Annotated in this window: 57 protein-coding genes and 2 pseudogenes (1 of these 59 cut by a window edge); 33 read left to right on the top strand and 26 right to left on the bottom strand. The window is 68.0% G+C overall.

The annotated features are described in order from the left end of the window. The 3 genes in view from H074_RS32835 to H074_RS32825 are tightly spaced (at most 23 nt apart) and all read left to right on the top strand, a layout consistent with a single transcriptional unit that may run on beyond the window. Positions 1–892, top strand: partial view of a WXG100 family type VII secretion target gene (locus H074_RS32835; RefSeq protein WP_007034400.1) — the 3' portion only. Its footprint begins 509 nt before the window's first position; only the last 892 of its 1,401 coding nucleotides appear in the window; the start codon falls outside the window, past its left edge; its stop codon occupies positions 890–892. Then, entirely contained in the window at positions 876–1,430 is a 555-nt protein-coding gene (locus H074_RS32830; RefSeq protein WP_039923911.1) for a hypothetical protein, read from the top strand. Before H074_RS32835 ends, H074_RS32830 begins: the two co-directional genes overlap by 17 nt. 23 nt (positions 1,431–1,453) lie before the next feature. Then, on the top strand, positions 1,454–1,696 hold the full coding sequence (locus H074_RS32825) for a hypothetical protein (RefSeq protein ID WP_007034398.1): 243 nt from the start codon (positions 1,454–1,456) through the stop codon (positions 1,694–1,696). Here H074_RS32825 and H074_RS32820 read toward each other — a convergent pair. Further along, positions 1,691–2,485, bottom strand: coding sequence for a TetR/AcrR family transcriptional regulator (locus H074_RS32820; RefSeq protein WP_007034397.1), 795 nt, complete (start codon positions 2,483–2,485; stop codon positions 1,691–1,693). The genes H074_RS32825 and H074_RS32820 overlap by 6 nt on opposite strands. A 68-nt stretch (positions 2,486–2,553) precedes the next feature. Here H074_RS32820 and H074_RS32815 point away from each other — a divergent pair, with 68 nt between their 5' ends. Beyond that, on the top strand, positions 2,554–5,271 hold the full coding sequence (locus H074_RS32815; protein ID WP_007034396.1) for a DEAD/DEAH box helicase: 2,718 nt from the start codon (positions 2,554–2,556) through the stop codon (positions 5,269–5,271). After that, entirely contained in the window at positions 5,268–6,428 is a 1,161-nt protein-coding gene (locus H074_RS32810; RefSeq protein WP_007034395.1) for an SWIM zinc finger family protein, read from the top strand. Before H074_RS32815 ends, H074_RS32810 begins: the two co-directional genes overlap by 4 nt. Here the strand turns inward: H074_RS32810 and H074_RS32805 are convergent. The 6 genes from H074_RS32805 to H074_RS32780 all read right to left on the bottom strand — a co-directional run bounded on the left by H074_RS32805 (position 6,365) and on the right by H074_RS32780 (position 11,161). After that, positions 6,365–7,012 carry a DUF4865 family protein gene (locus H074_RS32805; protein ID WP_007034394.1) on the bottom strand — a complete coding sequence of 216 codons (648 nt, stop codon included), beginning with the start codon at positions 7,010–7,012 and terminating at the stop codon, positions 6,365–6,367. The genes H074_RS32810 and H074_RS32805 overlap by 64 nt on opposite strands. 90 nt (positions 7,013–7,102) lie before the next feature. Beyond that, positions 7,103–7,534 (bottom strand): hypothetical protein, encoded by a 432-nt coding sequence (locus H074_RS32800; RefSeq protein WP_051072061.1) that lies wholly within the window; start codon positions 7,532–7,534, stop codon positions 7,103–7,105. A gap of 362 nt (positions 7,535–7,896) precedes the next feature. Then, positions 7,897–9,516 carry an acyl-CoA dehydrogenase family protein gene (locus tag H074_RS32795; protein ID WP_007034392.1) on the bottom strand — a complete coding sequence of 540 codons (1,620 nt, stop codon included), beginning with the start codon at positions 9,514–9,516 and terminating at the stop codon, positions 7,897–7,899. Continuing rightward, entirely contained in the window at positions 9,500–10,105 is a 606-nt protein-coding gene (locus tag H074_RS32790; protein WP_007034391.1) for a TetR/AcrR family transcriptional regulator, read from the bottom strand. Before H074_RS32790 ends, H074_RS32795 begins: the two co-directional genes overlap by 17 nt. A 32-nt stretch (positions 10,106–10,137) precedes the next feature. Further along, a complete protein-coding gene (locus tag H074_RS32785; protein WP_007034390.1) occupies positions 10,138–10,596 on the bottom strand; it encodes a peroxiredoxin family protein in 459 nt (152 codons plus the stop codon). A 31-nt stretch (positions 10,597–10,627) separates the two neighbouring features. Next, complete coding sequence (locus H074_RS32780) at positions 10,628–11,161, bottom strand: RNA polymerase sigma factor (protein ID WP_007034389.1); 534 nt, start codon at positions 11,159–11,161, stop codon at positions 10,628–10,630. Between H074_RS32780 and H074_RS42290 the strand changes: the two are divergent. The 4 genes and pseudogenes from H074_RS42290 to H074_RS32760 all read left to right on the top strand — a co-directional run. Beyond that, positions 11,066–11,665, top strand: a pseudogene (locus H074_RS42290) (mycothiol transferase); the annotation flags it as partial. The gene H074_RS32780 and the pseudogene H074_RS42290 overlap by 96 nt on opposite strands. Before the next feature lie 165 nt (positions 11,666–11,830). Continuing rightward, complete coding sequence (locus tag H074_RS32770) at positions 11,831–12,598, top strand: NAD(P)-binding domain-containing protein (RefSeq protein WP_039923908.1); 768 nt, start codon at positions 11,831–11,833, stop codon at positions 12,596–12,598. Continuing rightward, on the top strand, positions 12,595–13,353 hold the full coding sequence (locus tag H074_RS32765; protein WP_007034387.1) for a putative protein N(5)-glutamine methyltransferase: 759 nt from the start codon (positions 12,595–12,597) through the stop codon (positions 13,351–13,353). The genes H074_RS32770 and H074_RS32765 overlap by 4 nt, the downstream gene beginning before the upstream one ends. Positions 13,354–13,363: 10 nt before the next feature. Then, positions 13,364–14,005 carry a class I SAM-dependent DNA methyltransferase gene (locus tag H074_RS32760; RefSeq protein WP_007034386.1) on the top strand — a complete coding sequence of 214 codons (642 nt, stop codon included), beginning with the start codon at positions 13,364–13,366 and terminating at the stop codon, positions 14,003–14,005. 1 nt (position 14,006) lies between these two features. On the opposite strand, the gene H074_RS32755 is transcribed toward H074_RS32760, so the two are convergent. After that, on the bottom strand, positions 14,007–14,846 hold the full coding sequence (locus tag H074_RS32755; protein WP_007034385.1) for a class I SAM-dependent methyltransferase: 840 nt from the start codon (positions 14,844–14,846) through the stop codon (positions 14,007–14,009). A 651-nt stretch (positions 14,847–15,497) separates the two neighbouring features. Between H074_RS32755 and H074_RS32750 the strand changes: the two genes are divergently transcribed. Continuing rightward, positions 15,498–16,478, top strand: a complete 981-nt coding sequence (locus H074_RS32750) for a tyrosine-type recombinase/integrase (protein ID WP_007034384.1) — start codon at positions 15,498–15,500, stop codon at positions 16,476–16,478. Between the two features lies 1 nt (position 16,479). Here H074_RS32750 and H074_RS32745 read toward each other — a convergent pair whose 3' ends face one another. Beyond that, complete coding sequence (locus H074_RS32745) at positions 16,480–16,863, bottom strand: hypothetical protein (protein WP_007034383.1); 384 nt, start codon at positions 16,861–16,863, stop codon at positions 16,480–16,482. A 66-nt stretch (positions 16,864–16,929) separates the two neighbouring features. On the opposite strand from H074_RS32745, the gene H074_RS32740 reads away from it, so the two are divergent. Then, a complete protein-coding gene (locus H074_RS32740; RefSeq protein ID WP_007034382.1) occupies positions 16,930–17,709 on the top strand; it encodes a glycerophosphodiester phosphodiesterase family protein in 780 nt (259 codons plus the stop codon). 59 nt (positions 17,710–17,768) lie between these two features. Here H074_RS32740 and H074_RS32735 read toward each other — a convergent pair whose 3' ends face one another. Further along, positions 17,769–18,443: a transglycosylase family protein gene (locus tag H074_RS32735; protein ID WP_007034381.1), complete on the bottom strand. Its 675-nt coding sequence runs from the start codon at positions 18,441–18,443 to the stop codon at positions 17,769–17,771. Between the two features lie 270 nt (positions 18,444–18,713). Between H074_RS32735 and H074_RS32730 the strand changes: the two genes are divergently transcribed. From H074_RS32730 to H074_RS32720, 3 genes are all read left to right on the top strand, one after another. After that, entirely contained in the window at positions 18,714–20,114 is a 1,401-nt protein-coding gene (locus tag H074_RS32730; RefSeq protein WP_007034380.1) for an MFS transporter, read from the top strand. 30 nt (positions 20,115–20,144) lie between these two features. Next, positions 20,145–20,903, top strand: coding sequence for a thymidine kinase (locus H074_RS32725; RefSeq protein WP_007034379.1), 759 nt, complete (start codon positions 20,145–20,147; stop codon positions 20,901–20,903). 226 nt (positions 20,904–21,129) lie between these two features. After that, positions 21,130–21,477, top strand: a complete 348-nt coding sequence (locus H074_RS32720) for an RNA polymerase-binding protein RbpA (RefSeq protein ID WP_005151365.1) — start codon at positions 21,130–21,132, stop codon at positions 21,475–21,477. A gap of 87 nt (positions 21,478–21,564) precedes the next feature. Here the strand turns inward: H074_RS32720 and dapA are convergent, their stop codons facing one another. Then, positions 21,565–22,464, bottom strand: a complete 900-nt coding sequence (dapA, locus tag H074_RS32715) for a 4-hydroxy-tetrahydrodipicolinate synthase (protein ID WP_007034378.1) — start codon at positions 22,462–22,464, stop codon at positions 21,565–21,567. A gap of 73 nt (positions 22,465–22,537) precedes the next feature. Here dapA and H074_RS32710 point away from each other — a divergent pair, with 73 nt between their 5' ends. After that, complete coding sequence (locus tag H074_RS32710) at positions 22,538–23,539, top strand: LysR family transcriptional regulator (RefSeq protein ID WP_007034377.1); 1,002 nt, start codon at positions 22,538–22,540, stop codon at positions 23,537–23,539. Here H074_RS32710 and H074_RS32705 read toward each other — a convergent pair. The 3 genes from H074_RS32705 to H074_RS32695 form a co-directional block, all read right to left on the bottom strand. Then, the gene (locus H074_RS32705; RefSeq protein WP_007034376.1) at positions 23,432–24,217 is read right to left on the bottom strand and encodes an SDR family NAD(P)-dependent oxidoreductase; all 786 of its coding nucleotides are present in this window, start codon (positions 24,215–24,217) and stop codon (positions 23,432–23,434) included. The genes H074_RS32710 and H074_RS32705 overlap by 108 nt on opposite strands. Positions 24,218–24,283: 66 nt before the next feature. Then, complete coding sequence (locus H074_RS32700; RefSeq protein WP_007034375.1) at positions 24,284–25,552, bottom strand: RNA polymerase subunit sigma-70; 1,269 nt, start codon at positions 25,550–25,552, stop codon at positions 24,284–24,286. 44 nt (positions 25,553–25,596) lie between these two features. Next, positions 25,597–25,971: a hypothetical protein gene (locus H074_RS32695; protein ID WP_007034374.1), complete on the bottom strand. Its 375-nt coding sequence runs from the start codon at positions 25,969–25,971 to the stop codon at positions 25,597–25,599. 51 nt (positions 25,972–26,022) lie between these two features. Here H074_RS32695 and H074_RS32690 point away from each other — a divergent pair, with 51 nt between their 5' ends. Next, a complete protein-coding gene (locus H074_RS32690) occupies positions 26,023–26,820 on the top strand; it encodes a DeoR/GlpR family DNA-binding transcription regulator (protein WP_039923905.1) in 798 nt (265 codons plus the stop codon). Here H074_RS32690 and H074_RS32685 read toward each other — a convergent pair. The 3 genes from H074_RS32685 to H074_RS32675 are packed head-to-tail and all read right to left on the bottom strand — an operon-like array spanning position 26,774 to position 30,780. Beyond that, the gene (locus tag H074_RS32685; RefSeq protein WP_007034372.1) at positions 26,774–27,541 is read right to left on the bottom strand and encodes a polyprenol monophosphomannose synthase; all 768 of its coding nucleotides are present in this window, start codon (positions 27,539–27,541) and stop codon (positions 26,774–26,776) included. The genes H074_RS32690 and H074_RS32685 overlap by 47 nt on opposite strands. Before the next feature lie 26 nt (positions 27,542–27,567). After that, a complete protein-coding gene (gene lnt / locus H074_RS32680) occupies positions 27,568–29,160 on the bottom strand; it encodes an apolipoprotein N-acyltransferase (RefSeq protein ID WP_007034371.1) in 1,593 nt (530 codons plus the stop codon). 9 nt (positions 29,161–29,169) lie between these two features. Next, positions 29,170–30,780, bottom strand: a complete 1,611-nt coding sequence (locus H074_RS32675; protein ID WP_007034370.1) for an amidohydrolase — start codon at positions 30,778–30,780, stop codon at positions 29,170–29,172. Positions 30,781–31,062: 282 nt separating this feature from the next. Between H074_RS32675 and H074_RS32670 the strand changes: the two genes are divergently transcribed. Then, positions 31,063–32,457, top strand: a complete 1,395-nt coding sequence (locus tag H074_RS32670) for a KamA family radical SAM protein (protein ID WP_007034369.1) — start codon at positions 31,063–31,065, stop codon at positions 32,455–32,457. Between the two features lie 587 nt (positions 32,458–33,044). Continuing rightward, on the top strand, positions 33,045–33,566 hold the full coding sequence (locus H074_RS32665) for a LysR substrate-binding domain-containing protein (protein WP_007034368.1): 522 nt from the start codon (positions 33,045–33,047) through the stop codon (positions 33,564–33,566). 34 nt (positions 33,567–33,600) lie between these two features. On the opposite strand, the gene H074_RS32660 is transcribed toward H074_RS32665, so the two are convergent. From H074_RS32660 to H074_RS32645, 5 genes are all read right to left on the bottom strand, one after another. After that, positions 33,601–34,041: a hypothetical protein gene (locus H074_RS32660; protein WP_235096933.1), complete on the bottom strand. Its 441-nt coding sequence runs from the start codon at positions 34,039–34,041 to the stop codon at positions 33,601–33,603. Beyond that, complete coding sequence (locus H074_RS32655; protein WP_007034366.1) at positions 34,038–35,249, bottom strand: hypothetical protein; 1,212 nt, start codon at positions 35,247–35,249, stop codon at positions 34,038–34,040. Before H074_RS32655 ends, H074_RS32660 begins: the two co-directional genes overlap by 4 nt. A 218-nt stretch (positions 35,250–35,467) precedes the next feature. Then, positions 35,468–35,626, bottom strand: coding sequence for a hypothetical protein (locus H074_RS40810; protein ID WP_161630711.1), 159 nt, complete (start codon positions 35,624–35,626; stop codon positions 35,468–35,470). Positions 35,627–35,742: 116 nt separating this feature from the next. Then, positions 35,743–36,960 carry an epoxide hydrolase family protein gene (locus H074_RS32650; RefSeq protein WP_007034365.1) on the bottom strand — a complete coding sequence of 406 codons (1,218 nt, stop codon included), beginning with the start codon at positions 36,958–36,960 and terminating at the stop codon, positions 35,743–35,745. 19 nt (positions 36,961–36,979) lie between these two features. Beyond that, entirely contained in the window at positions 36,980–37,417 is a 438-nt protein-coding gene (locus H074_RS32645) for a nuclear transport factor 2 family protein (RefSeq protein ID WP_007034364.1), read from the bottom strand. Positions 37,418–37,583: 166 nt separating this feature from the next. Between H074_RS32645 and H074_RS32640 the strand changes: the two genes are divergently transcribed. From H074_RS32640 to H074_RS32635, 3 genes are read left to right on the top strand one after another with little or no spacing between them, the layout of a single operon-like run. Then, positions 37,584–38,183 carry an alcohol dehydrogenase catalytic domain-containing protein gene (locus tag H074_RS32640; protein ID WP_007034363.1) on the top strand — a complete coding sequence of 200 codons (600 nt, stop codon included), beginning with the start codon at positions 37,584–37,586 and terminating at the stop codon, positions 38,181–38,183. After that, positions 38,180–38,293: a zinc-binding dehydrogenase gene (locus H074_RS41770; protein ID WP_007034362.1), complete on the top strand. Its 114-nt coding sequence runs from the start codon at positions 38,180–38,182 to the stop codon at positions 38,291–38,293. Before H074_RS32640 ends, H074_RS41770 begins: the two co-directional genes overlap by 4 nt. 58 nt (positions 38,294–38,351) lie before the next feature. After that, the gene (locus H074_RS32635; RefSeq protein ID WP_007034361.1) at positions 38,352–38,951 is read left to right on the top strand and encodes a TetR/AcrR family transcriptional regulator; all 600 of its coding nucleotides are present in this window, start codon (positions 38,352–38,354) and stop codon (positions 38,949–38,951) included. 109 nt (positions 38,952–39,060) lie between these two features. Here H074_RS32635 and H074_RS32630 read toward each other — a convergent pair whose 3' ends face one another. Continuing rightward, on the bottom strand, positions 39,061–39,363 hold the full coding sequence (locus H074_RS32630) for a hypothetical protein (RefSeq protein WP_007034360.1): 303 nt from the start codon (positions 39,361–39,363) through the stop codon (positions 39,061–39,063). 120 nt (positions 39,364–39,483) lie between these two features. Here H074_RS32630 and H074_RS32625 point away from each other — a divergent pair, with 120 nt between their 5' ends. From H074_RS32625 to H074_RS32615, 3 genes are all read left to right on the top strand, one after another. Then, positions 39,484–40,662 (top strand): AraC family transcriptional regulator, encoded by a 1,179-nt coding sequence (locus H074_RS32625; RefSeq protein WP_235096932.1) that lies wholly within the window; start codon positions 39,484–39,486, stop codon positions 40,660–40,662. Between the two features lie 296 nt (positions 40,663–40,958). Continuing rightward, positions 40,959–41,696, top strand: coding sequence for a GAF and ANTAR domain-containing protein (locus H074_RS32620; RefSeq protein ID WP_007034358.1), 738 nt, complete (start codon positions 40,959–40,961; stop codon positions 41,694–41,696). 17 nt (positions 41,697–41,713) lie between these two features. Beyond that, positions 41,714–42,451 (top strand): ANTAR domain-containing protein, encoded by a 738-nt coding sequence (locus tag H074_RS32615; RefSeq protein ID WP_200865838.1) that lies wholly within the window; start codon positions 41,714–41,716, stop codon positions 42,449–42,451. Between the two features lie 144 nt (positions 42,452–42,595). Here H074_RS32615 and H074_RS42490 read toward each other — a convergent pair. Together H074_RS42490 and H074_RS32610 are read right to left on the bottom strand one after the other, a co-directional pair. Further along, positions 42,596–42,707, bottom strand: a pseudogene (locus H074_RS42490) (ATP-binding protein); the annotation flags it as partial. A 454-nt stretch (positions 42,708–43,161) separates the two neighbouring features. Further along, positions 43,162–43,665: a hypothetical protein gene (locus H074_RS32610; RefSeq protein WP_007034356.1), complete on the bottom strand. Its 504-nt coding sequence runs from the start codon at positions 43,663–43,665 to the stop codon at positions 43,162–43,164. A 285-nt stretch (positions 43,666–43,950) separates the two neighbouring features. On the opposite strand from H074_RS32610, the gene H074_RS32605 reads away from it, so the two are divergent. Beyond that, positions 43,951–44,160, top strand: a complete 210-nt coding sequence (locus H074_RS32605; RefSeq protein WP_007034355.1) for a hypothetical protein — start codon at positions 43,951–43,953, stop codon at positions 44,158–44,160. Positions 44,161–44,258: 98 nt separating this feature from the next. On the opposite strand, the gene H074_RS32600 is transcribed toward H074_RS32605, so the two are convergent. Continuing rightward, a complete protein-coding gene (locus H074_RS32600; RefSeq protein ID WP_007034354.1) occupies positions 44,259–44,696 on the bottom strand; it encodes a hypothetical protein in 438 nt (145 codons plus the stop codon). Positions 44,697–44,837: 141 nt separating this feature from the next. On the opposite strand from H074_RS32600, the gene H074_RS32595 reads away from it, so the two are divergent. The 8 genes from H074_RS32595 to H074_RS32560 all read left to right on the top strand — a co-directional run bounded on the left by H074_RS32595 (position 44,838) and on the right by H074_RS32560 (position 55,945). Further along, a complete protein-coding gene (locus tag H074_RS32595; protein ID WP_007034353.1) occupies positions 44,838–45,119 on the top strand; it encodes a hypothetical protein in 282 nt (93 codons plus the stop codon). Positions 45,120–45,932: 813 nt separating this feature from the next. Beyond that, a complete protein-coding gene (locus H074_RS32590) occupies positions 45,933–46,715 on the top strand; it encodes a hypothetical protein (RefSeq protein WP_039923902.1) in 783 nt (260 codons plus the stop codon). Positions 46,716–46,938: 223 nt separating this feature from the next. Beyond that, positions 46,939–47,487, top strand: coding sequence for a GNAT family N-acetyltransferase (locus tag H074_RS32585; RefSeq protein ID WP_007034351.1), 549 nt, complete (start codon positions 46,939–46,941; stop codon positions 47,485–47,487). A 337-nt stretch (positions 47,488–47,824) separates the two neighbouring features. After that, on the top strand, positions 47,825–50,833 hold the full coding sequence (locus tag H074_RS32580; protein WP_039923899.1) for an ATP-binding protein: 3,009 nt from the start codon (positions 47,825–47,827) through the stop codon (positions 50,831–50,833). 31 nt (positions 50,834–50,864) lie between these two features. Beyond that, positions 50,865–52,085, top strand: coding sequence for an FAD-dependent monooxygenase (locus tag H074_RS32575; RefSeq protein ID WP_039923957.1), 1,221 nt, complete (start codon positions 50,865–50,867; stop codon positions 52,083–52,085). Positions 52,086–52,937: 852 nt separating this feature from the next. Further along, positions 52,938–53,990: a YVTN family beta-propeller repeat protein gene (locus H074_RS38840; protein ID WP_083920531.1), complete on the top strand. Its 1,053-nt coding sequence runs from the start codon at positions 52,938–52,940 to the stop codon at positions 53,988–53,990. A 945-nt stretch (positions 53,991–54,935) separates the two neighbouring features. Beyond that, complete coding sequence (locus tag H074_RS32565; RefSeq protein ID WP_007034346.1) at positions 54,936–55,232, top strand: hypothetical protein; 297 nt, start codon at positions 54,936–54,938, stop codon at positions 55,230–55,232. Continuing rightward, entirely contained in the window at positions 55,229–55,945 is a 717-nt protein-coding gene (locus H074_RS32560) for a hypothetical protein (RefSeq protein WP_007034345.1), read from the top strand. The genes H074_RS32565 and H074_RS32560 overlap by 4 nt, the downstream gene beginning before the upstream one ends. The last annotated feature ends 60 nt before the right edge of the window (positions 55,946–56,005 follow it).

Genomic DNA, 56,005 nt, shown 5'->3' with positions numbered 1-56,005 from the left:
CGCGCAGGACGCCCAGATCAGCGACCACGGGGCGACCGACCTGGCAGGCGCCAGGAAGAGCGGGGAGATCGAGGCCGGAGTGATCGAGATGGAGCAGTCGCTCCGCGACGCCGGGCTGCTGACCGGGCCGCCCGCGACCGGCCACTACCGGCAGTGGCTCGAGAACGCCGTACGCCGGGGCGTGTCGATCGACACCATCAAGAAGATCGCCGACGACCACGACATCACGCCGGAGGACTTCAAGGTCCTCGACGGCATGGAAGAGATCCGTGAGGACGAGGACGGCGACGGGACTTTCAAGTCGTACTTCCTGATGCCGACCGACATCAGCGGGGACGACGCCGCCAAGGCGGTGCGGATGACCTACATCCTGAACGCGGGCACCGACTACGGCACCGAAGGCGAGAAGACCGACTTCGCACCGACCCCGTACGGATCCGAGGAACTGCGGCGGATCACCGACCGGCAACGCGAGAACTCGTGGAGCTACGACGACGACGTGGGCTTCGTCCACGGCAACGGCGGTCGGCTGGTGACCACCCCGAACGGCATGATGATGGGCCTGGGCGGGAACCTCATCCAGGACCAGTTCAGCCAACGCGGCGGAACCACCTGGGGCGACACGTTCATGCTGAACATCGACGACCCGAAGGATCCGGCGCAGCAACTTCGCGAGGTGGCGAAGTCGGGGCACGCCTGGTACGAGGACGACAACGGCGCGTCCCAGGGTTCGCTCGACATGGACCGGTTGCTGCACCACGAGGAGCGCCACTCCCAGCAATGGGGGCGCGAAGGATATGCCGGCTTCCTCGCCTCCTACGCGTGGGAGCAGATCACCGGCGGCAACGAAACCGAGGAAGACGCGGGACTCTCCGATGGCGGATATCACTAGGCGGCCGCGCGTCGCTTGCGCCGCGTTGCTCGTGGTGGCGGTGACCGCGGCGTGCGACACCAAAGCGCAGTTCGCGCCGTCGCTGCCGCCGGAGGCCGGGTTCCGCGTCGACGACGGCGTCCTGAAACTGTGGACGGGCACCCCCTGCGAGGGCGTCACCGGCCTGAGGTTGACGTTCGACTCCGGCACCAAGGAGAGCACGGAGCAGGTGTGGACCGCGCCGCGGCCAGGGGTGCGGGTCGAGCACCTGGACCTGCTGAAAACGGCCGGGGAGACCTCGCCGGACACCGGTGGCCTCCAGGTCCGGACACCGCTGCCCGCGGATTACGACTGGACCAAGGCGGGCTCGATCACCTTCACCGTCGACGGCCCGAAAGCGTACGGTGCCAAGGCCGACGTCGCCCAGGTGCTGCGTGAGTCGGCCGGGCGTCCGGCCGGGAGCTACCTGTTCGGCAGGAGCGGCTGGATGGACGCGTCGGACGTCCAGCGTGAGAACCGGAAGTCGTTCCTGACCGTCTGCACGCCCGACCCGGAGTGACGTTTCGACCAGCGGAGCCGCAGATGGACACGCAGGACGACACGAGCGCCTCGCGGACGGTGGTGCGGCGCATCGTGCTCGGCGTGTTCGCCTGCGTCGTCGCGGTGATCGTACTGCTCGTCGGCAGCGCGGTGCTCAGCGCGACCGGACTGTCGTCCGACCCGCACGGCTACGGGATGTTCGCGGGAATCCTGTTCACGGCGGTCCTGACCCCGGTCGCGCTGGCGCTGTGGCTGCTCTACCGCTCACTGCGACGACGCTCATGAGGGGAGTTCGGTCCCTGAGGTGCCAGAGCCGCCGGTGACCAGCTGCTCGACTCCGTCCAGGATCCGCGCCAGCCCGAACCGGAAGGTGTGCAGTGGCGCGCTCGCCGCGCCGTGGGTCTCCCCGGCGGCCTGCCCGATCCGCGCCGCCAGCGGGAACAGTCCGGCGTCGGCTTCGGGGATCTCGGCGAGTACGGGCGCGCTGGCCGTCCACCACTCCATGTCCGTCAGGCCGGAGCGCCGCACGAGGCTCGCCGATTCGACCGAACCGCGCGCGATGCCCTGGACGAATCCGTTGACCATCGCCACCACGGCGTCCATCTCCAGGTCGGTGAGCCCGATCGCGTCGACGGCTTTCAACTCGCGTTCGTGTTTCGCGAAGGTGTGCGGGCCGAGGGGGAGACGGCCGGTGGTGAGCTGGAGCATCCAGGGATGCCGGTGGTACATCTCCCAGGCGTCCTCGGCGAGGATCGTGATCGTGACCCGCCAGTCGTGACTCTCTGGGGGATCGGTCAGTTCACCGTGGACCCGGTCCATCATCAGGTCGAGCAGTTCGGCGCGGCTGTGGATGTAGGTGTAGATCGTCATGGGGGAGACGCCGAGCTTTTCCGCGCCCCGGCGCACCGACAGCGAAGTGATGCCCTCGGTGTCGGCAATCTCGATCGCGGCGGTGACTATCTCGTCGACGGTGAGCTTGGGCTTGGGGCCGCGACGGGGTTTCTCGCGCACGCCCCAGAGCAGCTCGATGGTCCGCCGTGGATCGCCCGTCCCGGTGTGGTCCGCGTCCGTCATCACGTTCTCTCTACGGTGTACAGAGTTGTGTTATTCTGAACTGTACACCGTACAGAGATTGGGGCTGAGTGGCGTCTCACGACGGTTTCGGGAGTGTCGTTTTCGAACCGAAGAATCCCCCTCGGACCAGCGGATTCGTCTTCTGGAACGCCGAGGGGAACACGCCGGGGACCGGGGAGGTGACAGTCGCCCTCCCCGAGATCACCACGGTGCCGTGCGTACGACTCCCGATGGCTGAGGCACTCCCCGCGCTGCTGCGGCTTCGTGAGAGCGACGATCCCTCCGCGCGCTTCTGGAGCACGGCGGCCGCCGCGGCGTTGAAGCTGGCCGAAGCGGGCAGGCTGCTGCCCGGACTCACGGAGTCCGATGTGGACGCCTGGCGCGCGGGTCCGCTGGAACCCGCCGACGCCGCTTGGCTGCGTGAGCTGTCCGAAGCGATGCCGGCGCGGGCCCGGGCGATCCCAGGCGAGGGAAACCTGCTCCCCGCGCGGTATCCGCTGCTGCGTGCGTTCCTCGACGCCGTGGCCGACACCCTTCCCCGCACGCCCGCGGCCTCCCAGGCAGCGGGCGTCAAGGCCTTCGCCGCCGCGCCGTCACACCGTGTTCCGCAACTTCGGGACTGGGCGGCCGAGGTCGCGGCCGGGCTGGACTCCGGGGTCCGGGTCTCGGTGCGGATCGAGGCACCCGGCGACGACTTCACGATCGGCCGGTTCAGCGGGGTCGTCCAGGTGCACAGCCTCGCCGATCCCGGCGTCCTGATCGACGCGGCCGCGCTCTGGGCGGGCGACGACCGGTTCGGCCCGCGGGCCCGGATCGACGTGATGCTGGCCCTGCGCCGCGCCGCTCAGCTGTGGCCACCGCTGGAACCACTGCTCGGCGCCGCTGTTCCCGATGAGGTCGGGCTGGGAGACACCGACATCACCGAATTGCTCACCACGGCCGCGCCGCTGCTGGCCACGGCGGGCATCGACGTGCATTGGCCCGACGATCTCGTTCGCGACCTGAGCGCGAAGGCGATCGTCGGCGGCGGTGCCGCGCCGCCCGCCGATCTCCCGTCGTTCTTCGCCGGTGGCACCCTGCTGCAGTTCGACTGGCAGCTGGCTCTCGGCGGCGCACCGCTCACCGCGGCCGAAATGGACGCGCTGGCCGAGGCACACCGTCCCGTCGTGCGGTTGCGTGATCAGTGGGTGCTCGTCGACCCGGCGCTGGCGGCGAAGGTGCGGGATCGCGCACTGAAGCCGCTCACACCGATCGACGCGCTCGGCGCCGCCTTGACCGGGACGGCCGAGGTCGACGGCGAACGCGTCGACGTCCTCACCGACGGCTGGCTCGCCGCGTTACGGGAACGGCTGCTCGCCCCGCCCGAACCGCAGGCACCGCCACCAGGCCTGGCCGCGACCCTGCGCGACTACCAGATGCGCGGCCTGCAGTGGCTCACCGCCATGACGTCGATCGGGCTCGGCGGCTGTCTCGCCGACGACATGGGGCTCGGCAAGACGATCACGCTGATCTCGCTCCACCTGCATCGCGCGAACGGCCCGACGCTGGTCGTCTGCCCGGCCTCCCTGCTGGGGAACTGGGAACGCGAGATCACCCGGTTCGCCCCCGGCGTCCCGGTGCGGCGGTTCCACGGCACCGAACGCTCACTCGAAGAACTCGGCGACGGCTTCGTGCTCACGACCTACGGCACACTGCGCGTCGACCCGGAACCGCTGGGAGCTGTCCACTGGGGACTGCTGGTCGCCGACGAGGCCCAGCACGTCAAGAACCACCGCTCCGGCACGGCGAAGGCGTTGCGGACACTGACGTCGTCGGCGCGGGTGGCGCTGACGGGCACACCGGTGGAGAACAACCTCACCGAGCTGTGGGCGATCCTCGACTGGACGACACCGGGTCTGCTCGGCAGCATGGCCGATTTCCGCCGGGTATGGGCGAAACCGGTCGAGTCCGGAAAGGACCCGGACGCCGCGGAACGCCTGTCCCGGCTGGTCCGCCCGTTCCTGTTGCGCCGCCGCAAATCCGATCCGGGGATCGCGCCGGAGCTGCCCGCCAAGACGGAGACCGACCGTCCGGTGACGCTCACCGCCGAGCAGGCGGCCCTGTACGAGGCGACGGTCCGCGAGCTGATGGCCGAGATCGCCGGGAGCGAGGGCATCGCGCGCCGCGGCCGGATCGTCAAGCTGCTCACCGGGCTCAAGCAGATCTGCAACCACCCCGCGCAGTACCTCAAGGAGCCGTCGGAGGCGGTGCTGGACGGACGATCGGGCAAGCTCGAACTGCTCGACGAACTCCTGGGCACGATCCTCGCCGAGGACGGCGCGGTGCTGGTGTTCACGCAATACGTCGCCATGGCGCGGTTGCTGGAACGTCATCTCGCACAGCGTGGGATCGGCACACAGCTGCTGCACGGCGGCACGCCGGTGCCCAAACGCGAGGATCTCGTGCGCCGGTTCCAGGCCGGTGAGGTGCCGGTGTTCCTGTTGTCGCTCAAGGCCGCGGGGACCGGGCTCAACCTGACCCGCGCCGATCACGTCGTGCACTACGACCGCTGGTGGAACCCTGCGGTGGAGGACCAGGCGACCGACCGCGCGTACCGGATCGGGCAGACCAGGCCGGTGCAGGTGCACCGGCTCATCGCCGAGGGCACGGTCGAGGACCGGATCGCGGCGATGCTGCGGGAGAAACGCGCGCTGGCCGACGCGGTGCTCGCCGGCGGCGAGGCCGCCCTGACCGAATTGACCGACGAGGAGCTGGCCGATCTGGTCGAGTTGAGGAGCCGCCGATGAGCACTCCCGAAGACCGCGTCCGGGGTTTCCCCGCTTTCGGCGCCCAAGGTGGACGCGGCCAGTTCGCCTGCTCGTGGTGGGGCCGCGCGTGGATCAGCGCGATGGAGGACACCGCGCTGGATCTGCGGCAGCTCAAACAGGGCCGCAAGTACGCCGCGGCGGGCCGGGTCGGTCCGATCACGGTCAGCCCGGGGCGGATCGCCGCCGTGGTGGACGATCAAGAGGGCCAGTACCGCACCGAGGTCCGTCTCGCGGAACTGACCGGTGACGAGTGGGACCGGTTCCTCGACCGGGTCGCCTCGCGTGCAGGACATCTCGCCGCGCTGCTGGACCGGGACATGCCCCACGACCTCGTCGAGGCGGCCGACGACGCCGGAGTGCATCTGCTGCCCGGAATCGGTGACCTCGACCCGGACTGCGACTGCCCCGGCTGGGAGCTGCCGTGCCGCCATGCCGCGGCGCTGTCGTTCCAGGCCTCGTGGCTGCTCGACGCGGATCCGTTCGTGCTGCTGCTGATGCGCGGCAAGGGGGAACGGGAGCTGCTCGACGAGTTGCAGCGGCGCAACGCTCCTCGGTTCGTGCGCACCGGGGACGACGACATCGCGCCCGAGCGGGCGTACGCCGACGAGCCGGGTCCGTTGCCGGATCTCGCCGGGTTCACGCCCGCCGTAGGCCCGACCGTGCCCGGGGCGCCCGGCATCCCGGCCGAGACCTTCGCTCTGCTGGTCGCCAACGCGGGGCAGATGGCCGGTGCGCTGCTGGCGTCGCAGCCGAAGCTCACCCGCAAACAGGACGCCGTCCGCCTGGCCGCCACTCGTCCTGAGACAGCCGAGAGACTGCGTCCGGCCGAGAGCGGCGAGGACTTCGACCGCGCGGTGCTCGCCTGGCGGCACGGTGGCCGCGCCGGTCTCGAGGTCCTCGAGACCACGTGGACCCCGCCGTCGCAGGCGATGGGCCGGGCACGGGCCGCCTTCGCCGAGGTCGTGGACGATCCCGGGGAAGGCCTGGACATCGAACGCAACCACTGCACCGTCCACGGAACCGGTGTGCAGGTGCGGCTGGGCAAGGACGGGCTCTGGTACCCGTACCGGGATCAGTGGCCCGCCGGTCCGCCCGAAGCCGATCCAGGCGCGCTGTTCGCCGCGTTGCTCGGCTGATCCCACTGCCGTCCTCGCCGCAGCTGATCCAGCTGCGGCGAGGACAGGTGGAGGATCCGATACCGGACCTCGTCCGACTCCGGCGCCTCGCCCGCCCACAGGCTGTAACGGACGACCTGCCAGGTCCGAGGATCGACGGCCAGCGCGCCGGAATGCGCTCCGTCCTGCCGCAGATGCTCGTGAAGCCCGTCGAGAGCGTCGCCGAGGAAGGCGGCCGGGTCGGTCTCGCCGGGGATCCGCATGACGTGCTTTCCGGCCGCGATCGGGGAAGAGCCGAACGCGGGTCCTTCCTCGAAGCCGAGCACGGTCCAGTGCTGCACGGCGGGACGCCCGAAGGATTCGACGATGCCACTGAACGGGCCGCCGAACAGGAAGGCGTTCATCCCGGTCTCGTCGTGCCACAGGTAGAAGGGCGAGTACTGGTTCAGCGTCGAACCGTCGACGCCGCGCTCACGGATCCCGTAGACCTTCAGCCCCAGGCCGCCGAAGTCGTCGAGCAGATGCCCGCGAGTGGCCACGCGTTCACGGATGATGCCCATGTCGTAGTCGGCGGGGAGGGTGATCTCGTACTGCATCGCATGCATAACGTACATACTAGTAGGTACAGAGCTCACCTTCGACCAGCCCGACCGGGGACCGCGGGCGAAATTCATCGCCGGCCTGAACTGATCCCGTTATTTCTTGCTGAGCCGAACGATCCCTTCGTCATCCCGTACCGCGACGACGACGATCACCTGCCGGTTGATCTGGTGGACCATCCCGGCCGGACCGGACACCGCCCCGCCCATCCCGCCGGAAGCCGGGGCGAGACCCACCTTCCCGGCCTGGACCGCGACCGCGAGCGGACCGGCGCCGCCGTCGTTGGGGATCTGGTCGCCGGTCCGGACCAGCACCTCGCACTCCCCATCGGCACAGGCTCTCAGGTCCCGTCCGTCCGCCGCGACGAACGGCATGCCGGACGGGGCCGCCGCCTCCATCATCGGCGCACGCTCCGCGGAAGGCCTCGAACTCGCGGCGGCGAAGATCGGTGTCGGGGTGGCCGTCGCGCAGCCGGCGGCGAACAGCGCCAGGGGAATCAGGACCAGGCATCTTCGGCGATCGACCATGACCGAGGAACGTAGCCGACGCGCGAGCCCTTGCATGCACCCGAATTCCGCAATCCTGCGGCTGTTCGCAGTGCTCTGCGGCGGTCCTGCCGGAGGAATCGACCGGTCCGCCGCAGCACGTGGTCATACGGGCACTGAGAGTCCGGCTCGCCGGAAGCGACGATATCGGTCACCCAGGCGCCGCTCGCCGGGTTCATGACCCAGGCAAAGGCGTGACTCGCGTGATCAGACACCGAACTCACGTGATTGGACGGCGCACTCGGGTGTTCGCCATCTGATCACGCGAGATCCGTCTCTGATCACGCGAGTGCGCCGCCTGATCACGCGAGATCGTCCAACTCGCCCGCGCAGGATGCCTTCGCTCAGACCTCCGCGCGCGCGATGATCGCCCGCGCGTCCACTCCGGACGGAAGCGTCCCGAACGCGACACCCCAGTCGCCACCCAGCCGCGACGCGCAGAACGCGTCGGCCACCGCCGGTGTCCCGTGCCGCACCAGCAACGAACCCTGCAGCACCAGTGCCATCGACTCGACCAGCCGCCGCGCCCGGTACTCGATGTCCGAGAGATCCGACAACTCCTTGCGGAGCCTGCCCACCGCGTCGTCCAGCCGCACGTCGGCACCGGACGCCTGCTCGACCTCCGCGAAATACGCCGCCACCGACTCCGGCTGCTTCGCCATCGCCCGCAACGCGTCCAACGCCGCGACGTTGCCCGAACCCTCCCAGATCGACATCAGCGGAGCCTCACGGTAGAGCCGCGGCATCCCCGATTCCTCGACGTACCCGTTCCCGCCCAGGCATTCCAGCGCCTCCACCGCGTGCGACGGACCACGCTTGCACACCCAGTACTTCGTCACCGCCAGCCCCAGCCGTCGGAACGCCTGCTCCTGCTCGTCATCCGGCCGGTCGGTGGCCGACGCCAGCCGCATCCCGACCGTCGTCGCCGCCTCGGACTCCACGACGAGGTCCGCCAGCACGTTGCCCATCAGCGGCTGGTCCACCAGGTTCGCCCCGAACGCGCGCCGATGCCGTGCGTGGTGCACGGCCCGCACGGCGCCGTACCGCATCCCCGACGCGCTCCCGACCGCGCAGTCCAGCCGGGTGTTGTTCACCATCTCGATGATGGTGCGCACCCCGCGGCCTTCCTCGCCGATCAGCCAGCCGATCGCGTCGTCGTACTCGATCTCCGACGACGCGTTGGACCGGTTGCCCAGCTTGTCCTTCAGCCGCTGCAACCGGATCCCGTTGCGTGAGCCGTCCGGCAGGACCCGGGGGAGCAGGAAGCACGACAGCCCACCCGGCGCCTGAGCCAGTGTCAGGAACATGTCCGACATCGGCGCCGAGGTGAACCACTTGTGCCCGACGATCACATAGCTGCCGTCACCCAGCGGACGCGCCGTGGTCGTGTTCGCCCGGACGTCGGAACCGCCCTGCTTCTCCGTCATCGACATCCCGGCGATGAGCCCGCGCTTCGAACTCGGCTCACGCAGCCCGAAGTCGTACTCCGTCGCCGCCAGCAACGGCTCGTACCGCGCGGAGAGCTCGGGATTGAACCGCAACGCCGGAACCGCCGCGTACGTCATCGAAATCGGGCACGTGTGCCCCGCGTCGACCTGGCCCCAGACGTACATCTTCGCCGCCCGCGCCGCGTGCGCGCCCGGCCGGGGATCCCGCCACGGTGCCGCGTGCAGCCCGTAGGACACCGCGACATCCATCAGCTCGTGCCAGTACGGATGGAACTCGACCTCGTCGATCCGGTTCCCGACCCGGTCATGCGTCCGCAGCACCGGCTCGTTCTCGTTGACCAGCCTGCCCCACTCCTGGGCCTGCTCACTCCCGGCCAGCCTGCCGAGGGCGTGCACCTCGGCCACCGCCCAGCCCGCGCCCGCCCGCTCCAGCCCTTCCAATAAGGCCGGATCGGCGGCGACGTCGTACTCCGCCAGCGGCGGGACCTGATTGGTGACCTCATGAGTGACCGGCATCGGAACCTCCCAAGGAACGCAGGACGAAAGTGCGCAGCCCGGACACCTCGTCCGCGCTGCCGGTGGTCAACGGGCCGATCAGCACCTCGGCCGCCGCCCCGACGAGCGCCGCCGCGGTGACGTCCGCGTCCTGGGCGGGCAGCACCCCGGACCGGACGCCGTCCGCCACGTGCTGGGCCACGACGTCACGGAAAGCACGCCGGAACACCAGCCGCTCGGCCTCGATCGGCGCGTCGACAGGCTCGGCCAGCAGCGCGTATGCCATCCGCGGGGTCTTCAACGCCCGGCTCGCGAAAGTGTCGAAGACCGCCACGACCCGCTCGGCAGGCGTGCCGGGCCGCTCCGACACCTCGCGCACAGCCTCGACCTCACGCGTGACTACCTTGCGGAACAACTCCACGACCAGCGCGGCCTTGGTGGGGAAGTGGCGGTACACGCTCCCGACCGCCACCCCGGCCCGCTCCGCGACCGCCGACACCGAGCAGCCCGCGTACCCGCGCTCGGCCAACTGCTCCATGGCGGCGGCGAGGAGGGCGTCGCGCTGGGCGTCCAGGCGCTCCTGGACTTTCGGTGTACGGCGATACGGCACTCAAGAAGTGAAGCACCGATTCACACCTTCAGTCAACGCACCCTGGCGAGCTCCTCGACGGCCTTGACGATGCCCTTCTTGTCATAAGCGCCGGTCGGCATGGTCGCCGCGTGGGCATGGCGGACCACACCGCCCCGGTCGATCAGCACGCTGCCCGACTGCTGCAACATCTTCTTCGCCAACCCGAAGGCCTCATGCGGCGTACCACTCCGACCGGTGACCACCCGGAACGGCACCCCGCGCTTCGCTCGCCACGCTTTGGCCTCCGCCCTGCCCTCGGGGACGGCGACCAGCACACGCACATTCGCGGCGGCCAACTCCCCGGCCCGCCCCACGAGGTCCTTCACATGGCTGTTGCAGACAGGACACGTGGTCGAACGCATGAAATAGATCAGCACGTTGTCCGTACCGCGGTGATCCGAAAGCCGGACGACCTGCCCGGCCGTGTCCTCCAGAACGACATCAGGGACCGTGGAACCGATTTCGAGCATGAAGACTCCTCAAGAAAAAGTGGAACGAAGATCAGGAAGCGGGGTTGTCGAGAAAGGCCCGGACCGTCGCCCGCGCGCGATGCAGCCGGGACTTCATCGCGGCCGTGCTCAGACCGAGCGCGTCGGCGACCGCCCGGCCCGAATGGCCCTGGATGTCACGCATGATCAACACGCGACGCTGATCAGCGGGCAACTCGGCGATCGCCGCGGCCACCCGTTGCGCCTCGAGCCGATCCAAGGCGTCTTCCTCGGCCGACACCATCACGACGGAATTCGCCAGATCGTCACCACGCAACGTCCGGCGCGCCCGCCGGAGGCATTCGTTGCGCACGATCCGGAACATCCACGACGCAAGCGCGCCGGTGGCTCGCAGTGTGCCGATCTTCCGATACAGGATGATCAGCGCTTCCTGCGCCGAATCCTCCGCATCCTCCGGCGAGGCACACAGCGACCGCGCGAACCGCTGCACATGCGGATGGGAACCCGAGACCAAAGCGGCGATGGCGGACGCGTCGCCGCCCTGTGCCGCGACGATCAACGAGTCCCTCGGCCAATCGGCCTCCACGACAACCTCCTCCCGCACCGAGCTTGTCCCGGCCCTTACAAGAGCCGGGCACCCCACAAAAGGATTCAGCCCGCCCCAAGTGACCCCGCTCACCCCAGCAGGCGCACCACGAATCCCACGTCACCCGATGGCATGATCGCCGCTATGACATGGACCGCCCCCGAGGTGACCCGACCGTCCGGCGACACCGCCGCCGACGAGCGGATCCTCCTGCCCTCCCTGCTGGCCTGGCACCGCAGCACCTTCCTCCACAAACTCGCCGGCCTCACTGGAGAACAACTCGCCCAGGCGTCGGTCCCGCCGTCGAACATGACCCTCCTCGGCCTCATCCGTCACCTCGCCAAGGTCGAACGCTTCTGGTTCCGCCTGCGCTACGCCGCTCAGGACATCGAACCCCTCTACGACCCCGCCCTCGGCAAGGACCACGACTTCGAAGTCCTCGACGCCGCCAAAGCCGAGGAGGCGTACGACATCCTCCTCGAAGAGATCCGGCTGGCCGACGAAGCCGCCGCCGGAGGATCCCTCGACGACACCTTCGACCTTCGACCTCGGCGGGAACCCGTTCTCGCTGCGCATGCTCTACGTCCACATGATCGGCGAATACGCCCGCCACAACGGCCACGCCGACCTCATCCGCGAACGCGTCGACGGCCACACGGGAGCCTGACCATGGAATACGGATTCATCGGCGCCGGCGAGATCACCGCCGCCATCGTCGAAGGCCTCAGCAAGGACATCGCCGACCCGCCCTCGATCTTCCTCTCACCCCGCAGCCGCAGCGTCGGACAAGAACTCTCGGCCCGCTTCGCCAACGTCGAAGTCCGTGACAGCAACCAAGCCGTCGCCGACAGCGCCACGACGATCGTCCTCGCCGTCCGCCCGCCGATCGCCGAAGAAGTCCTCCGGGACCTCACCTTCCGGCCCGACCACGTCCTGATCAGCGCTCTCGCCGGCGTCCCGCTCGCTCGACTGCGCGACTGGGCGGCCCCCGCGGGCGAGGTCGTCCGGAGCATCCCGCTGCCCCCGGCCGCACGCCGCCAAAGCCTCACCGCGATGTACCCCGACAACCCCCGAGCCCGAGCCCTCTTCGACAGCATCGGCGGCAGCGTCGTCCCCGCCGCGGAGAAGGATCTCGACGTCTTCAGCGGCGCCACGGCCACCTTCGCCGCCCACCTGGACTATCTCGGCACCATCGCCGCCTGGATGACCGAGCAGGGCATCGAGGACACCACGGCGACCACCTTCACCAGCCACATCTTCGGTCAGCTCGGCCACTCCCTGCTGGAGCAGAGCGGCTCCCTCGAAACCCTCACCGGCAAGCACATGACCCCCGGCGGCCTCAACGAACAATTCCTCACCGAACTGCGCACCAGCGGCGTTCCCGACACCGTCCGCCAGGCCCTCGACGGAATCCTCGCCAGACTGCGGGACAAGTGACCATCATCGACAGGCTCCGGGCGGCGGGGTGCGTCTTCGCCGAAGACGAAGCCCGGCTCCTCACCGCCGAAGCCCGCACCCTTGCCGACCTCGACACCATGGTCCAACGCCGCATCGACGGCGAACCACTCGAAGTCATTCTCGGCTGGGCGGAGTTCCACGGACTCCGCATCGTCGTCGAACCCGGCGTCTTCGTGCCACGGCAACGATCCGAACTCCTCGTCCGCCACGCAGTCGCCCTCGCCGGACCGGGGGCGGTCGTCCTCGACCTCTGCTGCGGTACCGGCGCACTCGGCGCCGCCATCGCCGCCGAACTCGGCGAAATCCGGCTCTACGCGGCCGACATCGAACCCGCCGCCGTCCGCTGCGCCCGCACCAACGTCGCCCGAGCCGGGGGAGAGGTCTTCGAAGGCGACCTCTGCACACCACTTCCCGCGGCGCTACGAGGCGCTGTCGACATCCTGGTCGTCAACGCCCCGTACGTCCCCACCGACGCCATCGCGATGATGCCGCCCGAAGCGCGCGACCACGAACCCCGCGTCGCACTCGACGGCGGGCACGACGGCGTCGACGTCCACCGCCGCGTCGCCGCCGAAGCACCACAATGGCTCGCACCCGGCGGGCACCTGCTGATAGAAACCGGGGAAAGCCAGGCCGCGAGCACCGCGGAAGCCATGGCGCACAACGGGTTGACCCCCGAAGTGATCACCGACGACGAGCTGTACGCGACGATTGTTGTCGGAGCCAGGGGATAGGGTCGCCGCCGTGACCGACTACCTCCAAACGACCCGCACCGCCTACGACACGGTCGCGGCCGACTACGCCGAACTCCTCCGCGATCACCTCGCCGGATCCACCTGGGACAGAGCCATGCTCGGCACGTACGCCGAACTCGTACAGGCCGCCGGCGGCGGCCGCGTCGCCGAAATCGGCTGTGGACCCGGCCGCATCACCGAGCACCTCCACAACCTGGGGCTCGACATCCACGGCGTCGACCTTTCCCCGGGAATGGTCGCCGTCGCCCGGAAGTGGTACCCGCATTTGGACTTCCAGATCGGGGAGATGCCCGGTTTGTCCTTTGAGGACGATGCACTGGCCGGCGTCGTGGCGTGGTACTCGATCATCCACACGCCACGGGAGCGACTTCCGGAGATCTTCGCCGACTTCAACCGGATCCTCGCCCCGGGCGGCCATCTGCTGGTGGCCTTCCAGGTAGGCGACGAAGTGCGCCACATCGAGCACGCGTACGGACACGACATCTCCTGTGACGCCTACCGCCTGTCGCCTGAGAAGATCACCACGCAACTGGGGGAGACCGGATTCAGCGTGATCTCCACCCTCGTCCGTGAGCCTTCCGAGGAATTCGAAAAAACGCCACAGGCATACCTGATCGCCCGTAAGCAGTAGCTCAAGGACGCCGAGCCTCGATGAGCCAGGCCGCCGAGCCATAGAAAACGCCTCGGTCGGCCTGGTGCTCGGCGAGGTCGGCACGCAAATCCTCGATGGCCGCGGCACGCCTGGCCTCGTCCAGGTCGCTCAACCGCCCACCGTGCTGCTCGACGATGAAGTCGGCCGCATCGTCGACATCCTGACCGAAGTACATCGGCTTGTTCACCGCGGTGCACCGGACGTCGGTGTACCCGGCTGAGTTCAACAGCTCTTCGATCTCGAGCTGGTCGCTCAGCGCGGGATCCGAGGACGGCACCTCACGACCGGCCGCGAAGATCGTCCGGAAGGTGGTGATCCATTCGTTGAGCCGCAACGGTTGCCAGGTCAGCAGGACCAGACGGCCGCCGGGCCGGGTCGCCCTGGCCAGATTGGCGAACGCGGCCAGGGGAGTACCGAAGAACATCGATCCGTGCCTGCTGATCACCACGTCGAACCGCGCCTCGGCGAACGGATGGACCTGCGCGTCCACCTGTTCGAAAGAGACGTTGGGAACACGTTCCTGCTCGGCGAGCCGGCGAGCGACACCGAGCATCTCGCTGGAGAGGTCGACACCCAGCGCGGAACCATCAACGGCCAGCCGCGCCGCGTCCAGCGTCGTCTGACCCGCACCGCAGCCGACGTCGAGAACGTTGTCCGCCGGCCGGATATCGGCAGCGGCGAAGAACGTGTCGCGATAAGCCGCGACACCGTCGTTGAACCGCTGCGCGCGCTTCGCCCAAAGCGCGCCGTCGTCACCGTCCCACGCCTTCAACATCCGCTCGTTGGTCGGATCAACACGCACAGCGGTGCTCTCGGACATTTCCGCAACCCCCAGATTCGGCTTCCAGAGACGACCATAGCGCGACACGGCAGGTCCCTCAGTCAAGCAACCCAGGAGGGAAGACGCTCACGGCTGTTACTTGACATAATGTACATTATCGGCATTTTGATCGACCTGGACGACGAGCGCCGAGAGGGGTCTCTGGCGCAGGTCAAAGTGACCTTTCGTCGCATGCCACACAGGGAAAGCTCTCTTCGCCGCATCGGACGCGGGCTTGGCTCCCTTCGGTCCATCCTGACTCACTCGGCCTTGAGGCCCTGGAGGGCCGCAAAGTCACCCCCGGGGACATGAAACGGATGACCGATCACTCGGCCTCAATACGTCACTGTGACGAATCAATCCAGCCGCCTTGGGTGTCGTCGATCAATGGAGGCATCAATCTCGACTGATCTCACTGGGCGACCTGGCTGGGTGGCTACCTTGACGTCTTGGGATCTCCTGGTGGTCCACGCGTCCAGAACGGGTCATTCAAGACGAAAAACACCGGAAACAACCCTTCGGGACACATCTGGGAGCGGCGAGCGAGTCAAGGTCCCCCGCGAGGGAGTTTCCGGATTCATCGCTCCGTTTCATGCATAATCGCTATTATGCATGAAACGGAATATAACCCAGTGTAAGACTGTCGGTGCCATGCGGTACAAGATGCTCATGAGGGTTTCCGAGGCACAGCAAGCCTTTTTCGCCGCACGTCGTCCCCGTAAGGATTCTCCTCACACCACGGACGCCTACCGCCGCGACCTCGCCGGCATCACCGCTCTGCTGCTCCGCGAACTGGACCGCTCCCCTGACGACCTCACAGTCGAGATGCTCACTGCCCAAGCGCTCCGTAGCGCCTTCGGTGCCTTCGCGGACACCCACGCGAAGAGTTCGGTTCTACGCGCATGGTCGACCTGGAACCAGTTCCTGACCTTTTGCGTGTCCGACGGGCTGCTCGCGGGCAATCCGATGGGCGCGGTCGCCCGGCCGAAGGCGCCACCGTTGACGCCGAAACCGTTGCGGGGCGAGGAAACCCCGGAGCAGTTGCTCGCGGCGGCCGCCGATGGTTCGCGCCGGGCGCGGGACCCCTGGCCGGAGCGGGACGTCCTGGTGATCGCGCTCGGGCTGGTCGCCGGACTGCGTGCCGCGGAGATGAGGGCGCTGACGGCGCGATCGCTGGTCGGTCGTCAGGGCGAGATGCGGTTGCACGTCCATGGCAAAGGAAGTCGGGACCGATCGATCCCGGTGCAGCCGATCATGGAGAAGATCATCGAGGAGTACCTGGCCTCGTGTCGCCGTCGGTTCCCGCAGCAGCGATTCGGGCCCTCCACTCCCCTTCTCCGGGATCGTGCCGGCGAGCCGATCGGCCGCGGCGCGCTGGAGTACCTGGTCAAATCCTGCTACCGGTGGGCGGGACTGCACGACCGCGTGCCGGTCGGAGCGAACCTCCACGCGTTGCGACACACCTTCGCGACGCGGCTGGCGGAGGACGGCGCGACGGCGTCGGAGATCATGGCGCTGCTGGGGCACGCGAGCCTGGCGACCAGTCAGAACTACATCGAGGCGACCGGTCGTGAGCAGCGGGCGGCGGCCGCGAGCAACCGGACGTACCGGGCGCTGGACGGGATCGTGTAGGTCAGCGGAGCTGTTCGAGGTCCTTGGCGGCTTGGGCGATTTCGCCGGCGAGGCTGCGGAGTTCGGCGACGGAAGCGCCGTCGTCGGCCGCGGTGACGACGTCTTCGGCGGCGCAGCGGAGTTGGAAGAGCCTGTCCTGCAGGGTGGCGATCTCGGTGTCGGAGAGGACGACGGCGTCTTCGGGGAGGCCGCTGCGCTGGAGGGCGGTGCGGCGTTCGTAGGCCCGCTGGCGACAGGATTGCCCACAGTAGCGGCGGCGCCTGCCGACGTTGCCGCCTTGTTCGAGTCGTCGGCCGCACCAGCCGCAGTGTTTGGGTGCGCCCGCACGGCGTAACTCGGACACCTCTTCGGCGGACGTCTTCGGGTGTTCGGCCACTTCCCTCACGGGTCAGACCCTAGCTGGCCATCCGGCGATCATGCCGCGGCCAGGACCGAAGTGCACACTAGTGGGGTGCCGACACTGTTTCCGTACCTCGCCGACCCGCTCCCGCGTGCCTTCGCCCATCGGGGCTGGCACCTCGGTGACCTGGAAGGACTGGAGAACTCGTTGCCGGCCTTTCAGCAGGCGGTGGCGGAGGGTTACCGCTATCTCGAAACGGATGTGCACGCGACGTCGGATGGCGTGGTGGTCGTTCATCATGACGCGTCCTTGGACCGGACGACGGACGGTGCGGGGTTGATCTCCCGGCAGACGTGGGCCCAGCTGCGGACGGTGAAGGTCGGGGGTCGTGCGCCGTTGTCGCGGCTCGAGGACGTCCTCGAGGAGCTGCCCGAGGCGCGGTTCAACATCGATGTGAAGTCGAACGAGGCGGTGGAGCCCTTCGTGCGGACGATCGAGCGGACCGGCGCGCATGACCGGGTCGCGGCGGCGTCGTTCTCCGATGCGAGGCTGGCGCGGATCCGGAAGCTGGCGGGGCCGAAGCTGCTGACGGCGATGGGACCGCGTTCGGTGGCGGTGATGTGGGCGAACGGGTTCCTGCCGCTGGTTTCCCTGCGTGCTTTGTCGCGGGGTGCGATGGCGCAGGTGCCGGTGCGGCAGGGGCGGTTGAAGGTGGTGGACCGGGCGTTCCTGCGGCAGGCGACGCGCGGGGGTTTCGAGGTGCACACGTGGACGGTGGACGATCCGGCGGAGATGCGGCTCTTGCTGGATCTGGGGGTGCACGGGATCGTGACGGATCGGCCGGATCTGCTGCGTGAGGTGCTTCGGGAGCGGGGTTCCTGGCCCTCTTGATCCGCCATTGGTCACCTACTTGCGACGACAGCGCAAGTAGGTGACCAATGGCGGGTGGGTTACCGGGGTGGTTTGCCGTTCCAGGCGGCGTCCCAGGTCTTGGGTCCGAGCCGGCCTGAGTCGTTGATGCCGTTGGCTCGCTGGAGGGCGAGCACGGCTTCGCGGGTTTTGTCGTAATAGCAGCCTGTTCCGGTGAAGCCGTAGCCGAAGGCGTTCATCCGTAGCTGGAACTGCTTGAGCGGTGCCGCGCAGTCGCCGTAGGCGTAGACGACGCCGGGCCAGTCGGGTTTGGGGCCGCCGGGCGGAGCGGGCGGGTTGGGATTCGGCTTGGGCGGAGGCGGCGGGGCGGGCTGTCCTCCCCCGCCGATGTAGGCGGAGTCGGCGTAGGACGGGACACGTTTGCTGCGGCCGTCGCTGTCGTTGCGGAAGCCGAGTTTGCCGGCGCATTCCCAGGGTTGCCAGCCGCGCATGCGGTAGAGGTAGAGGGCCCGGTAGTCCTGTTCGCGTGGGCTGGCCTGGTCCGGTCGGCCGGTGCCGCCGACGCTGCGCCAGGTGGGCAGGTCGAACTGGTAGGCGCCGTAGTAGCCGTTGCCGGTGTTGATGTTGTAGCGCCCGCTCGATTCACACATGCGGAGCTTGGCCCAGTGGGAGCCGTGGGGATCCGCTGCGGCGGATCCGGTGGTGGCGAGCTGCAGGCCCGTCACGGCGAGGGCGAGCAGGAGCGTTCTCGCCACTACGCGGTGTGCTGTGCGAAGGCGATGGGTCCTCATGGGCGGAACAGTAAATACCGGACACTTGCTTCACAAGAGTCACAGATTGCACTCCAGCCTCACACGAAACACACGGGGATCGTGGCAGCGACACGCCGACGACGGTCGGGAAGGTGTCCGGGAAGGGTTCGTCCAGCGTCGAAACGAACACGGTCCGGCCTCGTGCCGGACAGGGCGGTGTGATCACCAGTAGTCTCCCGCTGACCTCGACGTTCTCGACTTCAGGAGCAGTGCATGACGGTGGCCGTGACCCGTGAACGCAAGCGGGTGTGGCGGGCTTGGTACCTCTACGACTGGGCCAATTCGCCGTTCTATTCGTCGGTGATCACCGTCTTCGGAGCGCTCTATTTGAGTGAGATCGCGTCCGCGGACGCGAAGACGAATTTCACCCTTAACGGGGACAGGCCGTGTACCGATTCGAGTGGAGCTTCGAGCACCCTGCAGAGCTGCGACGTCTCGTTGTTCGGGCTGCACTTCCCGGCGGGTTCGCTGTGGGGGTATCTGCTGTCGATCGCGACGGTGACGCAGGTGCTGGTTCTGCCGATCGCCGGCGCGATCGCGGACCGGAGCAGGCACAAGCGGCGGATCCTCGGCGGGTTCGCGTTCCTGGGCGCGGTGGCGTCGGCGCTGATGTTCTTCATCGCGGGGACGAACTGGGAGATCGGTGTCTGGACGTTCATCCTGGCGAACATCGGTTACGGCGGTGCGCTGGTCGTCTACTACTCGTTCCTGGTGGACATCGCGGAGCCGGACGAGCGGGACGCGGTGTCGTCGAAGGGCTGGGCGTTCGGTTATCTCGGTGGTGGTCTGGCGCTGGCGTTGCAGCTGGGCTTCTTCATGGGGCACGACTTCTTCGGGGTGAGCGAAGGCCTGGCGATCCAGATCTGCTTCCTGACGTCGGGGATCTGGTGGGCGGTGTTCACGGTCCCGGCGGTGCGGGCACTCCCCCAGACTCATGTGCCGAAGTCGGCCGAGCGTGGCCTGTCGGTGCTGACGGCCGGGTTCAAGGAGCTGAAGCAGACGATCAAGGAAGCGAGGGCCTATCCCCTGACGCTGGCGTTCCTCGGCAGCTACCTGATCTTCACCGACGGGATCACGACGGTGGTGGCGGTGTCGGCGCAGTACGGCAAGGACGAGCTGAAGTACAGCACCCAGGTGCTGATCGTCACGATCCTGGTGATCCAGTTCCTGGCGTACGCCGGGGCGATGATCCACGGTGCGATCGCGGCCCGGATCGGGGCGAAGAAGACAATCTTGGGCAGTCTGGTGGCCTGGGTGGTCGTGCTGACCTTCGCCTTCTTCATCGAGGCCGGTCAACCGCTGCAGTTCTACGCGGTGGCGGTGGGGATCGGGCTGGTGCTGGGCGGGACGAACGCGTTGTCGCGGTCGTTGTTCGGGCAGATGATCCCCGAGGGAAAGGATGCGCAGTACTTCTCGCTGTACGTGGTCGGTGAGCGGGGTACTTCGTGGCTGGGTCCCCTGCTCTTCGCGGCGGTCGGGCAGATCACCGGCTCGTTCCGATGGGCGATCATCGCGTTGGTGATCTTCTTCGTGCTCGGTTTCGTGTTCGTGTGGCTGGTGCCGGTGCGCCGGGCGATCGAGGCGGCGGGCAACCGACCACCGGCGGTGCTGTGAGGGCGGAGGGTGCCGATAGGGTCGACCGTCGTGACCGTACTGAAGGAGAGTGGCCCGGATCCCACGGACGCGTTGTCGTCGGTGCCGGTGGCGGGTTCACGGCGGGGTGTGCCGGTCGTCGGAAAGTTGAAGTTCTGCTACGGGCCGATGGACTGCGGGAAGTCGACGCTGGCGTTGCAGATCGACCACAACCATGCGCGGCAGGGTCGTCGCGGGATGGTGCTGGTGCGACACGACCGGTCCGGGGAGCCGCAGATCACCAGCCGGATCGGGTTGACGCGCAAGGCGATCGAGGTGGGGAACGAGACCGATCTGCGGTTGCTGGTGCGTGAGCAGTGGGCGGCGGGACGGCACGTGGACTATCTGATCGTCGACGAGGCGCAGTTCTTGTCGCCTGACCAGGTGGATCAGCTGGCCGAACTGGCCGATGACGTCCAGATCGACGTGTACTGCTTCGGAATCGCGACGGATTTCCGGAGTGTGCTGTTCCCCGGTGCCGCGCGGTTGTTCGAGCTGGCGGACGAGTTGCAGCCGGTTCAGGTCGAGGTGTTGTGCTGGTGCGGGCAGACGGGGCGGTTCAACGCGCGAGTGTCCGACGGTGAGGTTTTGCGAGCCGGGGACACCGTGGTGGTGGCGGACACCGAGCAGTTCGTAGTTGAAACTTCACAGGCATCACGGTCCCAGGGTGAACCGAACACGGTCCGTTATCAGGTATTGTGCCGTCGGCACTTTCGACTGGGTGACTTGGGGCCCTCCTCGGGCCAACACGGTCAGTTACGATTGACGTGACAGGCGTACTACTAGCCCATCTGGGGGATATCCGCACCAAGATGGCCGTATTGACGTCACGCCAGAGCGCGAAATCACTCCTACTAGGAGAAGCTGTTGCCACCGGGTGACACAGCTCATCGTGAGCAAGGACATGGTGTTCAGGGAATCCTCTGGCCCCCTCCGTCGTTGCATAGGGTGAGCATCACCCTGGCTCCACCCGGAGCTGACTGAAAGGACCCCCATCATGGCCGACCGTGTTCTCCGTGGAAGCCGGCTGGGAGCGGTCAGCTACGAGACCGACCGCAACCACGACCTCGCGCCTCGCCGCACCGTGCGCTACGCCTGCCCCAAGAACCACGAGTTCGAGGTGCCCTTCTCCGACGACGCCGAGATCCCCTCGGTGTGGGAGTGCAGGCTGCACGGCAGCGAGTCCGAGATCGTGGACGGCGGGCAGCCGGAGCAGAAGAAGGTCAAGCCCCCGAGGACGCACTGGGACATGCTCCTGGAGCGCCGTTCCATCCCGGAGCTCGAAGATCTGCTCAACGAACGTCTCGCCGAGCTGAAAGGACGCAGGACCACCCGGTCCGCCTGACGCACGGCACAAGTAGCTAGCCCCACCACGAACCGGCGAAGCCCCCGCGATTTCCCTCCGCGGGGGCTTCGCCGTGTCTCCGGGGTGTCAGGCCGGGATCAGGCCGGAGACGAGCGGCGCCAAGGCGTCGCGAAGCCGCCGCAGGTGCTCGGACGGCGATTCGAGCAGCGGAAGCCGGACCGTCGCATGCGGGATGACACCGAGGTCGGCCAGTGCGGCCTTCGCCATGATCGCTCCCTGTGAGGTGCGCATGACGGCCTGCACCAGTGGAAGCAGCGCGGCGTTGAGAGATCGCGCGGTGTCGAGGTCTCCCCCGCGCACGGCGGCGATGAGTGCGGTGTTGCGGTCGGCGAAGGCGTTTCCCACGACGCTGACCAGGCCGGTGGCGCCGGCGGCGAGGTAGGGCAGGTTGAGCTCGTCGATGCCGCAGTAGTAGGCCAGTGGGGTGCGCGCCATGACGGACATCGCTTCGAACAGGTCGCCTTTGGCGTCCTTCACGGCCCGGATCCTGGGGTGGCGGGCGAGTTCGATCAGGGTTGCCGCTTCCATGGCGGTCCCGGTGCGGGCCGGGACGTCGTAGAGCATCACGGGCAGGTCTGTGGCGTCGGCCACGGCCTGGCAGTGCGCCACGATTCCGGCCTGTGTCGGCTTGGAGTAGTAAGGGCAGACAAGCAGGAGCGCGTCGGCGCCGGCAGCCGCGGCTTCCTTCGCGCGTCGGATGCAGGCGGCGGTGTCGTAGGTGCCGACGCCGGCGATCACGCGTGCGCGGTTTCCGGCGCTGGTCGCCACGGTGCGGATGAGCCGGGCGGCTTCGGTGTCGGTCAGGGTGGGTGACTCGCCGGTGGTCCCGCCGACGACGATGCCGTCGCAGCCGGTGGTCAGCAGGTGGTCGACCAAGCCGGTGAGGCCGGGTTCGCTGAGCGCGCCACCGGGTTCCATCGGGGTGACCATGGCGACGAGGTTGGTGCCGAAGAGCGATTCGGTCATGCGGTCGATCCTGTCGGCACCGATACCTGTGGTCCAGCGATGGTTTTTGGCCGGTATTGCGTAGCCTGGCTTCATGATCGAGGTCGGAGCCCTGCGGGCACTGCGGTCGGTGGCCGCGCTGGGGACGTTGGCGCGGGCGGCGGACGAACTGGGGTTCACGGCCTCCGCCGTGTCGCAGCAGATCAAGCGACTGGAACGCCAGATCGGGATGCCCGTACTCGCTCCGGCGGGACGCGGCGTCGTGCTCACTCCCGCGGGGCAAGCCGTCGTCGATTCCTCGCTGGCGGTGTTCCAGGCGCTCGAGCGGTGCGCCGAGGCCGCTCAGTCGGTCGCGGAGGGCGCGCCTCGCGGTGTCCTGCGGGTGGCCGCGTTCTCGACGGGTATCCGCGGGCTGCTCGCCCCCGTCCACCCGCGGCTGCTGACGCGTTATCCCGACCTTCGCCTGCGGATCACGGAGCAGGATCCCGACCAGGCCTTGCACAGTGTCGAGGCCGGGACGGCGGACCTCGCGCTCCTGCATGACGCCGATGGCCTGCCTGTCCCGTTGTCCCCCGCCTTGTCCCGGCGCCTGGTGCACACCGACCTCGGTGACGTAGTCATGACCGAGACCCATCCGCTGGCGCGAGCCGAGCCGCCGCTGGAGAGCGCGGACCTGCGCGGGCACGCGTGGGTGACCAGTCCGCCGGGCACGGTCTGCCACCAGTGGTTCCGGCGCCTGTTCGCAGGCTTGCCGGAAGAGCCCGACGTGCGGCACCTGGTGGACGATTTCTCCACGCAGTTGTCGCTGGTCGCCTCGGGCGAGGTCGTCGCGTTGATCCCGCGGCTGGCGCGCCCGCCCTTGGCCGGAGGGCTCGTCGCCAGGCCGCTGCGGCGCCCGCCGACGCGCGAGGTGCACGCGGCGTGGCGCCGCAGCGCCGAAGCCAGTCCGGCGATCCGGGCGGTGCTGGCGGAACTTCAGGCGACCCGGTCAGCTGGGGAACATGCTGGTCACGTTGACGAAGGTGCCGGTGATCCCCATGGCGTCGTCGGAGGCGAGGAACGCCAGCGTGCGGGCGACTTCGGCGAGACGCGGTGAACGTTTGGTCAGCCGTGCCTCGGTGAGGGCGGCGAGGACGTTCTCCATCGCCTCCGGGCCCGACGGCAGCCGGTCGTTGACGGCGGAGAGCTTCTCGGGCGTGAAGGTCTCCGGGATTCCCGCGACCCAGACACCGAGCGCGCGGACGCCGCGCGGTCCGATCTCGACGGCGAGGTTGCGGATGTAGGTGTCGAGCGCGGCGTCGATCGAGCCGGTCGCGCCCATCATCGGGCTGCCCTGAGCGGAGCCGCTGTCCAGAGCCAGGATGACGCCGGAGCCTCGCGTGATCATGTGCCGGGCGGCCGCGCGGGCGGTGATGAAGTTGGTCGTGACGCCCGTGGTGATCGGGCGGACGAAGTCTTCGACCGACATCTCCACGAGCGGAATGCCCTGGACGTCGCCGCGCGGGACGAGGTTGAGGGAGATGTCGATGCCGCCGGCCTCGGCCACGACCGACGCCGCGTGCGCGTCGACCGCGGTTTCGTCCAGGGCGTCGACGACGGAGACTTCGGCCAGTCCCCCGGTTTCCTTGATGTCGTCGGCGAGCTTCGTCAGCACCGGTTCGTGACGGCCGGTGAGGAAGACCCGGGCACCGCGCGCGGCGAACTCCCTGGCGACACCGCCGCCGATCGCTCCGCCGGCGCCGTAGATGACCGCGTTCTTGTTCTCGAGGTTCATGGGTTTTCCTTCCGTCGTGGTCGGTCGACCGTTGAGACGAAGGAGACGCGCGGAACCCATCGGTCGTCAGGTGATCGTCAGCGGCAGGCCGAACGCGGGGAACAAGTGCGGTTCGAAAGCGGTGATCTCCGCGACCTTCCCGTCCTCGATCCGCAGGACGTCGAGAACCTGGGCCCGGTAGACCCGTGTGCCGGGGCGCCGGACGTACCCGGCCGCCGCGGGGAGCCGGTTCGCGCTGGTGGGAAGGTGTTTCCATGCGCCGAAGTAGTCCGGTGAGGCGGGGTCGAGGGACTTGCCGACGAAGTCGAGGAAGACGTCGCGACCGGAGAACCACAGCGGGTTCGGCGGCATGGTGACCAGCACGTCCTCTCGCAGCAGTTCGGCCATGACCCGGCTGTCACCGCTGCCGGTGGCGGCGGCCATGTAGCGCTGGAGGATCGCTTGTTCCTCCTCCGTCGGTTGGACGGTCCGTGCCCAGTCGGCGCGGCGTTCCGGCAGACGTTCGCGCAGGGTGGGACGGGCGCGCTGCAGCGCGCTGGTGACCGACGCGACGGTGGTCTCCAGCAGGTCCGCGGTCTCCGCGATCTTCCAGCCGAGGACGTCGTTGAGGATCACCACGGCCCGCTGCTTCGGCGGGAGGTGCTGGATGGCGGCCAGGAAGACCAGCTCCATTGTCTCCCTGGTCTCGGCGATCTCGGCGGAGTCGTCAGGGAACGGTTGCAACCACGGCATGAACTGGGGCGGTTCGCCCTGCTGGTCGACGCCGGGCAGCGGGTCGTACGGACGCGGGACCCTTTTGTTGCGCCGCAGGAAGTCCAGGCAGATGTTGGTGGCGATGCGGTAGAGCCAGGCGCGGAAACTCGCGCGGCCTTCGAAGCCTTCGCGGCCACGCCAGGCTCGGAGAAAGGTCTCCTGGACGAGGTCCTCCGCATCGTCGTAGGACCCGACCATGCGATAGCAGTGCACGCGCAACTCTCGCTGGTGCTGCTCGATCCTCCCGGCGAAGGCGACCTCGTCCACGGTTTCCGTCACGAGCGCCGGCGTGACGTTTTCGCTTTTCGGCCGCAGTGCCAGTTGGGCGATACGTCGCAGCCTGCCCACGTCGGAGTCGAGTGTGGTGAGGTCGGTGAGGAACGCCTCCGCGGGCCGTGGTGACAGTCTGTTCGCCACGCGGCCGACCTCGGCGATGAGGGCATCCACGTCGGGTTCGGGGTTGCGCCGTGACCGGTAGGCCTTCTGGCGGCACGCGGCCGAGCAGTAGACCGCCGTACGCCCGCGCGCACGGGTCTTCGATGGCAGAGGGCTTTCACAAATCCCGCAGACCTGCCCGGTCACGACTCACCTTCCCCCGAAAACGTCACACTCGTCCGCGTTACGCATTATGCGGCTCGATACCCCGGGATGTCCTCGACACGGTGATAGACGTCGAGCCCACGGGACAGGGCGATGGCGACGTCCTGGTCGGCGCCGGCGGATTCCCCCGGCAGCCGCAGGACGGCATCGCAGTGGTGCAGCAGCCGGTCGGCCGTCGGGTACATGACCTCCTTGGCGATCGGGTCGGCGACGGTCTTCCCGCCCGCCCCGCGCAGCACCGGGAGCGCGACCCACTCGCCGATCATCGGCACGTGCCCGCTGCGGAAGATCGGCCAGGCGACCTCTTCGAGCCGGGCGAGGTTGCGGGCGAGGAGTGCGGGGTCGTCGCCGGTTCCGGAGCGGAACGGTCCGGCGATGAGGATCATCAGAGGTTTGCTCATAAGCTGGAGCATATTGTGCAACAATCGGCAGAAACAAGGAGGAACGTGCAAGTGTTGGCTGCGCAGCGACGAGACCTGCTGATGGAACGACTCAAGACCGAAGGCCGCATCGTGGCCAAGGACTTCGCCGCCGAACTCGGCGTATCAGAGGACAGTATCCGCCGTGACCTGCGAGAACTCGCGGACGCCGGACTCTGTCAGCGGGTCTACGGCGGAGCCTTGCCGGTCTCCCCCGCCACCGCGGACTACGCGACGCGCATGGCGGTCAGCGTCGCGGGCAAGGAGCGGATCGCGAAACGTGCAGCAGCGTTGATCCGGCTCGGATCGACGGTCGTTCTCGACGGCGGGACGACCGCGCTCGCGCTGGCGAAGGCGCTCCCCGTCGATCTCGAAGCGACGATCGTCACGCACAGCCCCACGGTCGCGGCCGCGCTCGTCACGCATCCGAAGGTCGAGGTGTTCCTGATCGGCGGACGGCTCTTCAAACACTCCGCCGTCACCTGCGGAGCGGCCGCGGCGGAGGCGGCGGAAGGCGTCAACGCCGATCTGTTCTTCCTCGGCGTCACCGGCGTGCACCCCGAGACCGGGCTCACCACCGGGGACTCGGACGAGGCCGCGATGAAACGCACCCTCGCCAAACGGGCCGCCGACACCTACGTGCTGGCCAGTTCGGAGAAGATCGGCGCGGCCTCGCCGTTCACCGTGCTGCCCCTGTCCGACGTCGCGGGCGTGATCACCGACGCGGCGCCGGACGAACCGACGGTGAAGGAACTGGGGAAACTCGGGGTGAGCGTGCTGGGCGTCAGCCCTTCTTGGCCAGCCCGCGAAGCTGCTGCCAGCGACGCTTGATCCCCCACATGCCGACCAGGAAGATCGCCTCGCGCACGACCGAACCGCTCATCTTCGACTGACCGACCTCACGTTCGGTGAAGGTGATCGGCACCTCGACCACCTCGAACCCGGCGAGCGCCGTGCGGAACGCGAGGTCGATCTGGAAGCAGTAACCGCGCGAGGCGATCTCGTCGAGCGGGAGCTTCTCCAGCACCATGCGGCGGTACGCGCGGAAGCCCGCGGTGATGTCGTTGATCTTCGTGCCGAGCGCGATCCTCGCGTAGAGGTTCGCCACCCAGGACAGCGCCTTGCGCTGGAACGGCCAGTTCACCGTGCTGCCGCCGGGAACGTACCGGGAGCCGATGGACAGGTCCGCGTCCTCGAGGGCCGCCAGCACCCGCGGCAGATCCTCCGGCGCGTGCGAGCCGTCGGCGTCCATCTCGACGATGGTGGCGTAGTCGCGGGAAAGACCCCAGCGGAATCCGGCGACATAGGCGGCGCCCAGTCCGGCCTTCTCGGTCCGGTGCATGACCTGGATCCGCTCGTCGGCCTTCGCGAGCTCGTCGGCGACGTCGCCGGTGCCGTCCGGGCTGCCGTCGTCGACGACGAGGGCGTTCACCTCCGGAAGTGCTTTGAGCAGACGTTCCAGGATCGGGCCGATGTTGTCCCGTTCGTTGTACGTCGGGATCACCACCAGCACCGGGTCGATTCCCTGGGCCCCCCGTGGCGCCTGCGCCATCCGCTTTTCCTCCGTGTTCCGGCGGGTCAGCCCGCCGCTTCCCTCGTTGCCTTGGCGGCGCTCGCGCGCCGGGTGCGGAAACGGAGCACGTACCCGCCGGTAACCCCGGCGATCGCCAGGGCGAGCAGCCCGTACTCCGTCGTTACACCGAGTAGATCCGACAGCGTAGTCTGCTGCCTCAGCGGTACGCGCCCCACTAGAGAATCTGCGGTGAACAAGCCGGTGGATGCGGTGATCGAACCGTCGGGCGCGACGATCGCGCTGACCCCGCTGGTGGCGGAGACGATCACAGCACGGCCGTGCTCGACCGCCCGCAGCCGCGACATCGCCAGCTGCTGATAGCTCATCTCCCCCGGTCCGTACCAGGCGTTGTTGGTCGGCACGACGAGCAGTTCCGCACCGTCGGCGACCGACTCCCGGGCCGGGTAGTCGAACGCGGTCTCGTAGCAGATGAAGACGCCGACCTTGGTGCCCGCGACCGACAGGGCGGCGTTGGCGCCGTTGCCAGGTGTCATGTTCGCCACGCTGTCGACGAACGGCGTCACCAGCTTCGCGACCTCACGGGCCGGGACGTACTCACCGAACGGGACGAGTTGCTGCTTGGCGTAGCGCTGGCCGGGGCCGGCGACCGGATCCCAGACGAGCGCGGAGTTCTGGGCGCTCCCGTCGGGCAGCCGGACCAGCGCGCCGATGATCGCCTGCGTGCCGTAGTCGCGGACCATCTGATCGACGCCGGGGTCGCCGGTGCGCATGGCCATCGCAGTCTCCGGCCAGATGAGCAGATCGACCTTGGTGTTGCCCGCCTTCAGCTTTTCCAGCAGCCGGCCGCTCTCGGCGAGGTGGTTGTTCCGGAGTTCGTCGCGGCGGCCCTCCAGTGCCAGGCCGATGTCCGGGGCGTTGCCCTGCACCGTGGCGACGGTGAGTTCGCCGTCCTGGGCTTCGGTGCCGATCGCCGGCCACACCGCCAGACCCGCCACCACCGGCACCAGCGTCAGCGCCGACATGGCCACCAGGGAACGCCGCGGATCGGCGCCCCTCACCCGCAGGCACAGCGCGGCGAGCCCGAAACCGGTCAGCACGACGGCGAGGCCGACCAGCGGAGCACCGCCGACCGAGGCCAGCGAGACGAACGCGCCCTCCGGTTGGCTGAACGCCACACGACCCCACGGGAAGCCACCGAAAGGGAACCAGGTGCGCGGCGTCTCCAGCGCGATGATCACCAGCGCCGCCCACAGCGGTCCGAGAGGCAGCCTCCACACCACGGTGGCGAACGCGCCGCCGAAGCCTAGATACACCGACAGTGCCATCGACAGCGCCAGCCACGGCCACGGGCCGAAGTCCGGGCCGAGGAAGTCCAGCAGCCAGGTCAGCAGCGGCAGGAAGAACCCCATCCCGAACACGAACGCGTAGCCGAACGCGCCCCGGAACCTGCGTCCGTGCACCACCAGGGCGAAGCCGGTGAAGGCCAGCGGCGCGAGCCACCACAGCGGACGTGGCGCGAAACTGAGGTACAGCGTGAAACCCGACGCCACGGCGACGAGGAAACGCAGGAGCCAGGCGCGGGAGAACCGCTTCCGCGGCGCCGCTTCGGGATCCGGATCGGTCACGGTCGAGGACACCCCTGAACCCTAGGCCGTCCGGGTGAACACGTCGTGGATGACCTGCCCGTCGCGGACCGTGCGCAGACAACGGGGCAGCGTGGCCCCCTCCTCCAGGTTCGGCAGCGGGGGCACGCCCGCGCGCGGGTCGGTGGACCAGCGCTGCACTCGCGAGTCCGGTGTCGCGACGACCAGGTCCTCGGCGTCCCAGATCGCATAGTGCGCGGGAGCGCCCGGGACCAGGCTGCCGGTGACGCCGTCGTTGACCCCGGCGGCGCGGTGTCCCGCGCGGGTGTGGGCGGTGAAGGACGCGCGAGCGGACAGTCCCGAGCCCGGAGTGCGGTGGTAGGTCCCGGCGCGGACGGTGGCCCATGGATCGACAGGCGTGACGGGGGCGTCGGAGCCGAAGGCGAGCAGAAGCCCTTCGGCGGCCATGGCGGCGAAGGGGTTGAGCTTCGCGGCCCGTTCGCCGCCGAGGCGGTCGGTGTACATGCCGCGCGTACCGCCCCACTCCGCATCGAACTGCGGCTGGACCGATGCGACAACACCCCAGGACGCGAGCGCCTTCGCCTGGTCGGCGTCGATCATCTCGACGTGTTCGAGCCGGTGGTGCCGGGCCGCCAGCGCCCGGCTTCCGACGATCTTCTCCGCGAGGCGGAATCCTTCGACGACCTCGGCGACGGCGGCGTCGCCGATGACGTGGAAGCCGGCCTGTAGTCCGGCTTCGGTGCAGGCGCTGATGTGCTCGGCGATGGCGGCGGCGTCGAGGTAGAGCGTCCCAGAGGTGCCGTGGGCATCGGCGTACGGTTCGTGCAGGGCAGCCGTGCGGGAGCCGAGCGCGCCGTCGACGAACAGGTCGCCCGCGACTCCCTTGGCACCCAGCGCACGGGCGGTGTCGACCCCGCCGCGTTCACCCCAGTAACCGACGACCTCCGGCAGTCCCGGTCCGGAGGCGAGGGCGAGCAGGTCGGTGAGGTCTTCGGCTCCGGAGATGTCCGGGCCCGCGCATTCGTGGACGCTCACGACTCCTCGCGCGGCGGCTTCGGCGAGGAACGCACGCTGGGCCTCGCGGCGCTGGTCCGGGGTGATCGCCTCGCGCATCGCGGCGCGCACGAGATGGTGGGCGTCGCGGGTCAGCGGGCCGTCGGCCGACCAGCCCGGCGCCTCGTGCACGCCGGTGGCGAGTGCGACGAGGGCGCTGGAGACGAGCGCCGAGTGGACGTCGACCCGGCTCAGGTACACCGGGGCACCGTTCGACGCCTCGTCGATCTCCGCGCGGCTGGGCAGCCTGCCGTCGGCCCAGCGGGATTCGTCCCACCCGTGCGCGACCAGCACCTGTCCGGGGCGGACGGCGTCACGGACCGCGGCCAGCAGTTCGCCGGCACCGCGGATGCCCGCGAGGTTCAGCCCGGTGAGGTGCAGGCCGGTCGCGGTGGCGTGGACGTGCGCGTCGACGAAGGCGGGGGCGACGAAGGCGCCGTCGAGGTCGACCGGTTCGGCGTCGGGATGCAGTGCCCTGGCCGGGCCGTCCTGTCCCACCCAGACGACGGTGCCGTCGGTGATCGCCATCGCGGTGGCGTCGGGAGCCGAAGGACTGTAGATACGCCCGCCGAGCAGGAGCGTGGTTCGCGCGTTCGTCACCCTCCCGAGTTTGCAGCCTGCGGATGATCACGACGTGGTGAGGGTCGGTGAACCGAGCCGGGGAGTTGATCAAGCCGTCGTCAGAACGCGCCATCGACCCGGCCCGAAGCGTTCCCTCCCAAGGCCGATCCGCCCGCCGTGATTGCTGCCGCAGAACACCTTCGCGCCTGCCCGATGCCGGAGGTAGTGTCCGCCCGACACACCGAGCGCGACAGGAATATTTACGTCGTACGAACGATGTGACAGGATATTTTCACGCGTTTCCGACGACGAGGAGTACAAGTGACTGCGATCCAGGAACCGACCTCGCCGGTGGCCGCCTACGATCAGCCCTACGACTACACCCGAGTCGAGCTGATCGAACCCGACTGGCGCCGCTTCCCCGGCTGGCACGACGTGACCGAGGCAGAGTGGCGCGACGCGCAGTGGCAGCGAGTGCACTGCATCCGCAACGCCAAGCAACTGCGCGCCCTGATGGGCGACCAGCTCGAGGAGCGCTTCTACGAGGACATGCTCGCCGACCAGCGCGAGATGGCCACGATGTCGATGCTGCTGCCGCCGCAGATGATCAACACGATCGCGCCCAACGCGGGCACCGACCCGGCGAAGGTGACCGAAGCCTGGTACGCCGACCCGATCCGCCGCTACATGCTCCCGGTGCGCAGCGACCGTGACACCGAATGGCCGAGTCACCCGCATTCCGAGCGGGACTCGCTGCACGAGGCGGAGATGTGGGTCGTGGAGGGGCTGACCCACCGCTACCCCACCAAGGTCCTCGCCGAGATGATCTCCACCTGCCCCCAGTACTGCGGGCACTGCACCCGGATGGACCTGGTCGGCAACTCCACCGAACAGATCGAGAAGCACAAGCTCTCGCTCAAGCCGGTCGATCGCCAGGACGCGATGATCGCGTACCTGAAGAAGACCCCCGGCGTGCGTGATGTCGTGGTCTCCGGCGGCGACGTCGCCAACGTGCCGTGGCCGCAGCTGGAGTCGTTCCTGATGCGGCTGATGGACATCGACACCGTCCGCGACATCCGGCTCGCCACCAAGGCACTCGCCGCCCTGCCGCAGCACTGGATCCAGCCGAAGGTCGTCGAAGGCCTCGAGCGCGTCGCCGGCACCGCGCAGCGGCGCGGCGTCAACCTCGCGATCCACACCCACGTCAACCACGCACAATCGGTGACCCCGCTGGTCGCCGAAGCCGCCCGGACCGCGCTCGACGTCGGCGTCCGCGACGTGCGCAACCAGGGTGTGCTGATGAAGGGCGTCAACGCGACCCCCGCCGATCTGCTGGACCTGTGCTTCGCACTGCAGGGCGAAGCGAACATCCTGCCGTACTACTTCTACATGTGCGACATGATCCCGAACGCCGAGCACTGGCGCGTCGCCGTCTGGGAAGCACAGGAACTGCAGCACGCGATCATGGGTTATCTGCCGGGCTACGCCACTCCTCGGATCGTCTGCGACGTCCCCTACGTCGGGAAGCGCTGGGTCCACCAGCTCGCCGAATACGACCGCGAGCTCGGCATCTCCTACTGGACCAAGAACTACCGCACCGGGATCGAGCACGAGGACCCGGAGGCCTTGCAGCGCAAGTACCCGTACTACGACCCGATCTCCACACTGCCCGAAGCCGGCCAGCGCTGGTGGCGCGACCAGCCCCCGATGGCCTGACCGGCCAGCTCGTCAGGTAGGTCCCGGAGGGGGCGTTGAGGCTCATGCGCGAGCTTTGAACGCCCCTTCCGTCGCACTGGCTTTTTGTGCTGGTCAGGACCGGTTGCTACCGGTTGCGGCCGGACGTCAAATGGCCCGGAAACGGCCCAGAAATTACACAGTAGACAGTCGGGCGACCCGGAAGCTAACCGGAGTGAGTCACTCAACGGCATGCCGCCCAACCATTTCCGGCCACTCCTGGTCGCATTCTTCCCGTGGGCCATAAGGAAAAGCACTCGGGGGCGAAATTCGACTCCGGGTTTTTCTCTTATAGCGGGAAAAAGTGTATGGCGTGAATGTTGATGTCAGGCCGAACACCATTATCTCGCTGATTGCTGAAAGTAGTTTCGTTCCGGCCTGACAGGGGCGTGGACCTGCGATGCGAGGCCGTCACGCCCGCGAACGACAAGGGCGGCGTGGGTGATACCCACAGGTATCACCCACATTTAGTGGTCACCGACAATCGGGTGCCACAGGACACTGCGCCCGCAGATGTGAAATGCGTGATCCTGCGCTCGCCAGGGGCCAGTTAATGGCATTCTGGGTGCGTGTCCAGGTCCTCGCGTTCCGAGGTCGACATCCTGTTCAGCGGCCCCGCCGATCGCACCGATTTCCTGCGCGACGGCCGGGCGGACGTCGGACTGCTTTACTCGCCGTTCGACGACCTCGAAGGACTGGCCTACGAGACGCTGTATGCCGAACACCGCGTCGCCGTCATTCCGCCCGGGCACCGGCTGGCCGGCCGGACCTCACTGCGGATGTCCGATCTGGAGGGTGAGTCGATGCCGCGCTGGAAGGGGGTTCCCGGCGGCGACGGAACCGGCCCCGAGGTCGCCGACGTGGTCCAGCTGGTCGACATGATCAAGGTGGGCCGGATGATCGGCGTGCTGCCCCGTTCGCTGATCGAACCGATGAAGGCCGACGTGGTGTGCGTCCCGGTGGTCGACGCACCGCCCAGCCGCCTCGTGCTCGCCTGGAACGAGCAGGACCGCCGGCCGCTGGTCGCGTCGTTCGTCGCCGCCGCACTGGAGGCCAAGCCGCACCAGTCCGTGGCCGCAGCACCCGGCTGAACCGACTATCCACTATGGACTTCTGGATGCCCGTTCAGAGCGGCTCCAGATAAGACCGGTCGGCCCAGTCTTCGTCCTCGTCGTCGCGCGGTCGAGGTCGTCGGCTCGGTGCGGGCGGCGCCTGCGCCCGCGTGGCCAGCTCCTCCAAGTCGGCCACTGCGGTATCGGCATCCAAAGTGGCCATTTCGCCGACCTGCCGTTCCAAGGACGACCACGCACCGGCGGCGAGCCGTTCCCGTTCCTCGGCGGGCAGCGCGTCGAGGAGCTTCCACCAGCCCCGCGCCTCCTCGACGAACTCGTCCAGGACCGGACCGTGGGCCAGCAATTCGTGTGGCTGCCGTCGCCCGGCGAGCACCTCCGCGGCGAAGTCCCCCGCAGGACCGCCTGTCGCCGCCAGCAGCCGCATGGTCGTCCGCCGGGCCCGCTCCCCCTCCTCGGAGTCAAACGGGCCGGTCAGCGCACGTTCTCCTGTCACAACAGCACCCGCTTGTTCTTGGCGGGACACTCGGCGTCCCGATGCTCATAGCTCTCCGGCCACTGTGGCGGATCGCCCATCGCTTTCATGGCTTCCAGCAGTTCGTCGAGCGCCCTTTCCCCCGCGAACTGGTGGGCCAGTCCGAGCGCTGCGCTGATCAGGGTCTGGATGGCCCCGACGAGGTCGCTGAAGGACAGCACCAGCTGAATGATGTCCTTCAGCTCGCCGTCCTTGAAGACGTCTATGAGCTTGCCGCGACGGCCGAGCTCGGACAGGGCCTCGCTGATCACCTCGGCCACCCGAACCCCTCTTTCGAGCCCGAGCTTCTTTCCCTTCGTGAGGATCATCAGCGCGATGTCGATCGCCGCGCTGTAGCCGTGCCGGATCTCCTGCATCAGGTGGTAGGCGAGCTTCGCCAACGCCTGGATCGCCAGGCTCGCGCCACGGAAGTACTGTGCCAGCTGGACGACACTGGCCCGGTAGCCGGTCAGCCAGTTCTTCGCCCGGTCGGCGGCTTCCCCGCTCCAGGGATCCTGGATGCCGAACCGGCCCTGGTCGATGTTGGCCGCGATGTTGTCGAGACCCGCCGCTGCGTCGGAGAACAGCACCGCCTGCTGCTGCAGCACGGACCAGTCACCGGCGATCAGCTCGGCGATCATGGTGATGAAGTCCTTGTCGGAACCGGTGAGCATCTGGATCAACTCGGCGACATCGCCTAGAGAACCACCGAGATCGAGCAGGTCCTCGGCCGCCTCCTCACACTTCACCGGCCACCAGTCCGGGTTGGTGATCTGTTCCGGGTCAGGGCCTCCGTAGCCCACTGGGACGGCGTCGCGGAACGACGTGGCCCCTGCCGGGTCGCGGACCTCGTCCGCGGGGATCCGCGCGGCGTCCGGTTCCGGATTGATCCGGTCCAGCAACTCAGCCGCCCGCGCGTCGACCATGGTGTACCAGTGCGCCACGCAGCGCAGTTCGTGACCGGCGGCCGAAGCCAGATCGGTCGAGGCGCGCAGCTGGATCAGTGCCGTGTCTTGCCACTCGTCCAGTTTCGACCCGGCAACCGACAGGAAGTTGTCCTCGCTGCCGCTCCCCGCACCGACCAAACGGTCGAACCACTGCCGGTAGGTGTCGGCACCCGCGCCTGCCCGCAGGACCAGGTCGCCGAGACCACGCACTGCCGCCGGCTCGACCGAGAACCCCTGTCCCATTCATCCCCCTCGTGCTTCGAGTACCCCCTTCGACGCTCCTGAAGTTTGACAGGTTGCCACGAAATGTCACATCACTGGAATGGAGTACTTCACCCCTTACCCGAGAAGACGTCCAAGAACCTGCCCACCAGCACGCCGATCATCGGCAGCCCCGCGGATCAGGTGCCGTCGGTTTCCCGGCCCCGTCATGTGTGATGCCGCCTCCCATTCCCGCTCACTCAGGCGAACGTGCCGCGTGAAGGCGTGGAGGCGGGGGCGATGCCGACACCGCCGAGATCGTCACCCAGCGGGACCCGGCGTTCCCTCTCGGAGCCTCCGGTGTCGCCCGGGCCGGAACAGGTCTGGTCATCGGCGGAGTCCGTGAAGGATCCCTTCACGCCTCCCCAAGTACATGAAGGTCCCCTTCCTTGCGCCTGGCGCAAGGAAGGGGACCTTCATGTACTTGGGGCGAGCGAGAGCACCAGGACCGAAGCGGACGGGGTGCCCATCGGTCTCAGCGCAGCGGTCGGAACGTGGTACGCAGGTCGTCGATCCACGCCTCCGGGTTCTCCCACGGACCGAAGTGACCGCCCTTCTCGTGGACGTTCACTTGGCGCACGTCGGCGTAGAAGTGACCTGCCGCTTCCTTGAACGCGGCGACGCGCTGCTCACGGTCGTGGGCTCCCGGAGGAGCGGCGTCGCCCAGATGGAAGGTGAAGCCGGTCGGCGCTTTGACGGCCGGGGTCCGGTCGTGCGACGGCTGCCACGGGTGACGGTTGACGTTCTTGTAAGCCCGGATCGACGAGCCGATGGCCTGGTTGACCCAGTAGATCGTCGCGTTGGTGAGGATGTGGTCCAGAGGGTAGGAATCCTCGAACACCCCGTTCTGGTCGCTCCATTTCTTCCACCGCTTGAGGATCCAGGCGAGCATCCCGATCGGGGAATCGTTCAGGCCGTGCGTGATCGTCTGCCCGTCGAGCATGTGCACCGCGACATGGGAGACGTAGGTGTTCACGAAGTTGACCATGTCGGCGCGCTGTCCCTCGGGCAGCTGGTCGATCGGCGCGCCGCCGGTCAGATCCCAGTGGCGATCACCCTGGAAGATCGTCAGCAGCATCTCGTTGCCGAGGTGGATGCCGTGGAGCGAGTCGGCGTACTTGTGGCCGAGCTGTGCCCCGACCAGTGCACCGTAGTCGGCCGCGCCGACGCCGAATCGCTCATAACCCAGCACGTCGGTCATCAGGGTGTGGAACCGGTCCGCCATGCTGACGAAGTTCTCCCTGCCGTTGGTCAGCGGCGTGGAGAACGCGAATCCGGGCAGCGAGGGGACGATGACGTCGAAGGCGTCTGCGGGGTCACCGCCATACGCACCCGGGTCGGCCAGCGGGCGGATGACCTTGCTCCAGTCCCAGAAGGTCCACGGCCAGCCGTGCATGAGCAGCAACGGGATCGGCGCGGGACCTTTGCCCGGCTCGCGGATGAAGTGCACCGGCGTGCCGCCGACGTCGACGCGATGGTGTGAGTAGCTGTTCAGCCGTGCTTCGACGGCCCGCCAGTCGAAACCGTCGGCCCAGTACTCCACGATCGGTTTGAGATAGGCGGTACTCAGCCCGAAAGCCTCGTCTTCGTTGTCGAGATCGGGTGCGAACCGGGTCGCCTTCAGGCGCGACCGGAGGTCGTCGAGGACGTCCTGCTCGACGTCGATGACTAGGGGTTCGAGGGTGTCGGTCATGTCATTTCTCCTTGGGGTTTCAGTAGGTCCAGTCCAGGCGGAGCCTGGTGATGCGGAGTTCGGCGATGAACCAGCGTCCGTCCTGCCGGGTGAAGCGCACCCGGTAGTGGCCGTAGCCGTGCATCCCGGCGGGTTCGCCTGCCGGGATGGTGATGATGTCCTCCATGGCCCAGACTCCGGTGGCCGAATCCGCCGACTCGAAGTCGATCTCACTGGAGAACAAGTGATGCACCAGAACGGAATCCGGGTGGTTGCGCGCTTTGAGCTGCTCCGCGATCTCGTCGCGGCCCGTCATCTTCGCCTGCACCGATCCGCCCACTGTGGATGCGGTGAACGGCGCGTCGGGCAGGAACAGTGCCGCGAGGTCGTTCCATCGGTGATGATCGGCGCTGTAGACGTAGCGGGCCATCACGCGCCGGACGTCCTCAGTCGCCACCAGTCGGGCGAGATCGTCCATCGGTTTCCCTTCACTCGGCCGGATTTTCTCGACTCGGCCGAGAATGCAGACGGAAAAATGTACCCGCAAGTACAGTCCTGGCCGGGGAGGATTTGTACTTGCCAGTACATTTTTCGATCTCTACCTTGGCGCCGGACAGCGAGTCCCGAGGCGAAAGAAGTCCCTGATGCGCGCGATCCACATTCGCGAACACGGCGGCCCCGAGGTCATGACCTGGACCGAGTTCCCCGATCCAGTACCGGGCGCCGGTGAGGTGAGCGTGCGGCTGGGCGTCTCCGGAGTGAACTTCATGGACACCGTTGCCCGCAAGACGCCGCTGCCCACCTGGTCGGTGCCCACCGTGCTCGGCGTCGAGGGAATGGGGATCGTCACGGCGCCGGGGCCGGACGTCGAGGGTTTCGCGGTCGGCGACCGGGTTGCCTGGCGGTACCACAAGGGCAGCCACGCCGAGCAGCTCGCCATCCCGGCGGAGGCGGTGGTGCGGATGCCTGACGACATCGACGACGAGACCGCCGCCGCGATCCTGATGCAGGGTTTGACCTCGAACCATTTCGTGACGGAGACCTACGCGGTCAAGGCGGGAGACACGGCCGTGGTGCACTCCGCCGCGGGCGGGGTGGGGCTCCTGGTGACCCAGCTGATCAAGGCTCGCGGCGGCACCGTCATCGGTCTGGTGTCCCGCGAGGACAAGATCCCCGTGGCCGACAAGGCCGTTGCCGACCACGCGCTCGTCTCAGCCGGAGGCGCTGGTACGGCGGACGAATGAGCTCTTCGAGGCCCCATATCGGCGGCAGCTACGCCCTCGCCGACGCCGCGCGAGCGCACCGGGACATCGAGTCCCGCCACACCTCCGGGAAGCTGCTGCTGACGCCGTGATCGCGCCCGCTCGCCGAACACGGGACAATGGACCGGCAAGTACATTCGGGAGGTCCTGATGCTCACCAAGAAGGGCGCCGCGACGCGGCAGCGGATCATCGACGCCGCGGCCGACGAGATCCGCGAGCGAGGGGTGGGCGCGGCGACCCTCGACGACATCGGCCGCCGGAGCGGAACGGGCAAAAGCCAGCTCTTCCACTACTTCCCGGAGGGCAAGGAACAGCTGCTGATGGCCGTGGCCGAATGGGAGGCCGGGCAGGTGATCGAGGATCAGCAACCGTACCTCGGACAGCTGACCTCGTGGCAGGCATGGCACCAGTGGCGGGACGTCGTGGTCGAGCGATACCGGCGGCAGGGGGTGCACTGCCCGCTCGGGGTGCTGATCACCGAGATCGGCAGGCACACCCCGGCCGCGCAGGCGGTGACCAGGCAACTGCTGGAGCAGTGGCAACGGCAGATCCAGGCGGGCATCGAGGAGATGCGCGAGAGGGGGTCGATCAGCCGCGACGTCGACCCGGTCCGCGCCTCGGCCGCGTTGATCGCCGCGATCCAGGGCGGCGTGACGATCCTGATGTCCACCGGATCCGCGGATCATCTCGAGGCGGCGCTGGACCTGTACTTGGACTACTTGCGCGCCGACGCGCCCTCGTACAGCTGATCAGCCGTCGGGAGGCGTCGGCTTTCAGCTCACGGTCACAGCGGTCGACGCGAGTCCTCCTGCATCCTCCGCTCGGCCTCGGCTCCTACCGTATGCAGCCCTACTGCCCTCAGCGCAGCGCGCCTTGCTGGGAACCACCGTGCTGTCCAGGAGATACCACCGAAGGAACGGGTAGGTCCGGGTCGAAACGCTGGTAGTTCCGGAGCTCGGGGTCGACGGCATCCATCACGATCTGGACCGCTGGCTCCAGCCGACACAGCTCATCCTCCAGCTCGCTGATCTCCCGCTCGAAGTCCTCAGCTTCGGGCCGATCACCACCGATCGTGTGGATCGTGCGGTAGAGCTCCGCCATCTCCTCGATCTTGGCCACGAACGCCTGAAGCTGATCAACTGCCCACTGCTGGTCGACCACAGAGCCATCTCCGATCCTCGAACGGCCGATTCCAAGACGAGAGTTCGATCCAAAGCAGGCGACATAGGGGCCGTTGTTCTGGCGTTCGGTGACGATCGCTGCGGCGGGGGTGTCGCCGACGTGTTCGAAGTCGTGCGTGGTGCGCCCGAGACCGGTGCCGCATCTCGGGAATCGGGTCTATCCTTTATCTCGGAGAGTGTGGGCGTGCGGGTGGGTTGCCACGCGGTCGGCAGATCCGGGTCGGCACCGGTTCCATCGCGCTCGGTCGTCTGGCGGGTGTGCGATGTGCCGCCCCCGAAGCGCCTGTGCCGGTGGCTGATCGGCGGGATGGCGATGGAGACGCTGGATTTCGACAGTGAAGATCTGGAGCTGACTGAGGAATTCCTCAGTCAGGCCTATACGAGGATGCGGATCGGGGGTGATGTCGAGCGCACCCGGGCACACGTGTCCCGCAATGTCGTGGGTTCGGTGAGTGTGGACCTGCTGGAGTTCGGCTACGACATGAGTCACGACGCCGATGTGCTTAACAAGGTCTGCCTGTGCAATGTGCATTCCGGCTCGATCGTGCGCCGGTATTTCCCCGATGGGGCGGAAGGGTCTTTCGGACCCGGTGACGTGTTCGTGTACACCCCGCACGACCGGCCGTATGCGGGTGTCATCCAGCGTGCCCGCTACAACGTCGTCATGTTCGACCCGCTGCTGCTGCCCCGGGTCGCCGCCGCTCTGCCCGGCCGCAAACCCGGACCGGTGCGGTTGACCGGCGACCGTCCGGTCTCCCCTGCGGCTGCCCGGCATTTGCGGCACACCATCGCCTACCTGAGCGAGGGCGTCTGCGCCGATCCTGCCTTGAGTGAGCACCCGCTGCTCGTCTCCGCCGCGTCCCAGTGCCTGGCCGCCAGCGTGCTGAACACCTTCCCCAACACCGCGCTGGCCGATCCCACGATCGAAGATCGCCACGACGCCCACCCGGACACCCTGCGCCGCGCCATCGCGTTCATCGATGAGCACGCCCACCGGGACATCGCCGTGGCCGACGTCGCCGCGGCCATCCACGTCAGCATCCGTACCGTCCAGGCCGCCTTCCGCCGCCACCTGGACACCACCCCGATGAGCTACCTGCGCCGAGTCCGCCTCGCCCATGCCCACGCCGACCTGATGGCCGCCGACCCCACGACCGACATCACCGTCACCGCCGTCGCCGCCCGGTGGGGTTTCTTCCAGCTCGGCCGGTTCGCCGCTGCCTACCGCGCCGCCTACGGCTGCCCCCCACACCAGACTCTCCTGCACCGCGGCCCCTGACCCCGGCCGAGAGGTCTCGGACGGCCACCGCGGGGACGCGGCGCCGCCCTGCCATCCGGGATCCCCGGGACACTGCGTTTTCTGCACACCCGGCGCCCCACACAGCGTTATCGGCATGGCACACCCGTGGGGAAGGAGACTTCACTGAACGGAAGGCGGCAGCCAGCCGCAGACACCACCGCCGTGACCGGTGAACCGACCCGACGGCGCCCGCCGAGCCGCACCCGGCGCTCCAGCGTGGGTGGCCCGGCCTGCACCCGCCACGCGCACGGTCCCCGCATGCCCGGAGAGATATCATGCCCGCCACCCACCGCGAGACACTGGTCGCCGAGGCCGTGCTCGAGCTGGCCACCCGCAGCCATGACAGCGACGCTCTGGACCTCCTGCACGACCTCACGACCTGCCTGGTCACCCTGCTCGGCCTGCGGGCGGCCGGAGCGACGATTCCGAACGAGGCCGGACAGGTGGACTACCTCACCGCCTCCGACGAGGTATGCCGACAACTCGAGCAGGACCAATTCGAACTGGACGAAGGCCCCTGCGTGGACAGCACCCGCAGCGGCACCGCCCTGCCCCCGATCGCGCTGCACCCTCCCGGCCTGGGACCGCAGCGCTGGCCCCGCTTCACCCCCCGGGCCCTGCGTGTCGGCATCACCCACGTCGCCGCCGTGCCGCTGCGAGCCGGGAAACACACGCTCGGTGCGGTCAACCTGATGAGCGTGACCCCTGCGGCCCCAACCGAATCAGACCTGCGCCTCGCGCAAGCCCTGGCCGACGCCGCCGGATCCTGGCTCTCACAGCACCGGACGCAGCGGACCAAAGACGAGATCATCGATCAACTGCAAACCGCCCTCAACGCCCGCATCGTGATCGAACAGGCCAAAGGCGTGCTGGCGGCCCACCTGAAGATCAACGTGGACGAAGCCTTCCACCGGCTGCGCGCCCATGCCCGCAATCGACGGCTGAAGCTCACCGAACTCGCCGCCCGCATCGCACGGGGAGACATCCCGTCCGAACTCTCCCCGACACACTAAAAAAGGGGGGCAGGCTTGTGGCCAACACACCGCAGGGTGGTATCCCGCCACCCCGCGACAGCGTGGCGGGCCTGCTGGCCGATCTGGGCCACGCCGCCCGGGCCGGCCACGGACTGCCTGCGGTACCGGCCGGAACCGCGCACCGGTTCGGCATGGACGCCCTCACCGTGAGCGCGCTCCACGACGGCCTGCCCGAACTCGTGTGGTGCGATCCGGCCGACGGCATCGGCCCCGAACTGGAGGAACTGCAATTCACTCTTGGCGACGGACCCACCCTGCAGGCCGCACGTTACGGCCGCTCCCTGATCGAACTCGACCTCCCCACCGCCGATCCCGCCCGCTGGCCCACCTTCCTCCCTGCCGCCATCCCCACCGCCGCCCGCACCGTCATCGCCATCCCGCTCCAGCTCGGCGCCGCCACCCTCGGCGTCCTGACCGGCTATCACAGCACTCCCGCAACTCTGACCACCGCCCGCCAGCGCGACCTCCGCCGCCTCAGCCGCGTGCTCTTGTTCCTGCTGCTCAACAGCACCGGCACCGCCCCCGAGGACGAAACCGGACCACGGGCCCACCTGATCCTGCACCGCGCCGAGATCCACCAGGCCACCGGCTTTCTCTCCCTGGAACTCGGCATCCCCCTCGACCAAGCCCTAGCACGGCTGCGAGCCCACGCCGCCGCCCACGACCAAACCACCACCGACCTCGCCCAAGCCCTGCTCACCCACCGCACGCCACCCGAGGCACTCAATCGATAACCCCAGCCTTCGATGACCTGGAACGGCTCCGCGAGCTCAAGGGCGTCAGCAGGGCGCAGGTGAACTTCGGGAACGGTCACCTCGGCCGCCGTTCTCCCCAGGGGCTTGCCAGGCCACGTCGATCTCCCGTTCGATGACCTGGAGGCGGTTCTTCAGCCGGTACCTGAGGCCGTTTGATGTCGATCACTTCACAGTGGTACAGGAGACGGTCGAGAATCGCGGTGGCGAGAACCTCGTCTCCGAAGACCTGGCCCCATACCACTTCGAGATGACCTGGAACACCTCAGCGCCCCTGCGCTCGAACTCGTGGAGTACCAGCTGGGCCTGGCCTCTGAAGGCCGTTTTCTGGTGCTCCCTTACCGGATCAGGCAGTGGCCGATACCGTTCTCGATCATTTAGTTCCACGGATCGACGATCGCACCCCGCTAATGCAAGACCGCCCAGGGGGACTTTTGCCGCGACCGACGATGCCACTGCTGGTCACGTCGCGCCTCATCGGCCAGACCGGCGACCGGTTCACTCTGCTCGCGCTACCGCTTTTCGCCATCGCGGCAGGGGCCACCCCTGCCCAGGCCGGTCTGGTGTTCACCGTGTACGCGGCTCCGGGCGTGGACGGTCGGGACGAGGCGGGGACGGGGCTGTGGTTCCGCAGTGCTGCGCGCGGACACTGCCGGGTGGTCAGGCAGTTGCGGGATCGGCCGAGGGCCGGATCAGACGGCTTCACCCCGGGGAGCGACGGACTCCGGCACAGCGGCGACATCCGGCGAGACAACGTCAGGTCCGGCGACGGCGGGTTCCGGTTCGAGGCAAACGGTATTCTCCGGCAGGGTCCGGGTGAACATAAAGGACTCCAGGACGGCGACCAGGTCAGGGCGGTTCCGGGTCGTCCAGGTTCCGATGAACTCGACCTCGCCGGCTGCCTCTTCGGTCCCCCGCCCTGCATTCCCCTCTCGCGTCATTCCCTTCCTCTTTCCCTTTCGAGGACGGGGAAGGCGCAGGAAGTCGACCGTGTAGCAGCCCTCGGGGTCGCCTTCCGGCTCCCAGCGGGCATCGAAACTCAGCCGGGAATGATCGTCGTTGCCGGAGATCAGGACGGAGCCGTGGAACCATTCCATGCTCTCGGGCGACGGATCGACGGCGTAGAGGCTGCTGATGTCGATCCGCCATCCCGCGGCCACGCGAAGGGGTTGCAGAAGCCGCCAGTGATCCCTCATGAACCCGTCGCCTTTCGTGTCGTCATCTCATCGTGCGGTCGTGCACGGCCCCTAACCGGACCTGTCGTCAAAGGGCCCCGTTGACCACAGGTGGTGCCTCCCGGCCGCTATCGCTGGCGATGATGTCGAACTCGGCGGCCGCGAGGAAGACCTGGTGCAACGGTGTTCCCGACCGCGCGGTGGATGAACCGCTGAAGAACCGGGTCCTGCCCGCGGGTGACGGCGTCGGACGCAGGTGTGCATCGGTGTCGTCCGATGGGATCGTGCCCGGACGACAATCGCTCCATGACCGCACCTGCCGAGCCGCTGGCCTTGCCGTGGCATCGTCGCGCCTGCCTGGTCCACTGGCTGGGCAACCACTACGGCGCCGAAGGCGAGGACGTCGACCGGCTCATCCAGCGCGCGGCGACCCGGCCCTGCCGGGTTCCGCTCGGCCCGCCGCCCGGATACACTGCCGCGTCGCCGGACCGAACGGAAATCGCCCAGATCCGGTGACGGCCAACGAGCTGCTTCGGCGACCGGTGCGCTCCTGCGGCGCGGCCGAGGGCGAGTTCGTTGACCACACGCCCTAGGAGCCGGCCAATGGCTTTGGGTCAGGTCCGCTTGCGGCTCGCGATCTCGTCAGAGAGCCGCTGCACGCGGGCGGGGTCCGCATCCCGGGCAAGGGCGACGTAGTGGTCCATGACGGCCGGCCGGAAGCGCACGGGCAACGTCTGCCCTGGCGCGAGTCGGGTGAGCTCGGTGATCGTGAGGTCTTCGTCTGCGATACCGCGGAACGAGATGCCGCCGGCGGTCTCCACGTCGAACATCAGGACCACGCGTGGATTGCTGTTGACCTCCCGCCAGTCGACGAGAACGCCGAGCGCAAGCGCCCCCATACGCAGTTCCGCATTGCGCTTCCGTGCATCACTGCTCAGGAGCGGGTTCGGGGCGACGCCCGGGAAGTCGGGCCCGACGCCGAGCGATTCCCGACTCAGGTCGGGCCTGAGCTGCGCCATCAGATCGTTGAGCTTCTTCTTCGAACCGAACATCCTGCACCCTCCTCACACCGGTGCCGGACTCACGGCCTGGCGCTTCGCCCTCACCGCGATCCTACGTCACGGCCATTCCCGACCACCGTCGCCTCGCCCCGTCCCGCCACCCCACAGGATGCGGATACGCTGCTGGAAGCGGTGGTCGTGCGGCTCGCCGAGCGCGACATCAGCACCGGCAGCAACGAGCTGTACGTGCCGCTGCCGTGCGCCGGCTCCACACCTGCATGGGGTGGAGCCGGGACGTGCTCGCTCGCGATCACGATCGACCTCGTCAGCGACTGGGGCCTGGTCCTCGACCAGCCCCACTCCCCCGTCGTCGACCTCGTCGGCCGCTGCGACGAAGCCGGAATCGACGCGATGCTCGACCTCGCGATGATCGTCAACGCCGGCGCCTTCGGCAACGTCTTCCGCCAGCCCTGACCGGGATAGCCAGCCCGCCGGGCGGGCATGTGGCAGCCTTCTTTCGGTGAAGACCTGCGACACATGCAGCCAGTTTTTCGAGCTGGACTTCCCGAACTACCACCATGTCCACGCCGTCAACACGCTTCCGCCTGTCCGGACGGCAGACGACCACGTCGTCGAGCACGGCTACGCCGTGCAACCCAGCGGCGGAGCCATGCAGCGCGTGCCTGTTTTTCCACGATCGCGAAACGGCGCTCGCCTGCTACCGCGCCGCGCGCGGATGTCCGTTCCCTCGCCCCGCTGCCTGACCTGGCAGGGGTCTCCCGCCATCCCTACGCAATGACCTGACAGGCGCGCAGCACCGCGATGGGCAACTGCGCCGCAACTCGCGTCCGAGAGGTGCTGGCCTGGAAAGCCACGCCAGCACCTCCACACCCACCCGCCTGGCGAGGTGCCAGACGAGGAGAATCATGCCCGCCTTGGCACCGCGCGCCAGCACGACCCAGCAGACGTCGGGGCGTCCTGCTGAATCGTCGACCGCGTGGCTTGGCCAGTCCCTCGATGCCGACCGTCCGCTATGTTGCCGGACATGCGGGACGTGGAGAGGGCAGGGCCACCCTCACGCACCTCGAGAAGGACGCCAACGATCGCTGACGCCATCCGGGCCGACGGACGGGTGGACCGGCCTGGCAGCGAACAGGGCCGCGATCGAGAACGAACGCTTATCGTGACCCCCCAGTGCCGTCTTGTCCCGAGCGACGTATTTCGATGGCGTTCGTGATCGAGTGATCCCCGGAGGTCAGGGAAGATCGGCGGCCTAAGGTATCGAAGGTGAGCACACCTCCGGCACAACCTCCGCTGACTCGCGATTCCGACGTCCCGATGTACGTAGTAGAGACGTACGGCGACCCGGCCACGCCGGGCGCACGCGACACCGTCGGCGGGTGGCCGATTCTCCCCGCCGGGCAGCCTTGGCCACTGTGTTTCTGCGGTGCGAGAATGATCCTGTTCTTCCAATTCGACATCCCCGAGGACATCGCCACGTTCGGCGGAGATCATCTCCTGGTCTTTCACTGTCCCACGCACAACGACGCGGTCGTCGCCCAAGGGGCGTCGGAACAGCTGCCGCCAGGGTTCTGGGACACGCCACCACCGCTGTACACGGCACCCGGCGCGTTCTGGAGAATCATGCTGCACCGCGATGACACGAGCCCGGCCCCGGACCCGGACGAGTACCTGCGACCACGACGGCTGGACCTCCGTCCCGCGGCCGAGCACGTCACGATCTGGTGGCCCGGCGACGTGCTCTCGGACGGCCAGGATCTCGACTCGGCGTTCACCGACCACGGCATCGGTCTCCGCGAGTTCAAGATCGGCGGGGTGCCGAGCTGGATCCAGGGTCGCGAGTCCTGCACCTGCCCCTGCGGCGACAACCTCGTCTACGTGTGCCAAGTCCCCGCAGACACCGGGTTCGCCAAACATCACGACCGACCCGAACAGCTCGACACCTTCCGCTTCGGCCAGTACGGCCTCTTTCTCGGCAACGAGACCTACGTGCTGGCTTGCCCGGCACACTGCCACCCCGCTGCGGCCTGGCCGGTCAATCAGAACTGACCCCCCATCGAACCGGTCAGACGCGGAGTCCCGCGGCTGCGTCCGTGATCGACCTGCTCAGCAGGGCTGGTCCAGCCGCCTGCCCGAAAGCCCTCATGGCCGCATGACAGGACGGTTGTGGGTTATCTGTGAGATGCCAGCCGGACTCGTCGTCGGGCCTGAGGCTGCTTCCGCTGCCGGTCGTCCGAGGCTTCTGTCCAGTAGGTGCGATAGCTTGCCTGCCATGACTGAGCGCGGATCCATCGCCTGGCCACCTGCCCCGATCAAGACCGAGCGGCTGGTGCTCCGCGAATCCGAGGCCCGGGACCGAGCGGCGTTCATCGAGCTGTTCGCCTCGCCGGAGGTGGGCACCTACATCGGTGGCCCTCAACCGCGTGACGAGCTCGAACGCACGAGACCTGAGGTACCAGGCCGACGCTTCGGACTGTTCGTCATCGAACTCGACGGATCGATGATCGGCATGATCACGCTCGATCAGCGTGATGCGGAGCGCCCGGGTCACGTCCGTCCGGATGGCGGGGAGACTGAGCTCGGCTACCTGTTTTTGCCGCAGGCATGGGGACGCGGGTACGCCGCGGAGGCGTGCGCGGCAGCGCTCGGTTGGTTCGCTGACGCGCTTCCCGGTGAGCCGGTGGTGCTCTGCACGCAGGCTGCCAACGACCGCTCGATGCGCGTCGCGGCGAAGCTGGGGTTCACTGAGGTGGAGCGGTTCGAGGAGTACGGCGCCGAGCAGTGGTTCGGCGTCTGGTACTCGCTCCCGCCATCCCCCTGAGGTCGTGCTGGCTTCAGTAACAAGTCAGCAAGGCCGACTGCGGAAACAGCGCACGTTTTCGCCTACGAACGTTCGACGTGAACGACCGAGAACACCGGCTCATCGGCCATGACAGGACGTGGGCTCGTGTCCGCCGTTTCGACGACCGCTGCCGTCCGGTGATGGCGCCGACTTCGCGCGACACATCACCTGAAGGTCACGTGACGGTGCGCTAACGGCAGTGGCTCATCTTCGATCGTCCGGCAGTTCGCAACCTGGCTGCGCCACGGCGACGGGCCGAGGTCGTCGTGTGGCGGCTGGTTCACCGGAACTTGCGGTCGGGGCCAGAATCGGCGGCGTGCAGTTCGCCATTCTCGGGCCGGTCGAAGCCCGCGGTCCTGACGGGAGCCTGGTCGCCCTCGGCGGTCCTCAGCTGCGCGGGTTGCTCGCGCTCCTGGCTCTCGACGCCGGGGGTGTCGTCTCCACCGAGCGGCTGATCGATGGCCTGCACGGCGATCACCCACCCGAGGGCGCCGCTGAGGCGTTGCAATCCCAGGTTTCGCGGCTTCGGCGGCGGTTGCGGGATGGCGGCGCGCCCGACGGTTTGGTCGAGTTCACCTCCGCCGGTTACCGGCTGGCTGTCGATCCCCAGGTCGTCGATGTCCACCGGTTCGAACGGCTCACCGCTCAGGCGCGCCAGACTCGGGACCCGGCGGTCGCACACGAGTTCTTCGCTGAGGCTTTGGCTCTCTGGCGTGGGCCTGCGTTCGATGGGCTCGCGGACGCGCCGAGCGCGGCCCGGCTGGCCGAGGCGTACCTGGCCGCGGTGGAGGATCACGCCGAGGTGAGGTTGGCGCTCGGTCACCACGAACGGCTCGTCGCCGAACTCCGCGAGCTCACCCGTGAGCACCCGCTACGTGAGCGGCTCACAGGCCGGCTCATGCGAGCGTTGAACGGGAGCGGCCGTTCCGCCGAGGCATTGGCCGTGTTCGCCGAGATACGGAAACGGCTCGCCGACGAGCTCGGCGCTGAACCGGCGGCGGAACTCGCGGACGCGCACATGGCGGCCCTTCGGGGCGCCACGCCTGCCCGGGTCCGGCGGATGCCGGTGCCGCTCACCGGGTTGGTCGGCCGCGACGGAGAGCTCGGCCGACTATCCGAGGCATTGCGTGATTCCCGGCTTGTCACACTCACCGGACCAGGTGGCGCGGGCAAGACCCGGTTGGCTGTCGCAGCCGCGGAACGTATGTCAGGCGAAGTGTGCTTCGTCGAGTTGGCGACGACGACCGAAGTGGCACGAGCGGTGCTCTCCACCCTAGGGCTGCGCGAACAGGGCGTACTCGCGCCGGGCGCGGCGCCGGAGCCGGCCGACCGCCTGGCCGTGGGGCTCGCCGACCGGCCACTGCTGCTGGTCCTCGACAACTGCGAACACGTCGTCGCCGAGGTCGCGGGGTTGGTCCGGCGGCTGCTCGGCGAGTGCGCGGGCCTGCGCGTGCTCGCCACCAGCCGCGAGGCACTGGGCTTGACCGGCGAAAGGCTGGTGCCGGTCGGCGCGCTGGCCGCCGGGGCGGCGGAGCGACTGTTCGCCGAACGGGCCGCGGCGGTGGCGCCCGGCGTCGTGCCCGCCCCGGCCGCGGTCACGCGGATCTGCGCCGCTCTCGACGGCCTGCCGCTGGCGATCGAGCTCGCCGCCGGCCGCTTGCGATCGATGTCCGCGGACGACGTCGCCGACCGGCTCGACGACCGCTTCCGGCTGCTGTCGCGCGGCGAACGGACCGCCGAGCCGCGGCACCGGACCCTGCGCGGCGTCGTCGAATGGAGCTGGAATCTTCTGGAACCCGGGGAACGGCTCCTGGCGGGCCGGTTCGCGGTGTTCGCCGGTGGCGCCCGGCTCGACGCGGTCGAGCGGGTCTGCGCGGTTCCCGACGTCGACGTCGCACTCGCCGGCCTCGTCGAGAAGTCACTCGTCGAATTCGACGGTGGCCGGTACCGGATGCTGGAGACCATTCGCGCGTTCTGCGGCGATCAGGACGAAGACCGGCGCGCGGCGCACGCGAAGTACTTCCTCGACCTCGCACGCGCCGCCGAGCCGAAACTACGCGGCGCTGACCAGCTAACGGCGTTGGCGGAGCTGACCACCGAGCACGCCGACCTGCACGCCGCGCTGCGCTGGAGCGTCACCGAAGCACCAGAAACCGCGTTGCGTCTCATCGCGTCCTTGACCTGGTACTGGTGGCTGCGCGGGCTGCGGAGCCAAGCGACACCGTTCGCGGACGCCGTTCTCGCCGCCATCGGCCCGGAACCGCCGCCGGGGCTGGCCGAGGAGTACGTCCTTTGCCTGATCCACGCGTCGGCCACGGACGTCGACATCGAACCGATCCTGCGGCTGTCCGACGAACCGCTGCGCCACCCGTACCTCTTCCTCTTGTGGGCGTTTTCGCCACGCACCAAGGCGAAGGAGGGCGAACGGCTTGCCACACGGATCGGCCCCGATGCCTGGTCGCAGGCGTTCGCGCGGATCGGCGACGGCCTCGGCGCGCAGTACCGCGGGCGGATCACCGAGGCCGAGTCCCACTTTTCGGCGGCAAGGGACGGGTTCCGCGCCCTGGGCGACCGCTGGGGCCAGGCAAGCGCGCTGGAAAAGCTGGCGGAGTTCGCGGATTGGCGCGGCGACCACGCGCGGTTCCGCGAACTGATGGACGAGTCGATCCGGCTGGCCACCGCGCTCGGCGCCGTCGAAGACACCGCCGACTTGCTCTGCCGCCGCGCCGAAGGCTCGCTCCGGGCCGGGCACGTCGAAGCAGCCAGGACCGACTTCAAAGCCGCCGCCGAGCAGGCACGCACCGCAGGAACGCCCTTGACGCTCGCGCGGGCCCGCGGCGGGCTGGGCGAGGTCGCCCGGCGCTCAGGCGACCTCGCCGCGGCCCGGCGGTGGTACGGCTCTGCGCTCGGCTTGACCGTCGATCCGGTGACCGGTGGGGAGACACGGATCCACCTGTACACCGGCTTCGGCTGGACGGCGGCCGCCGAGGGGAACCTCGACAAGGCGACGGAGCTGTACCAGGAGGCGCTCGCCATCGCGCTCGAGTACGCGAACCTGCCGGGCGCGGCCCAGGCGGTCGAAGGACTGGCCGGGGTTCTCGCGGAACGGGGCGAAGACGAGCGGGCCGCGTTCCTGCTCGGCGTCGCCGTCGGACTGCGCGGCGCACCGGTCATCGGGGACTCCGACGTCGACGCGATCACTGCACGAGTGCAGGCACGCATCGGTGCCGCCAGGTACTCCGACGCTTTCGAACGCGGTCACGAAACACCCCCTGAACAGGCGATCCTGACGTCCGGTCAGCGGCGGTTCACGCTCGGTTCGTGAGCGGTCAGCGGTGCCGTCCACGCTGCCGGACATGACGACGAACCGCGAAATCCTCATCTCCGGCGCCAGCGTCGCCGGCCCCACCCTCGCCTGGTGGCTGAACCACCACGGCTTCCGCCCGACCGTGGTCGAACGGGCCCCGAGCCTGCGCGGGGGCGGCTACAAGGTCGACATCCGCGGTGTCGCCGTCGACGTGGTCCGCCGGATGGGCCTGCTCGAGCGCGTGCAGGCGGAGAGCACCGACATGCGGGGAGCGTCGTTCGTGAACAAGTGCGGCAAGGAGGTCGCGACACTGGACGCCGACACCTTCGGCTTCCGTCACGGCGACGACACCGAGATCCTGCGCGGCGACCTCGCGAAGATCCTCTATGAGCACACTCGCGACAACACTGAATACATCTTCGGCGACTGGATCACCGGCCTCGACCAACGGGACGACGGGGTGCTGGTGACATTCGCCAACGGCGAGCCGCGCCGGTTCGATCTGGTCGTCGGCGCGGACGGCCTGCATTCCGGGGTCCGCGCGCTGGCGTTCGGCCCGGAAGAGGACTACCTGCGCCGGTTCGACGCCTACATCTCGATCTCGACCGTACCCAACACATTCGCACTGGACCGCTGGGAGCTGCTGCACTCGGCGGCGGCCGGCAAGATGGTCAACGTCTACAGCACCGCCCGCGCCGACGACGCGAAGGCCGCGTTCTGGTTCAGCGCGCCGCCTCTGACCTACGACCATCGGGACGTCGAAAGCCAAAAGGACTTCGTGGCCGCCCAGTTCGCCGACCTGGGCTGGGAGCTCCCGGAACTGCTCGACGCGATGCGTCAGGCCGACGACTTCTACTTCGACCCGGTGTGCCAGATCAACCTGGACCACCTTTCGGCGGGCCGCGTCATTCTCGTCGGCGATGCGGGCTGCTGCCCGTCCCCCGCATCAGGTCAAGGCACGAGCCTCGCCCTTGCCGGCGCCTACGTCCTGGCCGGCGAACTGGCCGCCGCGCCAGGGGACTTCTCGGTGGCGTTCTCGCGGTACGAGGCGGAAATGCGGCCCTACATCGAGAAGAACCAGACCCTGGCGGAGACGGCGCTGCGCGGGATCATCCCGCGGTCGCGGATGTTCGCCTGGATCAACACCCGGATGATCAAGCTCATGCCGTACCTCCCCGGCCGCAACCGAGTCCTGGAACAAATGGCTCGCCCGGTCCGCGAAGCCGCGAACGCCCTGGTGCTGAAGGACTACACGGCCGCCACGCGATGAGGCGAGATATGAGCAGTTCGAACGGGCCACCGCACACGGCAGCCTCGTCCGGCTCCCCACAGGCCAGTCGGAATACGTGCTGGTGTGGTACCAGGCTACCGCGGTCCTCTGCGCTGGTTTCGCCGTATTTAGGTATCGCCGCACGTTTCCGCATAGCACGCGAAGATAGCCCTCCACTATGCGTGACAGCGCCGAAGACTTTTCTTCGTCATCGAATTCTGCCTTCTCGTTGAATCTCAGGTGGTCGCACTCGCGTCGTCTGCCAGCGCCGCGAGGCCGAGTATCTGCCAGAGGGAGCTGTGTGACGCTGTCGCGCAGCTGTGCGGTGACCAGGACGAACGCATGTACGGGATCTTCGTCTACTCCGAAGGCTGGCACAATACCCACCGACTGCACTACTGACCATCAGGTCGTCTGACACCATCTCATCGACCTTGTCCGTCAAAACGGAGTGGTCCAGCTGGGCTGGCAGGCAGGGCCCGGCCACTGCCGTCAATGACCTTTCCGGCCCTGAGCTTAAGTGGCGTTTTCGAAACAAGGGCGGCCACAGGGTGGCCTCTTTTGCCCTCAAGCGTTCCGCGTCCAGACTCTAGACAGCCAGGCGTTACGCCTCATTACCCTGAAGGAAGATCACTGGCCACAATGGCATCTCATCTTGATTTTCTCAGAAGTCTCTCGATTTCTGAAACTTGAAGGCGAGAGGTGGAAATGGCTGGAAAACCCTCATGGGCCGGTGCGCCATTCCCACTTCGCCTCCAGTCATCAAAATCGTCAAGACGGCTCTTACGTTCACGCATTTCGAACACGGCAAGATCGCGTGAAAGTAACTGAGATCGCTTTATTGGAGGGACAATGGCTCGATCAGCGCCGCAACTCATTGTGCGTGGCGCCATCCTGGGACTAATCGCCGTTCTAGGCGGCAGCCTGGTCGCGTCGGCAGAGACAGCCAGTGCCGCGCTGAGCACGGGCGCCAGCGCGGAGTATCTCGCCTACGTCGGAACCGGCGACGGTGATTCGGTGACCGTCATAGACACCAGAGTCAAGAAGATCATCGCGACGATCAAAGTCGGTGCGAAGCCACGCAACCTGGTCGCCACGCCGGATCAGCGCCGCGTCTACACCGCCAACGCCGGTGCCCGCTCGGTGTCCGCCATCGACGTCCGGACCAACCGCGTGATCGCGACCATTCCCGTCGGCAATACTCCCGGTTGTCTGGCGTACAACCGGCGAGGACACCACCTCTATGTGACCAACACCCGGGACGCCAGTGTCTCGGTCATCAGCACCCGCACCAACCAGGTGATCGCGACCATCGCCGTACCGCACACCGCGTCCTGCGTCGCGATGCACCCTCATGGGATAACCGCCTACGTCTCCGGCGGCCCACGCACCGCGGAGGCCGTGTCGCTCATCGACACCAGGACCGACAAAGTCAGAGCCACCGTGACCGGCGTGGGAGGAGACCCGATCGTGGTCCACCCCAACGGTCGAAAGCTCTACGCCGGCGACTACCTCAAGATCAACGTACTCGACGCCGATGCGCACTTCCTCCACTCCGTCCGCTACGGGACAACCGGGGAGCACGCCAATACCTTCACCTTCGCCCCCGACCACAGACACCTCTACATAGGAGGTTTGCGCGGCTACAGAGTGCTCGACACGGTCACGGATACCTTCATAGACTCGGCCGCCGGAGGAGATGCGATGACGACCGCGTTCTCGCCACCTCCCAATCCGGTGACCTGCCTGGCGATCAGCTCGAACAACAAGTACCTGTTCACCTGCGGCGGCCGGGTGCGGCCAGCGATCAAGATCATCGACTTCAAGACCGGCACGGTCCTCGCCAGCTTCCCTATGGACGAAGCATGGGGAGTCGCATTGGTGACTGCAGCCGACCCGTTTTGACGCCACATCCCGGACCACGCCTCGAAGCGCACCCTCTGCTTGCCCGGAAGGGCTGGTCCGGTTCCTGCTGACGGGCATGTTTGTTGACCGGAACCTGACTGGCCAGGCCGCCCTGCTGACGCCGCGGGCGAGGTGTCCAGTCGAGGCCACTGGAGCAGCTGGCCACGCGTAGCGGCCGGGCTTCGCGACTTGGTGAAGACGTCAGGGGCAGGGCATCACGGGTATCTGCTGGTGGCCTTCCCTGTGGTGGGTGGCACGGGTGGCGGGAAGGGGCGTCGGGCGTTCACCGATGCGTGCCCACGGGTGTCCACGTGATCTCTGTGGACGGTTCTGCGACACTGCTGACCTGCGTGAGTTCGGAAACCGGGTATCTGGTGTCCACGAGTGGACCCGCCGTGGCTTGCGGGGGGTCATTCTGGTTCTCGCGAACAGGGAGCATCACCGGTCCTGGATTGGAGGCATCATGATCACCGCTGTCATCCGGCGGGAGTCTCGTGGCATGTCTCGGTCCGCGCCTTCCGGTGCCCGTGCTGTGTCTTCTCCGCCCGTGAGTGGGGCGGTGAAGGTCCTGAAGCCCTTCTGCGTGGTTGCGGTGGAGCACAAGGACTTGCGGTCTAGCTGGAACTAGCCCGCGCACTCAGGCGAGGCCTCGAGCGTAGATTTCGCTCGGGGCCTTCGTCATGTCTACGGGACTCCGCTTGGCGACCGGTAGACACCGTTTGCATCGTGGGGTCTTCTCATGTGCGTGCACGTGCGGGACGCTTTTTCTCGTTCCGGTCCCACCCCGGGATGTCGCCGACAGGGCCGTGGTTCCAGCCGCAGCAAGCCCGACCGGTGAGTGCTCGTAAATCCGCAACCACGAAACGCACCACCCTCGCCCGCCCCTCTTTCTCCACTGTTTTTCGGGGCGGGCAGGCGCGTTTCCTCGCAGAAGGGCACAACAACATGGCGTTGAAAGCGGTGAGCCCGCCCTCCGCGGGCGGCGCCGTCCCGGCCGCGGTCAGACTGACCTGGCCGGAGGCCTTCATCATCACGCTGGCCGTCGGCCTGACCATCTACCTCAACGTGCGCGACACCCCGATCATCGCGGCCGCGGGCATCGCCGCGGGCGTGATGGTCGTGTTCGTCGCCGTCCTCGCGATCCCGCGCGGCATCGGCGAGATCGCGAAGAACCTGAACTTCCTGCGGACCGCGGCGGACGAACTCGCCCGCCAGCACCACGAGCAGGAGGGCCGGCGATGACCATGACCATCCCCGGCGAGCAGCAACTCGTCTTCGAAGCGGCCGACGCCACCGAGTTCCGCGCCCTGCTGGGCCGGATCCTCGACACGTCACCCCTGAGCTGCGGGCAGATCGCGATCAAGACGGGCATGCCGCGCTCCACCGCCTACAGCCTGCCCGACACCAAACGCCCCGGCCTGCCCAGCAACCCCGACCAGGTCGCCGCCTTCGTTCGCGCCTGCGGCCTCACCCCCACCCAGGTCGATCTGGTCATGGACCTATGGAAGAAGCTGCACCGGGCGACCGAGAACACCCGCATCAGCAGCGGCGAGGGCAAGGACAAGTCCACGACTGAGCAGGCCACGCCCGAGGCGATCCGCGAACTCCTGTCTCAAGCAGCCGATTCCAAGATCGTTCTCGACACCAGTGTGTTGGCCTGGGAGCCCCGGCGACACGACTGCGATGCCGCGCCCGGCGGCCGGCAGTTGTTCCGCCAGGGCACCAGCTGGACCGAGTTGCTGCACTACATCCTGGGCGACGAGCGCCGTACCCGGCACGCGGTCATGCTGCTGATTCCCGTCACGCTGCTGCTGCTCGGCGTCGTCTGCGCGCTGGTGTTCCTGGCCGTCAAGATGCCCGCGGCCACGCCCATGGTCGTGGCCGGGCTGCTCTCGCCGCTCCTGCTCGTCCTCCGCAAGAGTGGTCGGAAGCCGAAGAAGAAGGCCGACGACTAGAACCCGGTGAAGGTCGAGGGGCCCTGGCAGCCGGTGGCGGGTTCTAGCGATCCCCGCAAC

Origin of the sequence: Amycolatopsis decaplanina DSM 44594 (assembly GCF_000342005.1) — a bacterium.
Classification (GTDB): Bacteria; Actinomycetota; Actinomycetes; order Mycobacteriales; family Pseudonocardiaceae; genus Amycolatopsis; species Amycolatopsis decaplanina.
Note: the sequence above shows the minus strand (reverse complement) of the source record. Positions and strands in the feature narration are given on the sequence as shown.

Bases quoted from the DNA above. Each gene is read 5' to 3' on its own strand.
- H074_RS32575 (WP_039923957.1), top strand. From the start codon at position 50,865: ATGACGACGAACCGCGAAATCCTCATCTCCGGCGCCAGCGTCGCCGGC.
- H074_RS32650 (WP_007034365.1), bottom strand. From the start codon at position 36,960: ATGACCGACACCCTCGAACCCCTAGTCATCGACGTCGAGCAGGACGTC.
- H074_RS32770 (WP_039923908.1), top strand. From the start codon at position 11,831: ATGGAATACGGATTCATCGGCGCCGGCGAGATCACCGCCGCCATCGTC.
- H074_RS32830 (WP_039923911.1), top strand. From the start codon at position 876: ATGGCGGATATCACTAGGCGGCCGCGCGTCGCTTGCGCCGCGTTGCTC.
- H074_RS32560 (WP_007034345.1), top strand. From the start codon at position 55,229: ATGACCATGACCATCCCCGGCGAGCAGCAACTCGTCTTCGAAGCGGCC.
- H074_RS41770 (WP_007034362.1), top strand. From the start codon at position 38,180: ATGAGCTCTTCGAGGCCCCATATCGGCGGCAGCTACGCCCTCGCCGAC.
- H074_RS32825 (WP_007034398.1), top strand. From the start codon at position 1,454: ATGGACACGCAGGACGACACGAGCGCCTCGCGGACGGTGGTGCGGCGC.
- H074_RS32750 (WP_007034384.1), top strand. From the start codon at position 15,498: ATGCGGTACAAGATGCTCATGAGGGTTTCCGAGGCACAGCAAGCCTTT.
- H074_RS32785 (WP_007034390.1), bottom strand. From the start codon at position 10,596: ATGCTCGAAATCGGTTCCACGGTCCCTGATGTCGTTCTGGAGGACACG.
- H074_RS32820 (WP_007034397.1), bottom strand. From the start codon at position 2,485: ATGACGGACGCGGACCACACCGGGACGGGCGATCCACGGCGGACCATC.
- H074_RS32620 (WP_007034358.1), top strand. From the start codon at position 40,959: ATGCCCGCCACCCACCGCGAGACACTGGTCGCCGAGGCCGTGCTCGAG.
- H074_RS32645 (WP_007034364.1), bottom strand. From the start codon at position 37,417: ATGGACGATCTCGCCCGACTGGTGGCGACTGAGGACGTCCGGCGCGTG.
- H074_RS32585 (WP_007034351.1), top strand. From the start codon at position 46,939: ATGACTGAGCGCGGATCCATCGCCTGGCCACCTGCCCCGATCAAGACC.
- H074_RS32705 (WP_007034376.1), bottom strand. From the start codon at position 24,217: ATGAACCTCGAGAACAAGAACGCGGTCATCTACGGCGCCGGCGGAGCG.
- H074_RS32720 (WP_005151365.1), top strand. From the start codon at position 21,130: ATGGCCGACCGTGTTCTCCGTGGAAGCCGGCTGGGAGCGGTCAGCTAC.
- H074_RS32610 (WP_007034356.1), bottom strand. From the start codon at position 43,665: ATGAGGGATCACTGGCGGCTTCTGCAACCCCTTCGCGTGGCCGCGGGA.
- H074_RS32685 (WP_007034372.1), bottom strand. From the start codon at position 27,541: ATGGCGCAGGCGCCACGGGGGGCCCAGGGAATCGACCCGGTGCTGGTG.
- H074_RS32810 (WP_007034395.1), top strand. From the start codon at position 5,268: ATGAGCACTCCCGAAGACCGCGTCCGGGGTTTCCCCGCTTTCGGCGCC.
- H074_RS32635 (WP_007034361.1), top strand. From the start codon at position 38,352: ATGCTCACCAAGAAGGGCGCCGCGACGCGGCAGCGGATCATCGACGCC.
- H074_RS32795 (WP_007034392.1), bottom strand. From the start codon at position 9,516: ATGCCGGTCACTCATGAGGTCACCAATCAGGTCCCGCCGCTGGCGGAG.
- dapA (WP_007034378.1), bottom strand. From the start codon at position 22,464: ATGACCGAATCGCTCTTCGGCACCAACCTCGTCGCCATGGTCACCCCG.
- H074_RS32695 (WP_007034374.1), bottom strand. From the start codon at position 25,971: ATGAGCAAACCTCTGATGATCCTCATCGCCGGACCGTTCCGCTCCGGA.
- H074_RS32730 (WP_007034380.1), top strand. From the start codon at position 18,714: ATGACGGTGGCCGTGACCCGTGAACGCAAGCGGGTGTGGCGGGCTTGG.
- H074_RS32600 (WP_007034354.1), bottom strand. From the start codon at position 44,696: ATGTTCGGTTCGAAGAAGAAGCTCAACGATCTGATGGCGCAGCTCAGG.
- H074_RS32640 (WP_007034363.1), top strand. From the start codon at position 37,584: ATGCGCGCGATCCACATTCGCGAACACGGCGGCCCCGAGGTCATGACC.
- H074_RS32655 (WP_007034366.1), bottom strand. From the start codon at position 35,249: ATGGGACAGGGGTTCTCGGTCGAGCCGGCGGCAGTGCGTGGTCTCGGC.
- H074_RS32565 (WP_007034346.1), top strand. From the start codon at position 54,936: ATGGCGTTGAAAGCGGTGAGCCCGCCCTCCGCGGGCGGCGCCGTCCCG.
- H074_RS32800 (WP_051072061.1), bottom strand. From the start codon at position 7,534: ATGGTCGATCGCCGAAGATGCCTGGTCCTGATTCCCCTGGCGCTGTTC.
- H074_RS32805 (WP_007034394.1), bottom strand. From the start codon at position 7,012: ATGCATGCGATGCAGTACGAGATCACCCTCCCCGCCGACTACGACATG.
- H074_RS38840 (WP_083920531.1), top strand. From the start codon at position 52,938: ATGGCTCGATCAGCGCCGCAACTCATTGTGCGTGGCGCCATCCTGGGA.
- H074_RS32710 (WP_007034377.1), top strand. From the start codon at position 22,538: ATGATCGAGGTCGGAGCCCTGCGGGCACTGCGGTCGGTGGCCGCGCTG.
- H074_RS32755 (WP_007034385.1), bottom strand. From the start codon at position 14,846: ATGTCCGAGAGCACCGCTGTGCGTGTTGATCCGACCAACGAGCGGATG.
- H074_RS32605 (WP_007034355.1), top strand. From the start codon at position 43,951: ATGACCGCACCTGCCGAGCCGCTGGCCTTGCCGTGGCATCGTCGCGCC.